Source organism: Brevibacterium sp. 239c (assembly GCF_900169365.1).
GTDB lineage: Bacteria > Actinomycetota > Actinomycetes > Actinomycetales > Brevibacteriaceae > Brevibacterium.
In genome coordinates, this window is sequence record NZ_FXZH01000001.1 from 1 (window position 1) to 57227 (window position 57227).

Genomic DNA, 57227 nt, shown 5'->3' on the forward strand with positions numbered 1-57227 from the left:
GTTTTGCGGTGGTGATAGTGGTGGGGAAACGCCCGGTTAACCGTTCCGATCCCGGTAGCTAAGCCCATTCGCGCTGATGGTACTGCAACTTGGTGGTTGTGGGAGAGTAAGTGACTGCCGCAATATTTTTTAGGGAGGCCATCCTGTCGTTGACAGGGTGGCCTTCCTGCTTTTTGGTGAGGGGTCATTCCGCTTCGGTGGGATGGCCCCTTTCTCGTATTCATGGGTGAGGTCATTCCCGGTTGGGAGTGGCCTCTTCTGCATTCAACGGCGATATGCCGTCCGAGCCTTGGGCTCACCACTTCGTGTTTGAGTGGGAGAGCGTCCTAGGTGGCCTTGATGGTCGGTGGGGCAGTCTCTGCCTTGCGCCACACTGACGGCTGCTGTCTCACACCGTGCTGAGTCCGAGGAAACGACGAACCACCTCGGCACCAACAACCTCCACGGGATCCTGTCCACGTCTGATATCTTCGGCGGGAAGAATCACTTGGTGCTCCATACGAGCCTGTCCGTCCTGCGCGACAATGGTCTTCATTCCATTGGGGGAGTAGCCCAGCTTCTCCGAGACTCTGCGACTGGCAGCATTTCCCTCGAAGAAACCGGAATGAAACTCGCTGGCACCGAAATGGTCGGTAAACGTCGTCACCGCCGTTTGCCGCATCCGAGTCCCATATCCTTTGCCCTGCTCATTCAGAGCCAACCATGAACCCGTTGAGACTGACCTGGTGCGGACGAAATCCTTGGCACTGACTCCCTGCACGCCCACCGCTCGGCCGTCGACCCTGACGGTGAACTCGATGGTCCAGTCATCGACTCGGAAGTTGGCTCGCGTGCTCCATTGATACCGAGCGATGGACTGGGCGATCTCTTCCTGAGTGCCCGAATCCCAATTGACGAGAAACGCCGGCAGATCATCCCTGCGCACTCCGCCGTTCGCGATATCGGCCAATTCTGGATAATCCGATTCGCGTACTGGGGACAACTCCATGTGTCCGCACCGGATATTCAAGCCGAAGGGTGGCCAAATCTCTTCCAAATCCATAAATTGAGTCTAACCGTGGAGAGGACGGCAGCGGGCGAATCGTCAAAATTTGCAGTATACCAAACAGACGGTTTGTTACTGTACTGTCCATTATTCGGTCGTTCCAGCTCATGTTATGCGGGTCACGGTAAGTTGATCCCATGAGCTTACATCCATCACTGCAGCCAATCTTCGACACAGTGCTTCACCGCAATCCCGGAGAGTCGGAGTTTCATCAAGCGGTACAGGAAGTTCTCCATTCCCTGGGCCCTGTCGTTGACAAGCACCCTGAATACCTCGAACTCTCAACTTTCGAGCGCCTCTGCGAACCTGAACGCCAGATCATCTTCCGGGTCCCGTGGATCGATGACCAGGGTGTCGTCCAGATCAACCGAGCATTTCGAGTTCAATTCAACTCTGCTCTCGGCCCCTACAAGGGTGGACTGCGCTTCCACCCCTCAGTGAACTTGGGAATCGTGAAATTTCTCGGCTTCGAGCAGATCTTCAAAAACGCGATCACCGGCCTGCCCATCGGCGGCGGCAAAGGCGGATCCGATTTCGATCCGAAGGGACGCAGCGACCTTGAGATCATGCGTTTCTGCCAGTCGTTCATGACTGAGCTCTCCCGTCACATCGGCGAATACCGAGATGTCCCGGCGGGAGACATCGGTGTCGGCGGCCGCGAGATCGGCTACTTGTTCGGACAGTACAAACGCATGAAGAACGAGTATGAAGCTGGCGTACTCACCGGCAAGGGCCTCTCCTACGGCGGATCAATGGTGCGCACGGAGGCCACCGGTTTCGGTGTCGTGTACTTCCTCAAAGACATGCTCGCTGCAGCAAAGAAGAACATCGACGGACGCACCCTCTCGATCTCCGGATCGGGAAACGTGGCCGTGTTCGCTGCAGAGAAGGCCACTGCCTTCGGAGGAACAGTCATCACGATGTCCGACTCAAGCGGGTTCATCCATGACCCGGATGGGATCGACACCGAAATCGTCAAGCGCATCAAGTTCGAAGAACGCGGTCGCATCTCCGAATACGTCGATGAACGCGGTGGCCGTGCAAAGTATTACGAGGGCGGCAACGTCTGGGACATCGAGGTTGACGTCGCACTTCCCTGCGCAACTCAGAACGAGCTCGATGCCGACTCGGCACGAACCCTCGTTGGCAACGGCGTCATCGCACTTGCTGAGGGAGCAAACATGCCGTGCACCCCGGAAGCAGTGAAGACCTTCTCCGACGCCGGCGTGCTCTTCGCCCCGGGCAAGGCAGCCAACGCCGGAGGTGTCGCCACCAGCGCGCTGGAGATGCAGCAGAACGCCAGCCGCGACACCTGGGACTTCGACTTCACCGAAGCCCGTCTGGCAGAGATCATGGGCGACATCCACGACAGCTGCGCCGTCGCAGCCGCAGAGTTCGGTTCACCAGGCGACTACGTTGCCGGTGCGAACATTGCAGGCTTCATTCGGGTCTCCGAAGCGATGCTCGCACAGGGCGTCATCTGACCTCAGCGACAATGCGCAGGCAGGAGCCGCTGCCTTGAAGGCATACAACGGCCCTCCGACTCTCAGGCAGCTTCACACGAAGCCGTCGAGACGTCGGAGGGCCGTTGTCATTGCCTCGAGACTTCGCTCAGCGAGGCCCCATCGTTCCGTAGGCCTTGCGCCAACGCAGGAGTGGTTTGTCTTTGCTGCTATTCGCGCCGGTCCCCATCGACACCACCTCCCCGACAACGAGGCTGTGCGTCGCCACCTCCAAGACCTCCGTGGTCCGCAGTTCGAACCAGGCGATCGCATCCGTGAGCACCGGCTGTCCTGAATGGGGGGCCGGAAACGTATCGATGCCCTTCAGCGAGCCGTAAAGAGGCTGGCCAGGCGCGCCCAAGCGCTCAGAGATGTCTCGCTGGGAGGAATTGAGCAAGGAGATGGCGTAATGCGCACTCGTCTCCAGAGTCTCCATCATGCGTGACCCGCCATAGATGCTGATGGCCATCGTCGGCGGGTCATAGGACACGTCGAGGAACGAGTCGACGGTGATCGCGTGCAGGGCGTTGCCGCGCTTGGCTGAAACCACAGCCACGGCCGCAGCTATGTCATCGCTGAGTTCGCGATAGCGTTCTGTGAGGGAATCCTCGTGAGTTCTGTCCATGGCACTCATTCTAGGGAACTACAATGGAGCCATGACCTATCCAGCATCAGGTGGTTCAGCAACAATCGAGCGTGAGCAGTCCGAGCAACTTGTTGAACCCGGCGACCACGAACGTTTCAGCCACTACGCACCTAAAGACAAGATCATGGAATCCATGGTCACGGGCACACCGCTCATTGCCCTGTGCGGAAAGGTGTGGGTGCCGACCCGAGACCCCGAACGATTCCCCGTGTGCCCGCGATGCAAAGAGATCTACTCAACAATGTCTGAAGGACCTAAGGAGTAGATGTCCGCGGAACGTCTCCCAGGGACATCCGCCGCCGAACAACTGCCACCGGCCTTTCCTGAGCGTGCTGCTTGGGGAACGGCCGGAAAGTTGCGCGCTTGGCAGGCTGAGGCCCTGGAACAGTATTTTCGGGAACAGCCGAAGGATTTTCTCGCTGTCGCGACACCGGGCGCGGGCAAGACGACATTCGCTCTGCGCGTAGCTGCAGAGCTGTTGGCACAGCGCGTCGTCAACAGAGTCACCGTCGTCGCACCCACCGAACACCTCAAGGTGCAGTGGGCCGATTCCGCCTCACGCGTGGGCATCAAACTCGACCCGCACTTCAAGAATGCTCAAGGCAAACACGCCCCCGGCTATCACGGCGTTGCCATCACCTACGCGCAGGTGGCTGCCAAACCGGTCCTGCACCACAACCGGACCGCAGCCGGGCGCACCCTGGTCATCCTCGATGAGGTTCACCATGGCGGTGACGCACTGTCCTGGGGCGATGCAGTACGGGAGGCCTTCGGCCCCGCTGTCCGCAGACTCTCCCTGACGGGTACTCCTTTCCGGTCTGATACCTCGCCGATCCCATTCGTCACCTATGCCCCGGACGAGAACGGCATCCGCACCTCGGTGGCAGACTATTCCTACGGCTACGGGCGGGCGCTGAGGGACTCCGTCGTCCGTCCTGTCCTGTTCCTCGCCTATGCCGGCGCTATGTCCTGGCGGACCAGAGCCGGTGACGAGATGTCCCACGTCCTCGGCGAAGACACGACGAAGGACATCAACTCCCAGGCGTGGCGGACAGCGCTCGACCCCGGCGGCGACTGGATTCCAGCGGTGCTCAAGGCCGCAGACCGACGTCTGACAGAGGTCAGACGGACCGTGCACGACGCCGGTGGCCTTGTCATCGCCACAGACCAGGACAACGCGCGCGCCTATGCCAAGGTGCTGCGCGAACTCACTGGGGAGGCGCCTACGGTCGTTCTCTCCGACGAAGCTGGAGCCTCGGCGCGGATCGAGCAATTCCAGAACTCCACCGACCGGTGGATGGTCGCGGTTCGCATGGTGTCCGAAGGCGTCGACGTGCCGCGACTGTGCGTCGGGGTCTATGCGACCTCCTCGGCGACTCCACTGTTCTTCGCACAGGCCATCGGACGTTTCGTGCGTGCACGCAAACGCGGTGAGACCGCGTCTGTGTTCCTGCCTTCCGTCCCGATCCTCCTGGCCCTGGCCAATACGATGGAAGTCGAACGCGATCACGCTCTCGACCGACCCAAGAACGAGGACGAGAACGATGTCGTCGTCTTCGACGACCAGGCCATGGAACAGGCGAACCGTGAAGAGGGAGCCTCTGACCAGATGGGCTCCTTCGAAGCACTCGGTGCCGAGGCACTCTTCGACCGGGTGCTCTTCGACGGCGGTGAGTTCGGCACGGGCGGAGCGGTCGGTTCCGAAGATGAACTGGACTTCATCGGTATTCCCGGACTGCTCGAACCAGACCAAGTCCACGAACTGCTGCGAACCCAGCAGGCGCGCCAGGCAAAGCGGAAGACCGCTGCGGCGCCACCGGCACCGGAAACCGAACCCAGCGAGCTCGATCACAGGGCGATGAAGGAAGAGCGCAACCAGCTCCAGAGCCTCGTCGGCGCCTGGTCACGGCGCACCGGCTCACCCCACAAAACCGTTCACGTCGAGCTGCGCAAGGCCTGCGGGGGACCGGCCGTGGCACAGGCGACCCGGGAACAGATCCAAGCCCGGATCGCAAAGCTCCAAGGCTGGTTCATCGGCAAGAAGTGAGCCCCGTCCGCCTGCGCAGAGAGGACTTTTCGACCTCGGTTCAGCCTGGCCGATCTTGGTTCATCCGGCCGGCCTCAACTCGGGTCAGTCCTGATTACTTGGGACAGAACGTCACTTGGCTTAGAACGTCACTTGGGATAGAAGACCGTGGGGATCGCCGGTTCGCCGTCCTGCATGCGCCTGGCTGAACGTGGCAGTTCGGCCAGGGACTCGTCGTGCCGAGCACAGGCCTTCGTGACTCCGTCGGCGCCGATATAGGACTCATCGATCTCACCATCGACCACCAGGTCAACAGTCAGCGACCGGCCATCGCCGAGGTCGTCCGGCAGGGTCGGGATGCCGACGGCCTCCTCGACGGCAATCGCACCATCGATGATTCGCAGAGCGTCCTTGTTCCCTCCGCGTGAGGGTTTGCCGGTGGAGTTCTTTGCCACAGAGGTCCATGCCCCCGATTCGTCGGCCCGAGCCACGAGCTTGTACACGAGTCCCGCGGCCGGCGAACCCGAACCGGTGACCACTCGTGTTCCGACACCGTAGGAATCCACGGGGGAGGCGGCGAGAGCCGCGATCGCATATTCGTCGAGATCACTGGTGACCGTGATGGTCGTATCGTGAGCGCCGAGGCGGTCGAGGCCCGCACGGACTTCGCTGGCCTGTTCGACGAGGTCGCCCGAGTCGATGCGCACGCCACCCAGATTCTTCCCGGCCAGTCGGACGGCCGTGGCCAGCGCCTCCTCGACGTCATAGGTATCCAGGAGCAGAGTCGTGTCGGTGCCCAGGGATTTGAGTTGAGCGGCGAAGGCCTCCTGCTCCGAGTCGTGGAGCAGGGTGAAGGAATGAGCTGAAGTGCCGATCGTGCGCAGTCCGTAGCGGAGGCCGGCGGCGAGATTCGATGTCGACGCGAAACCGCCGATGACGGCCGCGCGGGCAGCGGCGACCGCAGCGTGTTCGTTGGTGCGGCGCCCGCCCATCTCCGCGCAGGGCCGATCGCCGGCAGCCTGAGCCATTCGTGAGGCCGCCGAGGCGACTGCGCAGTCGTAGTTCATCGCTGAGAGGATGAGCGTCTCGAGGATGACTCCTTCAGCGAAGGTGGACTCGATCGTCATCAGCGGGGAGCCGGGGAAGTAGATCTCGCCCTCCGCATACCCGCGGATGCTGCCGGAGAACGAGTAGTCGGCCAGCCAGTCGATGGTTCGCGAATCGACGATCTGCTCACGGCTGAGAAACGAGAGTTCCTCGTCGCCGAAGCGGAAGTCCCGGAGCATCTCGAGGATGCGGCCAGTACCGGCAACGACCCCGTAGCGCCGGCCGGCAGGCAGACTGCGGCCGAAGACTTCAAACAGGCTTCTGCGGTGAGCAGCACCCGATTCCAGCGCTGCCTGGACCATCGTCAATTCGTACTGATCGGTGTAGAAAGCCGTCGAACCGGTCCGTGTGAGATCACTCATAGGCGCGATACTACGTCACGACAGCGTCAGTGTTCTGCCGTAAGGTGGAAACGTGAGCAATCCAACGACTCCAGTTCTGGAGCCGGAGGTCGACATTCGACCGGCGACAGAACAGGCAAAGCCATGGAAGACCGTCGTCTTCAACGACCCCGTCAACCTCATGAGCTACGTCAGCTACGTCTTCCAAGCCTATTTCGGGTATTCGACCGAGAAGGCTGAGTCGCTGATGCTTGAAGTCCATGAGAATGGTCGCAGCGTCGTCGCCACCGGCGGACGTGAAGCCATGGAGAGGGACACTCAAGCCATGCACGAATACGGTTTGTGGGCCGCGTGCCAACCTGAAGCAGGATCCGACTGACATATGGCAGCAATTGACGCACGTGGGGACGATGTCGTCCTCAAACTCGAGGAAAACGAACGATCCCTCATGCTCACCGTCTTCACCGACTTGGCGGCGCTCTTGGCGGAAGACGACAGTGAAGATGGTCGCCCCGATTCGGAGAATTGGGAGGCACGCCTCGGCCTGGTCGATCGCCCGCGCCCTCAAGACCCCGCATTGCTGCGACTCTTCCCGGACGTCGATCCCCTCGATGAAGAACGTTCACAGGAGTTCCGACGCCTCACCGAGTTCGACCTTCAACAGGCGAAGGCACACAACGTGCGCATCGTCCTCAACGGTCTGGCCAAGGGACCTTCGATCGCATTGAACCACGATGAGGTTCTGGCGTGGATGAAGGGACTCAACGATCTGCGCTTGGTCCTTGCCGTTCGCATGGGCATCGACTCAGAGGAAGCCCAAGAGGAGAAATATGCTCACCGGGACGACCTTGACGAGTCCGAAGAGCTCACACTGACCCTGTATGACTTCCTGACCTGGATTCAGGATCGACTCACCACTACCTTGCTCGGCGACCTGCACGCGGACGACGATTCATGAAACTCACCGCCATCGGCACCGCCGGGTCCTTTCCCGGCCCCAACTCGGCCGCCAGCTGCTACCTCATCGAAACCGACGAGGAATCACCGACGCGCATCGTGCTCGACCTCGGCTCCGGGGCACTGGGCCCATTGCAACGTGCAGTCAACACGGATGGGCTGAGCGCGGTCGTGCTCAGCCACCTGCACCCCGATCACTGCATGGACATGACGGGCCTGTACGTCAAGCACTGCTACGACCCGAAGTTCTTCAACGGCAACGTCTCCGACACCGGCTCGATCCGCACCCGGACAAGCGTCCTCGCCCCGGCCGGTGCACAGGAACGGCTGACCCGGGCCTATTACACCGACCCTGGAAAGTCTCCAGTCGCCGCCAGCGGACATGACTCCGACCTCAGTCATGCCTTCGACTTCGCCGACCTCGACCACGGGACCACCCATCAGGTGGGAAGCCTGCAGATCGAAGCCTTCCTCGTCGACCACCCGGTCGAGGCCTATGCGCTGCGGATCACGGACGCAAAGGGCGGCGTGATCACCTACTCCGGTGACAGCGACGAATGCGACAACCTCGTCGAGGCGGCCCGCGGAGCAGACCTGTTCCTCTGCGAGGCCGCCTTCCAGGAAGATCGCGACGTCGCCCGCGGCATCCACCTCACCGGCAAACGGGCTGGACGTGTGGCTCAGGCGGCAGACGTCCAGTCCCTGGTTCTCACCCACATTCCTTCCTGGACGGACTGCTCCATCGTCCGTGGCGAAGCCGCCCGCGAGTTTCGTGGACCGATCGAACTGGCCAAGCCGGGCAACAGCTGGACCGTGTGACGGACCGACCAGAACAGAACAGCACCGACAAACGAAAGAGGCCCACCGTGCGCGCAGACGGACGAAACGCAGACGAACTCCGAGAAGTGACAATCACTCGCAACTGGATCAACACCGCCGAAGGTTCCGCACTGGTGGAATTCGGAAACACCCGCGTACTGGTAGCGGGTTCGTTGACCGCAGGAGTGCCGCGTTGGCTCAAGGGCCAGGGCCGCGGCTGGGTCACCGCAGAATATGCGATGCTGCCCCGCGCCACGGATTCCCGCAACACCCGCGAGTCCGTCAAGGGCAAACTGGGCGGACGCACACATGAGATCTCGCGCCTCATCGGTCGCAGCCTGCGTGCAGTCATCGACCTCGAAAAGCTCGGCGAGAACACCCTTGTGCTCGACTGCGATGTCCTCCAAGCAGACGGCGGCACTCGGACTGCCTCGATCACGGGCGCCTACGTCGCACTGGCCGACGCGATCGACAAAGGTCGTTCGACGGGAATCATCCCTGCCGCGAACAACCCGATCAAAGACTCGATCGCCGCGATCAGCGTCGGCATCATCGACGGCGAACCCGTCCTCGACCTGCCCTACGTCGAAGACTCGCGTGCCGACACCGACATGAACGTCGTCATGACCGGCAGTGGACAGTTCGTCGAGGTTCAGGGAACCGCCGAAGGTGCCCCCTTCGACCGTGCGGAACTGGGACAGCTGCTCGACCTCGCCGCCAAAGGCTGCACCGACCTGACCCGCATCCAGACTGAGGTGCTGGGCAAATGACCACCTTCGTGCTGGCCACCCACAACGAGGGGAAGAGGCGCGAGCTCCTCGCGATCCTCCTCCCCGCGCTGGGGGAGAACACCCACGTTATGACAGCCGCCGAGGCGGGCCTCGGCGATATCCCGGAAACCGGGGTCACGTTCGCAGAGAACGCACTGCTGAAGGCCCGTGCCGCGGCGCAGGCCACCGGTCACACCTCCATTGCCGATGATTCGGGGATCGCAGTCGACGTCCTGGGCGGAGCACCGGGAATTTTCTCCGCGAGGTGGGCAGGAAGGCACGGAGACGATCGGGCCAACCTCGAACTTCTGCTCGCTCAGCTCTCGGACATTTCGAGCGAACATCGCGGGGCGCAGTTCCGTTGCGCTGCCGCAGCGGTGACCCCGGACGGCCGCGAATTCTCGGCTGAAGGAGTCATGCCAGGGCGTCTGGCCACGAGTCCGTCGGGAGAACACGGGTTCGGCTATGACCCGATCTTCATCCCCGACGGCGGTGACATCAGTGCCGCGCGGATGACACCGGAGGAGAAGAACTCCCGGTCACACCGGAGAGTCGCCTTCGACAAGCTCGCCGCAGTCCTCGCCGCACAGGCAGGTCTCTGAAAGCAGCGCCCCGCGCTCCGGACTAGTACTGGAGAGGATCCGGATAGCTTCCGGGTCCACCTCATTCGTTCTTTTCCACGATATGAGTACTGACGCCTCGCCTGGTGAGAACTTCGGCTAAACTGACGAGGCCGGTGCACGCCTGTGCAATGACCGGCCTGAGAAGACGAATGAGCCAGTGTGGGCTCGTGAAAATGGGAGAGCGATGAAGACTCCACGTGTCGGTTCGTGGATGGCAGCCCTGGCTGCCTCGAGCCTGATCCTGTCAGGTTGCTCGGCGGGAGCCTCGGACTCCGGCGAGGAGGCGAAGAAGGACTCGATGACGATCGCGTTCACCGCTGAACCGGTCAACCTCGACTTCACCTCCACCTCGGGTGTGGCCATCCCCGAGGCTCTGATGGAAAACGTCTACGAATCACTCGTCCGCGTCGACGGTGAGGGAGAGATCCAACCGGGACTGGCTCAGGACTGGGACGTGTCGAAAGACCGCAAGACCTACACCTTCCATCTGCAGAAGGGCGTGAAGTTCTCCAACGGTGCAGACCTCACGAGCGAGGACGTGAAGTTCTCCTATGAGCGGGTGCAGGACGAGTGGAAGAACGCCCTGAAGTCCAAGATGGACATCGTCGACTCAATCGAGACCCCTGATGACCTCACCGTGGAGATCGCGCTCAAAAAACCCTCCAACACGTGGCTGTTCAACATGACCAGCCTCGTCGGTGCGGTCTTCGACACCGAAGGCACCGACGACCTGGCCAACGAAGCCATCGGCACAGGGCCCTTCGCGATCGAGAAATTCACCCGCGGACAGTCGATCGACTTCGCAGCCAGGGATGACTACTGGGGCGAGAAACCAGCCGTCAAGAACGTCCAATTCAAATACTTCCAAGATGCGGTATCGGCCTCGAACGCTCTGAAATCCGGAGAGATCGACGTCGTCTCCAACCTCCAGGCTCCCGAACTGGCCGGAGAGTTCCAGGGCAAGGAATACCAGATCATCTCCGGCACCACGAACGGTGAAGTCGTGCTCTCGATGAACAATGCGCAGGGTATCTTCAAAGACAAGAAGGCCCGCGAGGCCGTCATGCATGCCATCGATCGCAAGGCTGTCCTCGACACCGCATGGGCCGGCTATGGAGAGCTCATCGGTTCAATGGTCCCGCCGACAGACCCGTACTACGAGGATCTGACCGGAGTCTGGGACTTCGACCCGCAGAAGGCCAAGGACCTCATCAGGGACGCCGGTATCGAAGGGGAGACGTTCGCCTTCACCGTGCCGAACCTGCCGTATGCGAAGGCGATCTCCGAGATCGTGTCTGCACAGCTGGAAGAGGTCGGACTCAAGGCCGACATCGAGACGCAGGAATTCCCGGCCGTCTGGCTGGACAAGACATTCACCGAGCACAAGTTCGACATGTCAGTGATCAACCATGCCGAACCTCGCGACATCCTCACCGTCTTCTCCAACGACTACTACATCGGCTACGACGATTCGAAGATCAAGAAGATCGCAGAGAAGGCCGACACCGGCACGGAAAAGGAATACGTCTCAGGGATGAAGGAGATCGCGAAGACGATCACCGAGGACGCAGCCTCGGACTTCCTGTTCCTGTTCCCCAACCTGGTCATCGCAAAATCCGACGTCGCTGGAATCCCTGCCAACAGGGTCTCCGACGCATTCCGGATCGCGGATCTGAGCTGGAACTGAAGACCCCTCACCCATGATCACCTATGTGGCCAACCGTGCGATCCAGTTCGTTCTGGCACTGATCGTCGCCTCGGTGGTGGTCTTCGCGCTCATGAGCCTCCTGCCCGGCAACGCCGCACAGGTCGCGCTGGGGACGAACGCCACACCTGAGGCCGTGGCGGCGCTGGAAGCCCAGTACGGACTCGATCAGCCGCCCCTCATCCGATACTTCAATTGGGTCGTGGGCATGCTCACCGGCAACTTCGGAACCTCGTATGTGACTGGGGCCGCGATCACCCCGGTCATCGTCGGCAGCGTGCAGGTCACCGGCATCCTCGTCATTGCCGCGATCATCCTGGCGATCATCATCGCGGTCCCGTTGGGTACCTTCGCTGCACTGGAACAGCGCAACTGGATCGGAGTCACGATCTCTGCCCTGAGCCAGATCGGCATCGCCGTGCCGAACTTCCTCGCCGCCATCATCCTCGTCATCGTCTTCTCCCTGACTCTGGGCTGGTTCCCTTCCCAGGGGTGGATGGCCCCGGTCGAAGGACTGGGCGGGTTCCTCAGCCGACTCGTGCTGCCTGTGGTGTCCCTGGCGCTCGTTCAAGCCGCGATCCTCACCCGATACGTGCGATCGGCGGTCCTCGATGTCATGCGCGAGGACTACATCCGCACCGCCCGGGCCAAGGGGCTGACTCGAACCAAGGCGCTCTTCGTCCATGGTCTGCGCAACGCTGCCATCCCCGTCATCACCGTGGCCGGGGTACAGCTCGCGACGCTCCTCGTCGGTGCCGTCATCATCGAACAGATCTTCGTCATCCCCGGCATCGGGTCCGCACTTGTGCGTGCTGTGGCCAACCGTGATCTCGTCACGGTCCAGGGCGTCGTCATGGTCCTCGTCTTCCTCGTGCTCATCATCAACCTCATCGTCGACGTGCTCGTGCCCGTCGTCGACCCCCGGATCAGGAACGCATCATGAGTGGGAACCCGAGCATCACATCGGCGGGAGGAACCACAACGGATCAGCGCAGACGCACGAAGCTGCGGCTCAATGCCTCGATGGTCATCGGTGCCGTCCTCATCCTCCTCATCGTCGCCCTCGCGCTCGTGTCCTTCGTCTGGACCCCCTACGATCCCAGTGCCGTGGACCCGGTGGCACGGCTGCAGTCCTCGAGCACCGAGCACCTGCTCGGCACCGACAAATTCGGCCGCGACACCCTGACCTGGATCATGTACGGCGCTCGGATCACGCTGATGGTCGGGATCGTGGCCGTGGGCATTGCGGTGCTCATCGGCACTCCCATCGGCATCATCGCCGCAGTCTTCGCCCAGTATCCGTGGGGTGTGTGGCTGAGCGCGGTGATCATGCGCGCCAACGACATCCTGCTCGCGTTCCCCGCACTGCTGCTGGCAATCGTCTTCGCCGCCGTCTTCTCGCCGGGGACCGGGCCGGCCATGGTGGCCGTGGGAATCGCTGCGATCCCCGGGTTCGCCCGCGTCGCCCGCTCGGGCACGATGCAGGTCCTCGGCTCCGAATATGTGCGCGCGGCCAAGGCCTCGAACCGGAGTGCTCCGGCGATCGCCATCGTCCACGTTCTGCCCAACATCGCCAGCATGGTCATCGTGCAGGCCTCCGTGGCTTTCGCGATCTCGGTCCTCGCCGAGGCGGGTCTGTCCTTCTTGGGGCTGGGCACACAGGCGCCGGTGCCCTCCTGGGGTCGGATGCTCCAGGAGTCCCAGCAGTTCCTGTCCACCCAGCCCGAACTGGCACTGTGGCCAGGCCTGTTCATCGCCCTCGCCGTGCTCGGCTTCAACCTCTTCGGCGATGGACTCCGCGACCGATTCGACCCGAAGATGGAGGCCCGCGGCAATGTCTGAGAACCTGCTCGAGGTCCGTGACCTCACCATCACCCCAGCCGGCGCCGAGGCTCCTGTTCTCCACGATGTGTCACTGAGCCTCTCTCCTGGTGAGAGGGTCGGACTGATCGGAGAATCAGGATCAGGGAAGTCCCTGACCGCCCAGGCCGTGATGGGACTGCTGCCCGAAGAGCTGCGATCCGACGGCACCGTGTCCCTGCAGGGCTTTGCCGGAAACATCCTGGAGGCGAAGGAGAAGACCTTGGCCCGGATGCGTTCCGACCTCGCCTCCATGGTGTTCCAGGAGCCGATGAGCGCACTCAACCCGCTGATGCGCATCGGGGACCAGATCGCCGAGGTGCTGCGCATCCATGGCGACGTGGCCCGCCGCGATATTCCTGGTCGAGTTCTCGACCTGCTGACCAGCGTGCACATGCCCGCCCCGGAAAGTGCCCGCTACGCCTATCCGCACCAGATGTCGGGCGGACAGCGACAGCGCGTGATGTTGGCCATCGCCCTGGCGAACTCGCCCCGGCTGCTGATCTGCGACGAGCCTACGACGGCTCTCGACGTCACCGTGCAGAAGCACATGCTCGAACTCATCACCGAACGGGTCTCCGCTGTCCAGGCGGGACTGCTGTTCATCACCCACGACCTGGCCGTCGTCGCCGAGGTGTGTGAGCGTGTCATCGTCATGTACGCCGGACGCATCGTCGAGACCGGCAGCGTCAAGCAGATCTTCACGGATCCTCAGCACGAATACACGCGCGGACTGCTGGCCTCCTCCGACTTAGAGGCCACCGACGCTCACCGAAAGCTCTTCTCACTCAAGACGGCACGCTCATATGCAGGGCCGATCGACGAGGCAGAGCCGGCAGCTGCAACTGGGCCGGTTGTCGCAGATGAGCCGGGCGATGTGCGAGTGCCGACAGATGTGCGAGAACCAGTTCCCACCTCGGCGGGGGAAGCACACGAGGCAGTCCATTCCCCACCGCTCATCGACGTCAGCGGAGTCTCGAAGCACTTCCGCTCCGGCGGATTGCTGCTGCGCAGACGGTCTCCGGTCCGCGCACTCGACGACATCAGCTTCAGCGTCGCGTCTGGGCAGCGCTTGGGAATCGTGGGGGAGTCGGGGTCGGGAAAATCGACCATACTCAACATTCTCTCAGGACTCGACCGACCCACTTCTGGGCATGTGAGGGTCGGCGACATCCGGGTCGAGTCCGCGAGCTCATCGGCACTGCGGACGCTGCGCGAGGATCTGCAGATCGTCTTCCAAGACCCCTTCGCCTCACTTGACCCTCGCATGCGGGTCGAAGATATCGTCTCCGAACCCCTGATCGCACGCGGTATGGCACGGGACGAACGACTGAGCCGGGTGCAAGAGATGCTGCTGGCCGTCGATCTCGACACGAAGGCCATGCGACGCTACCCACACCAATTCTCCGGCGGACAGCGACAGCGGATCTCGATCGCCAGGGCGCTGGTGACCAGGCCCCAGATCCTTGTCGCCGACGAACCCGTCTCCGCCCTCGACGTGTCCGTGCGCGCCCAGGTCCTCAACTTACTCACCGACCTAGTCGATGACTACGCGCTGACCCTGCTCTTCGTCTCCCACGACCTCGGCGTCGTCAAACACCTGTGCTCCGATGTCATCGTCATGAAGGACGGACACATCGTCGAATCCGGGTCGACGGAGGACATCTACGCCCACCCACGTGAGGATTACACCCGGAGCCTCATCGCGGCCACCCCCAGCCTGGCCGGAGCGCTCGCCTCAGCACCCTGAGCCCGACGCTGCGCAATGAACTCAGCAGATGCAACAGAAGAAAGGACGGCAGATGAGCCACACCACGCTTGCCGACCACAGCGCAGAAGCCCTGACCAGCGGCTACGCTTCAGGAGACGTTGACCCACTCGAGGTCTTCACAGCAGTCGTGGAGAGGATGGACGAATGCGAACCCGTCATCAACGCTCTCCACCACCGAGACGATGACCGTTCTCATGCTGCTGCGAACGCCAGCGCTGTTCGCTGGCGAGAAGGCCGAGCACTCGGCCCCCTCGACGGAGTCCCGGTCACGATCAAGGAGAACGTCGCACGCAGGGGAGTTCCGATGCCCAGCGGCCACGCCTGGTCGCAAGTACCGGTGTCGACGCACGACGCTCCGATCACCCAACGCCTCGAGGAGGCCGGAGCGGTCATCGTCGGATCAACGACGATGCCCGACTGGGGCATGCTCTCATCCGGAGTCTCCTCTCTGCACGGCATCACTCGCTCGCCCCTGGATCCGAACCTGACCACCGGCGGATCTAGCGCGGGGGCCGGTGCCGCCGCAGCTGCCGGCTACGGTCCCATCCACATCGGGTCCGATATCGGCGGATCGATCCGCCTGCCCTGTACCTGGATGGGGCTGGCCGGCCTCAAACCCAGCTTCGGCCGGGTCCCGCTCGACGCCCCGTACATGGGCCGATGTGCCGGGCCGCTGGCCAGGACGATGGCCGACGTCAAGGCCGCGATGGACATCATCTCCGCACCCGACGACCGTGACTACTCGAGCCTGCCTCCTTCTGATGGTCAGAGCCCCGAGCGAACCGTGTTCGACCCGAAGGGGCTGAGAGTCGGTCTCCAGCTCGATGCCGGATGCGGAGAATCCGTCAACCCGGAAATCGCTTCGGCCATCGCCGAGGCTGCCGATCGTTTCGCACAAGCCGGCGCGATCGTCGACACCCTCGCCCCGTTCATCGATGATGAGCTGCTGAGAGATATGGACCTGTTCTGGCGTGTGCGCTCGTGGGGCGACCTGCGCGCCCTCCCTGTGGCAGAACAGGCACTTATCCTGCCCTACATCCAGCAATGGGCCCAGGGCGGGGCCGATGTCACTGGGCTCAGGCTGATGGAGTGCTATCACAGCGTGCAGGAGATCCGACGTCGCAGCGTGGCAGCCACAGCAGGCTACGACCTGGTCATCTCGCCCGTCTCACCGGACGCAGCATTCCCAGCCGAACAGCCCATGCCCTACCCGAAGGTCCACGAACCCATGGGGCATATCGGCTTCACCATGCCCTACAACATGTCAGAGCAGCCGGCAGGCACCGTCCTGGCCGGCTACACCAAGGATGGTCGGACCATCGGCACCCAGATCTCGGGACGCCGCTTCGCCGACGAACTCGTGATGGCGGCCGGGTCCTGGTTCGAACAGGCAGCAGGAATTGCCGCACCTGTGCGGGCCACGATGAGCTGAGAACGCCAACGGAAGGAGGGCCTGGGTTCATCACAACCCGGGCCCTCCTTCACTTCGCTTGCGCGCAGAGGTGGGACCACCTCGGCGAGGTCAGCGACGAACGTCGTCGACGGCTGGAATCAGAAGTCGAAGAACTCGACCGAGAGCTTGTCGCCATCGATTTTCACTGTGCCGGAGACGGACAGCGGGTTGCCGTTGGAGAAGTACGACGAACCGGCCTTCTTGCCCTGCACGCTGAAGTCGAACTTGCCCGGCTTCTTGGTGAAGAACGAGCCGGAGTTCGTGTCACCCGATCCGAAGCTCGCATCAACCTGGGGCATGTCCTTCATGTTCCACTTGGCGGTGTTCTTCTTCGCCAGATCGGCCAGCTTCTTATCTGAGCCGCCGACAGGGATCTCAGTGGGATCGAACTTGATGAACTTGCACTTGGGTTTGATGTCCTTGTTGTCGAAGCACTTCTTGAGCTCCTTCTCGACCTGTTTCTGAACTTCCTTCTGGAAGGCGCTCGTCGGTGCAAGATCAAGATTGAGCGTCATCGGAGACACCTCATCATTGTTCGGCTTCTCACCCGGAGCAAAGGCCTGAGGGAAGTTCACCGCTGCGGTGTCCTTGGCCTCTCCGACCCATTTGCTCTTGGGGATCTGGAAGTCATAGTTGCCCGGATACACTGCGAAGGACGTGGTGCCCGGCTCCGCCTTGTAATCCTTGCCGTTGACGCTGAGACCATCGGTGCCCGGAATGTCGAGTGAGATCACGTTGAGCGCAGGGCCCGTCAGGGTCCATTTGTCGAAGAACAGATCCTGCTTGCCGTCCTTCTTCGCCTTCAGCTCGACGTTGTACTTGGTGCCGTCGAGATCGTAGGAGACGACGACTGTGCCCTTCTCGTCTTTGACCTTCGAGGACTCGACCTTCGCATTCTCGACCTTCGTCGAGGACGCATCGGTGAACTCCTTGGACAGGAGGTCCAGGTTCGTTCCTTCCGGACGAGGCGAGGGCGCGATCTTCTCAGCTGCAGCGAAGTCACCCTTGCTCAGCGCGGACACGTAGTCTTCGGCAACCTTGTCGGGTCCGTAGTTGTTCTTGTTGACCGTGTTGACGACGAGGAAACCGACGAGGACGAGAATGATGACGAGAGCCACCGCACCCAGAGCGATGAAGAGCGGCATCCTGCTCTTCTTCTCGGGGCGGGCATCGGCACGGGTCGCGGTCGCTGCAGAACCGGCGAAGCCTGGAGCCGGCGCTGGCTGGGGGATCGCCTGTGACTGGCCCGGGCCTGAGCCAGTCCGATGCCCATCGGATCCCGAGACGGTCTGGTATTGCCCGGGTTGACCAGGCGCTTGCTGACCCGGCTGTCCCTGCTGACCTTGCTGGTAGGGGCCGCCTGGGTAGGGTGCGCCGCCTTGGTACTGACCGCCTTGGTACTGACCCGGCTGCTGCTGGCCGCCATACTGTTGGCCGCCGGTGTAGTTTGGGGCCTGGTTCGAGCTGGCCTGCTGCACCTCGGGGCGCGGCGGTTGGTTCTGCTCAGGTGGGTTCGGCTGGGCCGGCTGATTGCTGTGGCCCTGATCGTTCGCGGTGAACGGAGGGGCCTGATCGTAGCGGTAGGACGGAGCTTGTTCGGATCCGCTGGCTAGTGCCTGCGGGCCTGAGCTGCTTGAGTCCACCGAATCATCAGTAGTGTTGCTCGCCGACGTCTCCGCACCGGGTCCCGTTCTGTTGTTCTCGGGAGGGTTCATGGGAGGTGGCGGGAAATTCGGTTCGTCGTTCCCGTTGCTCATCGTTGGCTGCATCCTTCGTGTCTACAAGCGTGTCCTGGCGCAATTGTACTTCCCACAGAAGAGAATCGCGTGGTCAATACCAGGAAGCGAGCACCGTGTCAGCGAAAATGGGAGAGATGCACACTTCTCCTCACCCCCGAACCCATCGCCATCCAGTCCTGCTGGGCCTGCTGGAGGCACTGCGAATCGACCTCATCGCCGTCCCCGCGGCCTTCGTCATCGCCACTGTCTTCTGGATCATCGGACTCGGCTCGCAGCTGCCGTATTCGATCATCCCCGAGTGGGCATTCGCCATGTGGGGCATCGCGCACGGCCTGAGCGTGTCCACGTTGGGCTTTGACTTCTCGCTGGCACCGAGCCTGATCACACTGGGCCTGTGGTTCTTCTTCGCCGCCGGGGCCAAACGCCTGGTCGCCGGCTTCACAGAAGCAGAGCCAGAGGACAGCGACATCATGGAGCCTTCATGGTGGAAGCAGATGCTCCTCGCCTTGGGGACCTACATCATTGCCTATGCCGTCCCGCTGTTCGCTCTGACCCTTCTTGTGGGGGAGGGAACCCTGACACCAGGGGGCCTCCTCCGGCTGATTCTCATGCTGCTGTCCGCCTCTGCGGCCGGATATATGTGGGTTCGCGGTGTCGACGATATCCCGCGATTGCACAATCTCGACAGCGATGCTTGGGTTGCCGGTGCGCAACTGGTCAAGCGGCTACTCTGGGGTGCGGCATTCCTGTCGGTGCTCGTCATCGCCACCGGCATCGTACTGAGGTGGAACGAATTGGCCCAGTCACTGCAGATCTACAGCTCACCGCTGTCTGCAGGTGTGGGCCTGCTGATCATTCAGATTCTCTTCGCCCCAGGAATCTTCTACGCCTCGCTGTCCTGGATCGCAGGCACTGGAGTGAGCGTGGGCGACGGGGCACTGAGTTCGGTATTCCAGACTGCGGCCGGACCGATTCCGCACGTCCCGGTGCTCCAGCTGCTCGTCGGTGATTATCCGGCGTGGACGAACGCGGCACCGGTGCTGCTCGTTCTGTTGGGAGTCCTCAGCGTCATCCTCGGTCGCGATCATGCCCGTCTGGTGATGATGGGTTCGTGGGCAGGGCTGGTCACTGCGGCGATCAAATGCTTCGTCGTGCTTCAGGTCCTCGCGCTCTTCGCGCGAGGGGCCATGGGCCCGTTGGGTCTGTCTGCGTTCGGGCCCTCGGCGCTGACGTCTGCGCTGGTCATCACTGCATGGCTCACGGTGGGGATGGCTGGAGGCCTGCTCCTGACCAGGCTCTCGGACATGCAGACCGGGTCCGGATCTTCCGGCGATCGGGACGGTTTCGATGAAGACGAGGAACCCTTCGGTCGCATCGCCGATGAACGACACGCCGATTATTGGGACGAGGACTGAGCCGAATCAACGGCCTCTCGGCCGAGGATGTCCTACTTTGTGCCGGGCAGGTCCAGGTCCTGGCCGGTGATCTGCTTGAACCAGTCGCCGAGGCCGGTCTGATATTCCGTCGTGCAGGACAGCTGCGCCTGCTGTGTGATGGCATCGCGCACGCACTCTTCATACTTCGACTGGACGGGCCAGAGGACGACGGACGACATCGTCGAGAAGATGAGGTAGACGGCGAGCAATCCGCCTAGGATCCCAAGCGACATATTGCGCTTCTGCTTCGCCTTGACCACGGCGATGATGTAACGGATCGACCAGACGACGGCGGCAATGGCGAAGGCGATCGCCGCAACCTTGAACGGCAGCGGATACGTGAACGTCAGGACCGAGGCGAGGATCAGCAGGATCAGGACTAGGCCGTGTCGAGCGGGCGCGGCCTGCTTCTCCTCTTCGGGAGTGGGCGCGCTTTTCTCTTCAGTATTGTTTGGTGACGTCACAGCAATAGTTTGTCATAGTCCACTGACAAAAACCTTGGCGGCCACCGGAGTCCGCATTCTGATGCTGTGACCGACAGCCGATGAGTCAAACGTTAGAATGGGACTGTGCGCATCGTTCTTCTGGCATCCGGCTCGGGTACCCTCACACAGGCAGTCATCGACGCCTTCGCCACATCGGGTCGTGGCGTTGAGATAGTCGGAGTCGGTTCCGACTCACAGACGGCGGGTGTTCTCGACCGGGCGAAAGCGCATTCGATCCCCACCTTCGTCGTGGCACCCAAGGACTGCGCGAGCCGTGAGGATTGGAATCTCCGCCTGCGGGATGCTGTGGCAGACCTGTCACCCGACTGGGTGGTCTCGGCCGGTTTCATGCGGATCCTCGGGTCCTCGTTCATCGCGGCCTTTCGCGATCGCATCATCAACACACATCCGGCCCTGCTGCCGGCCTTCCCCGGCGCCCACGGTGTCCGTGATGCCCTCGCCCACGGTGTGCGCATCACTGGCGGCACCATCCACCTCGTTGACTCCGGGGTCGATACGGGTCCGATCATCACCCAGTTCGCTGTTCCCATCAGCGACGAAGACACCGAAGATACGGTGCACGAACGCATCAAGACTCAGGAGCGGTCGGAACTTGTCCGCCTCCTGACCCACCTCGTCCATCATGACCTCGTCATCGATGGACGGCATGTCAGCGGATATGCCACCTCGGCGTCTTCGTCCTGACCTACTCACCAACCGCACGAAACGGCAATCGAGCCTTCAAGGAGGACTTGTGACAGGAACCCGCGCGATCAAGAGAGCGCTCGTCAGCGTCTACGACAAATCGGGATTGGAGGACCTGGCCCGCGGACTGCAAGCCGCCGGAGTGCAGATCGTGTCCACCGGTTCGACAGCAGCGAAGATCGCCGAGGCGGGCGCTGCAGTCACGAAGGTCGAAGACCTGACAGGGTTCCCAGAATGCCTCGAAGGCCGAGTCAAGACCCTGCACCCGCGGGTCCACGCCGGCATCCTCGCCGATTCGCGCAAGCCGGATCATATGAGCCAGCTCGATGAGCTCGAGATCGAACCCTTCGACCTCGTCATCGTCAACCTCTACCCCTTCGCCGAGACGGTGGCCAGCGGCGCCGACTTCGACGACTGCGTAGAGCAGATCGACATCGGTGGCCCCTCCATGGTGCGGGCTGCGGCGAAGAACCACCCGAGCGTGTCCGTCATCACCGATCCCAGCGATTACCCCGCCGTCATCGAAGCGGCACAGGGCCAGGGCTTCGACCTTGACGCCAGGCGCGGGTTCGCCGCTCGAGCATTTGCTCACACCGCGGCATATGACACGGCCGTGGCCTCCTGGTTCGCCGCCGAACTCACTTTCGGTGCAGAAGAAGCGGGAACCGACGAAGCGGCCGCGGCTGCCGGTCAGCCGGCCTTCGCCGGAGTGACGGGGGAGAAGCTGAGGGACCTGCGCTACGGCGAGAACCCCCACCAGGCAGCGGCGGTGTACTCCGACGGAACCCGTGGAATCGCCGGTGCGAAACTCCTCGGCGGCAAGGCGATGTCCTACAACAACTACACGGACACCGATGCTGCCATTCGCGCGGCCTTCGACTTCGACCGTCCGGCTGTGGCAATCATCAAGCACGCCAACCCCTGTGGGATCGCTGTGGCCGATACGGCAGCCGCCGCACACAAGGCAGCCCACGAATGCGACTCTCTGTCCGCCTACGGCGGCGTCATCGCGACCAACCGTGAGGTCGACGCCGAACTGGCCGCTTCGATCAAGCCGATCTTCACTGAGTGCCTGGCCGCCCCCTCATTCTCGCCCGAAGCCCTGGCGCTTTTGTCGGGCAAGAAGAACCTGCGCCTGCTTGAACTCGGCGACGTCGACTTCGCACCCTCGGAGATCAAGCCGATCACCGGCGGGTTCCTCGTCCAAGACCGCGATGCATTCCAGGCCGACGGCGATGCTGCGGAGAACTGGACACTGGCCGCAGGCACTGCCGCGACCGCCGAGGTTCTGGCCGACCTGGAATTCGCCTGGAAGGCCTGCCGTGCAGTGAAGTCCAATGCCATTCTCGTGGCCAAGGACGGTGCGTCCGTGGGCGTGGGGATGGGCCAGGTCAACCGGGTCGATTCCGCGAAGCTGGCCGTTGAACGTGCCGGTGAGGAACGAGCGACCGGGGCCGTGGCCGCCTCGGACGCCTTCTTCCCGTTCGCAGACGGACTGCAGATCCTCATCGATGCCGGCATCAGCGCGGTTGTGCAGCCCGGTGGTTCGATCCGCGATGATGAGGTCGTCGAAGCGGCTGAGAAGGCGGGGATCACCATGTACCTGACCGGGAGCCGCCATTTCTTCCACTGAGAAGGGGAAGGCCCACCCACGCCATGCCAGGCGTGGGCGCGGCCCGATCGCCAAACGCTGGATCTATTGGAAACGGCGCTACGCAAACCCTGTACTCCGCGACTGGGTGCTATTGGCATGCCTGCTGGGAATCCTGATCGCAGCCGCATGCACCATCATCGATTTCCGACTCGGTGCGATCGTTTTGGCTGTCGTGCCGGCCGGGCTGGCGATGATGCGTGCGATGCCGGAGCCGTGGGAAGAGGTCTGGACCAACCGGTCGAAGAGCGTCGACATTGGAACCGGGCTGTTTTTCGCCGTGGTTCTCGTGGCATTGGCGTTCGTAGTTCCGGAGTCACGCTGAACCTGCCGGAAGCCGAACCACAGCCTTTTTGTGCATTTGCTGAGAAGCGGGAAGATTCGGTTACACCCGCGTCCGATAAGTGGCAGGGTGATTGGTGTAAGAAGGTTCGCAAGAACCTTTTCCATTGAAGGGAGACAGTATGGGACTCGACGATCTTACAAACAAAGCCAAGGACGCCATGAACAGCGACAAGGGTGAAGAGTTCAGCGATAAGGGTCTTGATAAGGCTACTGACTTCGCCAATGACAAGACCGGCGGCAAGTTCGACGACCAGATCAACAAGGGTCGCGACGGAGTCGACGGAAAAATTGGCAACGACTGATTTTTGAATCCATCGCCGCGTCCGGCATGGAAAAGCGCCGAGGTGAAATTATTTTCACCTCGGCGCTTCATTTATGTCTCCAGGTCCGTGCCCGGTTGTCAGCCGAGCTTTTCGATGGGGGCGTAGCGCAGCAAGAGTCGTTTCGTGCCCAGGGAGCCGAAGTCGACGACGGCCACTGTCTTATCGCCGACACCTTTGACCTCTGTCACGGTTCCAAGACCGAAGGACTCATGTGAGACCTTCTCGCCCACCGATACGGTGATGACCTCTCGGTTGGGTCGAATCCGATTCGGGAAACCGGCCACAGGCGACGAAGAGTTCGCAGAGCTTGAGCGCGAGCGAGACGAAGAGCCGGATCCGCGTGAGGAACCGAACCCGCCGCCGCGCGAGCCGCTGTAGCCGCCGAGGCTTCCCCCGCCATAGCCGCCGGAAGAGAATCCGCCGCCGCTGGATGAGAAGGTGCCGGTGTTCTCCCATTCGATGAGACTCTCGGGAATTTCAGAGAGGAACCGGCTCGGCGGGTTGTACTGCGGCTGTCCCCACATGCTGCGAGTCTCCGCCCGAGTCACGATCAGGCGCTGTCGAGCCCGGGTCAGACCCACATAGGCCAGACGACGCTCCTCTGAGAGCTCATTGGGATTCTCGAAGGAACGAGCGTGCGGGAAGCCACCGTCTTCGAGGCCGGTGAGGAAGACGACCGGGAACTCCAGGCCCTTCGCCGTGTGCAGGGTCATGAGCGTGACCTGACCGAGTTCGGCATCAGGGATCTGATCCGTGTCCGAGGCCAGCGCCACCTGCTCTAGGAAGGCCTCGATCGAGGAACCGCCCGACGTGGGAGACTCCTCATCTTCAGCCTCAGGAACAGCCTCGACCTCAGGAGCAACCTCAGCCTCAGTCTCCGCCTGCGCTTCAGTCTCCGCCTGTGGTTCCACCTCGGGCTCATCGTCGTCATCGCCGGTGCCGGCCATGGCCTGTGTGGCGACGAAGTCCTCGGCCACGGCCACGAGTTCGGCGAGGTTATCAACACGCGATTCGTCCTGCGGGTCTGTGCTCTTCTGCAACGACTCAAGGTAGCCGCTCTGCTCGAGAATCGCCTCGATGACCCGCGACAGTGGAGCCGCTTCGGCAATGGCTGCCAGATCTCGCATGAGATCGTAGAACTTCGACACGGAGGCCTTTGCCCGGGCGGACAGATGGACTATCTCATCAAGGCGTCCCAGCGCCGTGTAGAAGCTGATGCCCTCACGGTCGGCGAAGTCAGCGACGATGCCCTCGGTGCGATCACCGATGGCTCGCTTGGGAACGTTGAGGATGCGCCGCAGATTCACATCGTCATCCGGATTGGCGACTACACGTAGATATGCGAGAGCGTCCTTGATCTCCTTACGTTCGTAGAACCGTGTGCCGCCGACGACCTTATAGGGAATGCCCGAGCGGACCAGAGCATCCTCAATGGCACGGGACTGAGCATTGGTGCGGTAGAAGACCGCGAAGTCACCATATGTGTACTTCTCATTGTCGATGAGCTCGTCGACACGGTCGACGATGAAGCGAGCTTCGGACTGCTCATTCTCCGCCACCCAGCCGACGATGGATTCGCCCGTGCCCTCTGAGGTCCACAGTTTCTTGTCCTTGCGGTCCTGATTGTTCGAGATCACAGCGTTGGCAGCATCGAGGATGTTCTGCGTGGAGCGATAGTTCTGCTCCAGCAGAATCGTCTCCGCATCGGGGAAGTCCTTCTCGAACTCCACGATATTGCGCACTGTCGCCCCGCGAAAGGCATAGATCGACTGGTCGGCGTCACCGACGACCGTCAGCTCAGCCCCGGTGGCACCACCGGCGCCGTTGCCGGCGAGAGACTTGATGAGCGCATACTGGGCCGGGTTCGTGTCCTGGTACTCGTCGACGAGGATGTGTCGGAACCGTCGGCGATAGAAGTCGGCGACCTCAGGAAAGGCGCCGAAGAGATGAACGGTCTCAGCAATGAGGTCATCGAAGTCGAAAGCATTGGCTAGGCGCAGGCGAGAGGTGTATCGCCTGAACACATCGGCGAGGACCTCATCGGCGGGATTGTTCGGCCGGGGCATGAAGTCATCGGGCGTCTGCAGATCGTTCTTGAGATTGGAGATTCTGTGCAGCATCGACCGAGGCGTGTACTTCTTCGTGTCGATTCCCAGTTCCTTGAGGATCTGAGACACGAGCCGTTGAGCATCCTGGGCATCGTAGATCGTGAAGTTGGTCTTCATGCCCAGCACCTTCGCCTCGCGGCGGAGGATCCGTACACAAGAGGAGTGGAAGGTCGAGACCCACATCGCTCGCGATGCCGGACCGACGATGGAGCGCACGCGCTCAGCCATCTCCTTGGCGGCCTTGTTCGTGAACGTGATCGCCAGGACCTCACCGGGATGGGCCCGACCGGTGGCCAGCGCATAGGCGATGCGCCTGGTCAGGACGGTCGTCTTTCCTGATCCGGCGCCCGCCACGATGAGGAGGGGGGAGCCCGTGTGGGCAACGGCCTCACGCTGTCGTGGGTTGAGTCCGGTGACGAGTTCGGCCGCACGTGAGTCGGCTCCCGGAGTGGCTTCTTCGATGTTTTCAGCTGCAGCAGTCATGTCCGGATCAACGATACCGTCAGCCGCTGACGCAGTGAAAAGTACGGATCAGATGGGCGAAGAAAGTACGGAGCAGGAAGCCGAGGAGAGTGCAGCGGGGCGAGCAGAGAAAAGGCTCCGCCCCGATCGCGAACAGCGGTGCGAACGGGGCGGAGCCGGCTCAACGAAAGTTGAGATTCGAAGATCAGTGGACGAAGACGGCCACCAACACGTTGATGATCGCTCCAGCGAATACGAGGTGCGCCATCGTCGCCGAAGGGTTCTTCACCGCGGTCGCCACGGTTCCATCGGCGCCGCCTCCAGCGGGTGCGACCCCAGCAGTCGAAGATCCGGCAGCGAAGGCCTTCTGCTTCTTGTTGCCGATGAATGCGAAGACGGTGACGAGAATCGCAATCAGGAGTTTGATGCCGATCTTCATGTGGTTGACTTCGCCCGAACCCATCTCAGCGATGGTGAGCAGGAGAAGACCGGTGATCAGCTGAAGATAAGAGCCGTGCAGCATGCCGGGAGCAACTTTGGGAGTGCGAATGAGGGAGAAATACCCACCCACGATGATCGCCATTCCAATGAGGTGCAGAGCAACTAAAATCTCGCGAAGAATTTCCATACGGTTCATCGTAGTGGCATGATGGTGTCTCGTGAGCGCGGGCCCTCAACTGGTGCACGCTGTTCCGCCCTGGTGTAATGGCAGCACGCCGGCCTTTGGAGCCGTGTGGTATAGGTTCGAATCCTATGGGCGGAGCTGGCCCAATCCGACTTGCGAAGGATTCAACAGATGTCGCAGACCAGACCCATCGCCGTCATCGTTCTGGCCGCAGGCCAGGGCACCCGTATGAAGTCAACGCTGCCGAAGGTTCTGCACCCGATCGGCGGACGCTCCCTGCTCCACCACTCCATCGCGGCGGCAGCCGGTGCCACTCCGGAACACCTCGTCGTCGTCGTCAGGCATGAACGCGACCAGCTCATCTCCCATCTCGAGTCCCTGCCGATCAATTCGACGCAGACAGTCCTCATCGCCGATCAGGACGAGGTCCCCGGCACCGGCCGCGCCACCGAGTGCGCGCTGACACAGCTGCCAGATGACCTCGACGGTACAGTGGTCGTGACCTACGGCGATGTGCCCCTTCTCACGACTGACACGATCAACAACCTCGTCGAGGTCCACGAGTCCTCCCACAATGCCGTGACGGTCCTCTCTGCCGAAGTCGACGACCCCAACGGGTACGGACGCATCGTCCGCGACGCCTCCGGAGCCTTGCTGCGCATCGTCGAGCAGAAGGACGCCAGCGATGACCAGCGCAGCATTCGAGAGATCAACTCCGGAATCTACGCCTTCGACGCCTCGGCACTGAAGGCCGGTCTCGCGTCACTGACGACGGACAACGCGCAGGGTGAGAAATACCTCACCGACGTCATCGGATTCTCCCGTGATGCTGGTCAGTCAGTGGCCGCCACCGCCACCCAAGACCTGTGGCAGGTCGAGGGTGCCAACGACCGTGTGCAGCTGGCCAACCTCGGCAAGGAGCTCAACCGCCGCGTCTGCGAAAAGTGGATGCGTGCAGGCGTATCCATCATCGACCCCGACACGACCTGGATCGACATGGATGTATCCGTGGGCGAAGACGTTACGATCCTTCCCGGAGTCCAGCTGCTCGGTGCCACCGATATCGCCACCGGCGCTGTCGTCGGCCCCGACTCAACGCTCAAGGACACCGAGGTGGGTGCAGGGGCACAGGTTGTGCGCACCCATTCGGAACTCGCCGTTGTGGGAGCCGGCGCCAAGGTCGGACCGTTCGCGTACCTGCGACCTGGGACCAACCTCGGCGAGGATGGAAAGATCGGCACCTTCGTGGAGACGAAGAACGCTGACATCGGACGGGGCGCGAAGGTGCCGCACCTGTCCTACGTCGGCGATGCCGAGATCGGTGAGGGATCCAACATCGGAGCCGCATCGGTCTTCGTCAACTACGACGGTGTCAACAAGCACCGCACCGTCGTCGGAAAGCACGCACGCATGGGCTCGGACAACATGTACGTTGCCCCTGTCACGGTAGGCGACGGCGCCTACTCGGGTGCGAGCACAACTGTGCGCAAAGATGTCCCTGCGGGAGCGCTTGCCATAACCGTGGCGCCACAGCGTAACCTGGAGGGTTGGGTCGTCAGCAACCGCCCCGGTACGCCTGCAGCGCAGGCAGCCGAGGCCGCATCTGAAGGGGAACCGGCAAGTGAATGAAATAACGACGGCGAGCGAAAAGAAGCTCGTCCTGGTCAGCGGGCGCGCGAACAATGAGCTCGCTGAACAAGTCGCTGAGAACCTGGGGACGGAACTTCTCCCCACTGACATTTACAACTTTGCCAATGGAGAGATCTACGTCCGGTTCTCCGAATCGGTCCGCGGCTGTGACGTCTTCGTCCTCCAGTCGCACTGTGCACCGATCAACGAATGGCTGATGGAGCAGCTCATCATGGTCGACGCACTCAAACGTGCCTCGGCCAAGCGGATCACGGTCATCGCACCGTTCTTCCCCTACGCGAGGCAGGACAAGAAGCATCGCGGACGTGAGCCCATCTCTGCTCGTCTCGTGGCCGATTTGTACAAGACAGCCGGTGCCGATCGCATCATCACCGTGGACCTGCACACTGCGCAGATCCAGGGGTACTTCGACGGACCGGTCGACCACCTCATCGCGATGCCGATCCTCGCCGGCTACGTCAAGGACAAGTACCCGACCGAGCTGGCGGTGGTCTCACCCGACGCCGGCCGCATCAAGGTCGCCGAGAACTGGTCGAACTCCCTGGGTGGAGTGCCGCTGGCATTCATCCACAAGACTCGCGACATCACACGACCGAATGAGACCAAGGCCAACCGTGTCGTCGGTGAGGTCGAGGGCCGAACCTGTGTCCTCGTCGATGACATGATCGACACGGGCGGGACCATCGTCCAGGCCGCCGACGCCTGCATGGCCGCCGGAGCCACCGGAGTCATCGTCGTCTCGACACACGCAGTGTTCTCCGGACCGGCCGTCGAGCGCCTGTCGAACTCCGTGGCGCAGGAAGTCATCGTGACGAACACGCTCCCGCTGACCGAAGACAAGATGTTCGACAAGCTCACCGTGCTCTCGATCGCTCCGCTGATCGCCCGTGCCGTGCACGAGGTCTTCGAAGACGGATCGGTCACCAGCCTCTTCGAGGTCTGAGCCAGAGCCGCAACGCGTCTCCCGAAGCGAACCCCGAGTCGAGATTCCGGCTCGGGGTTCGCTCTGTCTTATCTGCACCATCACCTGCCGTGGGAACGATCGACGCTCTACACTGGAGACAACCGAGTGGAGGGAACCGTGACGATGTCGTCCCACGATTACAACCGGTACCGGGTGAGCGTCTCCGGCGGCGAGCTGTCCGTCGGCGTCTGGGAACCCGTGGCCTACGGGCCCGGCCGCGTCCCCACGGTGTGCGTCATCCACGGAATCACCTCGAACCATCTGTTCTTCGCCGGGCTGGTCTCCTCACTGCCCGGTGTGCGCATCATCGGCCCCGACCTGCGCGGACGTGCCGACTCTCGTCTGTTGGGGCCGCCGTTCGGCATGAAGGCCCATGCCGAGGACGTCCTCACCGCCATCGAGGCCTTCGCCGAGCCCGGGCCGGTCACACTGGTCGGACATTCTATGGGCGGATTCGTTGCCATGACCCTGGCCGGTATGGGTGCAGGTGCCGATTCCGATGCCGAGGTGGCCGACCGTTTCCACGGACCTGTCCTCATCGACGGAGGACTTCCCCTGCCGGTGCCAGAAGCAGGGGGAGACGTCGACATCGCAGCACCCGATGAGCTCAACGATCAGGATCTTGACACCGACGATCTCATCGCCGCAGTCCTCGGGCCGGCCGCCGAACGGTTGTCGATGTCATTCGCGTCGGTTGAGGAATACCTCGCGTTCTTCGCCGCCCATCCAGCTTTCGTCGATGGTCTCGACAATGTGGCCACGGAGAGCTTCGTCTACGATCTCGCGGCCAAGGACGATCACAGCTTCCAGCCGTCGACGTCCATTGAGGCGATGCAGGCCGACTCGGCGGATATGTACACCGGCGGCGCCTACCGCAACGCACTGGCCCAAATCATGAGCAGTCAGCGGCGTCAGTCCGAGGTGACGTTCCTCTTCGCCGAACGTGACCTCGTTGCCTCCGAGCCGGGTCTCTACCCGCCGGAACTCGTGGCCTCCTACCAGCAGCGCTGGGAAGAGCTGAACGTTGTCGAGGTGCCCGGCACGAACCATTACGACATCCTCCTCACGGAGACCGGCATCGATGCGTGTGCTGAAGCTGTGACCGCCCGACTTGGCGTCACCGACGACAGTGACCTAGAATCATAGGGTTGCCTCGGCGAGGGAAACTCATGTTTCCGTTATCGACGCGGTCCTGACCCACAACACTGACCGGCACCTCGGAGCCGAATTGAGACAGTGACATTGTGGTTGAAGGCTGTTTCGCCGTGGTGCTTGCAAGATAAGTACACCACGAAGGAGAGAAAATGGCTGACTTCAAACTCATCGCCGAACCCCGCAATGAATTCGGCAAGGGCGCTGCCCGCCGCACCCGTCGTGCAGGTCGCATCCCCGCAGTCGTCTACGGACACGGCGGAGACCCTGTGCACATCTCGGTTGACGGCCACGCCACCATGATGGCCCTCAAGCACGCCAACGCGCTGTTCGAGATCGAAAGCACCGACGGTGCCAAGAACGTTCTCGCAATTGCTCGCGACGTGCAGACCGACGCTGTCACCCGTCAGATCGAGCACCTCGACCTCATCATCGTCAAGCGCGGCGAAAAGGTCGAGGTTGACGTTCCTGTTCACATCATCGGAGAATCCGCCCCGGGCACCATGGTGCAGCAGGAAGAGTCGACGATCCTCATCAAGGCAGACGCCACCAAGCTGCCTGAGTACGTCGAGGTCACCATTGAGGGGCGCGCCGCCGGTGAGCACGTTCTGGCCGGACAGGTCGAAATGGCTTCAGGCGTCGAACTCGCTGCTGATCCCGAGCTCCTCGTCGTCAACGTTTCGGAAGAAGCCGAGATGGACACCGAGTCGGAAGCCGACGAGACCGACGAAGAGTCGACCGAAGAGTCGGCCGAAGGTGCAGCAGAGGAGAAGTCCGAGGACGAGTGACCTCGACTTCTTCCGTCTGCGCCCAGCTTCTGGGCACAGCCTGAAAAGTGAATTCGGTGGGTCGTTGACGAAACGGCCCACCGAATTCGTTCTGTGAGCACATGTGCTGTCAGGGTTCCTGACAGATCAGGTGTCCTCGAAGAGCGGTGAAGACGAATGAGCGAAGGACGACGATGACGAATGAAGCATGGCTGGTGTTCGGCTTGGGCAATCCTGGCCCCAAATACGAAACGACAAGACACAACATCGGGCAGATGGTCATCGCCGAACTCGCACACCGCATCGGCGTCAACCTGACCCGAACCAAACTGCGTGCCAACGTCGGCACGTCCAGACTGCCGTCAGGCTCGGTTCCCGGAGTTCCCGGACCACGCGTGGTGCTGGCAACGTCGACGGGCTATATGAACGAATCGGGAGGACCGGTGAGGCAGCTCGCCGATTTCTACTCGATCGACACCGACCGGATCATTGCCGTCCACGACGATGTGGACATCGCCTTCGACACGATCAAGGCGAAGGTCGGCGGGGGAGAGGGCGGACACAATGGCCTGCGGTCGATGACATCGGCGCTGGGGACGAAGAGCTATCCTCGCATCCGGGCCGGTGTCGGACGGCCCATGGGACGCCAGGACACCGCAGACTACGTGCTCAAACCCTTCTCCAAGGACGAACGCGAAACACTTCCGATCTTCATCTCGGATATCGCAGATGCCGTCGAGATGTACATCGTCGAGGGCCTTGAAAAGGTGCAGCTCAAGTACCACTCGAAGTGACAGCGGCGCTCAGTCGGTGTCAATTCCCGTCGCCGGACCGCTTTTCAGAGGTGGAACGTTTCTCAGAGGTGAGATTGTTCTGACTCCTGCGATGGATCATCCAAGCGGCGAAGACGCCGCCGGCGAAGCCGAAGAGATGGCCCTGCCAGGAGATCCCATTGGCCTGGGGCAGCATCCCGAAGACCATCGATGCGCCGAAAGTGACGAAGACGAAGAAGCCGATGGCGAAGTAGACGATTTTGCGAAGCATGTCGTCGGTGAACCATGTGCGCACCGCCAGGTAGCCGAAGAATCCGAACACGATGCCGGAGGCGCCGACGATGTGCTGACCTGTCGGCAGCGTCGTCAACCAGGCACCGAGCCCGGATACCACCGCCGTGATGATGGTGACGAGCCAGAACCGACGTGCCCCCTCAACGGCGATGCACAGGCCGAGAATGAGGAACGGGAACGTGTTGGCCGTCAGATGACCGAACCCCGCATGCAGCAGGGGAGACGTCACCACACCGTAGAGGGACAGCGGATTCCACGACTGCAGACTGAACATGTCGAGGTTGGCGGGAAGTATGGTGTCGACGATCTCAATGACCCACATGATGGCCAGCAGAACAAGGACTGGGACGAAGCGTGAGAGTCGGTGATCGCGGCTGACAGTGGTCTGCAGGTTGGCGACTTTGGGTGGCTTTGCGGGTGGGTGGCCGCCTGACCTGGGTGGATTGGGGACAGATGAATCGTTGCCGAAGATGTACTGGGATTCTTCAGCGGAGAAACGAGGGGACTGGTCGGAACTCATGTCTCAATTGTCGGTGATGAAGCTTGGAGAACGCCGAAGAACCGGGGCTCAGAGACAATCGTGTCCGTTCCGTTAGTCCCGTTACAGTCCTGAGATCTCCGGTGAATCAGTCCACGGTCGTGCTGCCGATCGGTTCCTTCTCCTCGTCCAAGGCTTCGACGACGATCCGGGAACCAGCGGGAGTGATGTCGGCTGCGGTTTCGAAGCCGGTGCGATCGACGACGGCGGTCTCTTCAAGCTGCTCCTCGTCGTCTCCGCTGAGGATGCGCCAGGCTGCAACCTCGCTGGCTCCGTTCCAACTCATGTGCACTCGCGTTATGCCCTCACTAGGTTCGGACTTCGTCGCGGTTGGCGGAGCTGAGGGGGTTGCCTCCCAGTCGAAGCGGTAGGCCCGGTAGTTCGAACCGCCGGTGAATGTCGCGTCGTAGAGAAGCTTGCCGTCGGAGGTGAATTCCGAGAAGTACGGCTCGGAGCCCCAGCCGATGAACACATTGCCGTTGTCGAGTTCCTGCAGATTGCCCTGACTTCCCGAGGAGCGGTCGTCGGGGGCAGGGTACTCGGTGTCGACAGTGACCTTCTTCTTTCCCTCATCGACGTCGAGGCGCAGCCCTCTGGTATCGCCGAGGCGGGGCGCAGCGTGGTTGTCGAAGAGGGTGATCGTGCCGTCTTCGCGGCGGATGGCGTCGTGCTGCCAGGCGAAGGTCGCGCCCTGACCCATCTCGAAATCGCTGGCCGATCCGCCCAGCACCCAATTCAGACCGGTCGTCTTCCGATCGAGTTGATACATCGCATGGGTGTTGCGGGCGGAGACGAGCAGTGCGCCGCCGTCATCGTCCTCTGACACCGAATTCAGATGGATGTAGTCGAAGGGCTCCTCCTCGGTGCCTTCGCCATCCTTGATCTTCGACTGCGTCTGGTCGACGGGAACGTCGTCGAGCGATCGCCATTCGACAACGGGATCACCGGATGCGATGTCGACCTCCTGGACCACTCCTTCCCATACCCAGCCGTCCTTCGGGCCGTCGACGGGGCTGAGATCCGTCTGGGTCTTGATATAGGAGAGGAGGAGCATCGTGCCGTCTTCGGTGATCGTCGTTTCGTGCAGATCGGCGGTCTTGTGCGCTAGGTCCCCGCCCATGCCCACCCGTGCTATCTCGTTGTAGCTGTCGTCGAGCATCACCACTTCGCCGGCTGTTTCTGGAGTCTCGGCCAGCCCTTCCCACCAGGTGAGGACAGGTTCGTCCTGGTACTCTTGAACCCGCAGGTCCCACATCTGGCCCGACCCGTGTCGGATCCAGACCGGTTCTCCGGCCGAGTCGAGGATGAGCCCACCGACCCAGGACTTCTCATCATCGGCGGCCTGTCCCTTGGGCGCGAGGAATGTCTTGAGGTCGTTCTCTTCCTCAGGCGGCTGTGAGCTGACGTCGATGTCGATCTTCGGCGGGTTCAAGTCCGGCCTGGTGCTGAAGTCCCAGCGTTCGGGTTGGGGGACTTCCTCTTCGGTGGTGCATCCTGACAGGAGCAGCGTTGCGGCCGCCACAGATGCAAGAAGCGTGCGGTAGGACATGACCCCATCTTCACACGTTTCCACCCAGGAGTGGACGGAGCGCAGTCGCCGCCGTTTCTCGTGTCCGACCCGTGGCCTAGAATTGCAGGGTGCTCAACGGACTCGATCTCACACGCCAGAACTCCACCATCGCTGACCTCGTCTCAGCGTTCAACGCCCCGGAGACGGCAGGTGGAACGATTGATGCGATCCGGGGTCTGTGGCCATCGATCCTGCGCCGAACTCTGGTGTCGGCCGACAACGATCCCACTACCTCGGCGCCGCAGCTCATCGTCACGGCCACCACGCGTGAGGCCGAGGACCTGGCGCGGGCACTGGCGGACTGGGTGTCCGAGGACTCGATCGCGGTCTTCCCCAGTTGGGAGACCCTCCCGCACGAAAAGCTCTCACCCCGGTCTGACACCGTCGGAGCTCGATTGCAGATTCTGCACCGTCTGGCCCACCCCAGCCCGGACCGACACCTGGCTTTCATCATTGCGCCCGTTCGCGCATTCCTCCAACCCCTGGTCAAAGGTCTCGGCGATATCGAGCCGGTGGAATTGGCCGTCGGCGACGAATACGAGATCGATCAGCTCTCCCAACGCCTGACCGAGCTGGCATACTCACGCGTTGACATGGTCTCCCGCCGAGGTGAGTTCGCGGTTCGCGGCGGCATCGTCGACATCTTTCCGCCGACGGAAGACCATGCCTTGCGCATCGAGTTCTTCGGTGACGAGATCGACGAGATTCGCGAGTTCTCCGTCAGCGACCAGAGGTCCATTCCCGCCGAGGAGGACACCCCACCCCTGAAACTCTCGGCACCGCCGTGCCGTGAACTTCTGCTCACCGACTCCATCCGGGAACGTGCGGCCTCGCTGTCACAGACCCTGCCGGCGGCATCGGACATGCTCGACAAGATCGCCGGTGGCGTCGCCGTCGAAGGCATGGAATCACTCTCAGCCGTGCTGGCCGATGGCATGGAGCCGATCATCGCGCTGCTGCCCGAATCCACGAAGATCGTCATCACCGAACCTGAACGGGTGCAGGCCCGGGCCGCCGACCTCGTCGTCACGACGAACGAATTCCTCGAGGCCGCGTGGTCAGGAGCCGCTGCCGGCGGCGATTCCCCGATCGACCTGTCCGCTGCGACATTCCGGACGATGGAAGAGATGGAAGAAGGCGCTCGCCTCATCGGCCTGGCGTGGTGGGAGCTCGGCGGATTCGCCACCGACGAAGAACTCGCCTCACCCACTCAGAATCTGTTCTCCGTTCCGGCTCGCGCGCCGCGAGGATATGCCGGCGACGTGGAAGCGATCCTCGCTGATGTCAAGGAGCTCATCCACGACCGGTGGCGCATCCTCGTGCTCACCGAAGGGCAGGGGCCGGGCCAGCGCATGGTCGAGGTGTTCTCCGAAGCTGGCGTGCCTGCGACCTTCGTCGATGACCCGACGGACATCGACGAGGCCCTGGTGACAGTCACCACTGCCGCGCCGTTCGGCGGCTTCGTCTTCGACGACCTCAAGCTTGCCGTGCTCACCGAAGCCGATGTGCTCGGTCGCGCCGCCTCCACCTCGACGAGGGACATGCGGCGTCTGCCCACTCGACGCAAACGCAATCAGGTGGACCCACTGAACCTGGCTCCCGGGGACTTCGTCGTCCACGATCAGCACGGTGTCGGCAAGTTCGTTGAAATGACGCAGCGCACGACCGGCAAGGGCGCGAACAAGCACACCCGTGAGTACCTCATCGTCGAATACGCCCCGGCCAAACGCGGGCAGCCCGGTGATCGCTTGTACGTGCCCAGCGATGCTCTGGACCAGGTCAGCCGCTACGTCGGCGGGGAGAGCCCGAACCTGAACAAGATGGGCGGCTCCGACTGGCAGGCCACGAAGACCAAGGCCAGGAAGGCCGTCAAGGAGATCGCCGGCGAACTCGTCCGCCTCTACTCTGCACGACAGGCCACCGTCGGCCACACATATGGGCCGGACACGCCATGGCAGCGTGAACTCGAGGATGCCTTCCACTACGTGGAGACCGCCGATCAGCTCACGACCATCGACGAGGTCAAGGGGGACATGGAGAAAGCGGTCCCAATGGACCGTCTGATCTGCGGCGACGTCGGCTACGGAAAGACCGAGATCGCAGTCCGTGCCGCGTTCAAGGCGATCCAGGACGGCAAGCAGGTCGCCGTGCTCGTGCCCACTACGCTGCTCGTTCAGCAGCACCTCGAAACCTTCGCCGAACGCTATTCGGGCTTCCCCGTCACAGTCGGCGCGCTCTCACGCTTCCAGACGAAGAAGGAGTCGGAGCAGGTTGTCGAGGATCTCGCAGCTGGCAAGCTCGACCTCGTCATCGGCACGCATCGTCTGCTCAGCGGAGAAGTGCGGTTCAAGAGCCTGGGACTGGTCATCATCGACGAGGAGCAGCGCTTCGGCGTCGAGCACAAGGAGACGCTCAAAGCGATGCGCACGAACGTCGACGTGCTCGCGATGTCAGCGACCCCGATCCCGAGGACCCTGGAGATGGCTGTGACCGGCATCCGAGAGATGTCGACCCTGGCCACCCCGCCCGAGGAACGCCACCCGGTGCTGACCTACGTGGGTAAGAAAGAGGACAAGCAGATCAAGGCCGCTATCGGCCGTGAGCTGATGCGCGAAGGCCAGGTCTTCTACATCCACAACCGTGTCAAGGACATCGAAGCCGTGGCCGGCCACATCGCCGAACTCGTCCCCGAAGCTCGGATCGCGATTGCCCACGGAAAGATGAACGAGCAGCGCCTGGAGCAGGTCATCGTCGACTTCTGGGAGAAGAAGTTCGACGTGCTTGTGTGCACGACCATCGTCGAGACCGGCATCGACATCTCCAATGCCAACACGCTCATCATCGATCACGCGGATCGCTTCGGACTCTCCCAGCTGCACCAGCTGCGCGGCCGCGTCGGTCGCGGCAGGGAACGTGCCTACGCCTACTTCCTCTACCCTGCAGACACACAGCTGACCGAGACTGCCCACGACCGGCTGACGACGCTGGCCGCCCACACCGAATTGGGCGCCGGTATGCAGGTGGCGATGAAGGACCTCGAGATCCGTGGCGCCGGCAACCTCCTCGGCGGACAGCAGTCAGGACAGATCGAGGGAGTCGGATTCGACCTTTATGTGCGGCTGGTGGGGGAGGCCGTCGCGAAATTCCGCGGCGAGGACACCGAACCCGAAGCGGACATGCGCATCGAGCTGCCAGTCGATGCACACCTGCCGGCAGAGTACGTCGATCATGAACGACTGCGACTTGAGGCATACCGGAAACTCGCCGCTGCGGCGAACGAGAGCGAGCTGCAGGAAGTCCTCGACGAACTCGTCGACAGGTACGGTCCCTACCCGGAGGCCGTGGGTGTGCTCGCCGATGTCGCCAGACTGCGGATCAGAGCCAAAGCCTCGGGCATCAACGACATCGTCGTCCAAGGCAACTTCGTCCGATTCGGTCCGGTCGAACTCGAAGATTCGCAGGTCGTGCGGCTCAAGCGCCTGTACCCGAAGTCTCTGCTCAAGCCGGCGGTCAGGTCGGTGCTCGTGCCCAAGCCGATGACAGGCAACGGCTTCGATGCGAAGGAGATGACGGATTCCGACATCCTGCGTTGGGCTCACCAATTCCTCGACGCGATCGTCCCAGTCGTCGCCTCCGAGGTCGTCGAGGCTGGAGTCTGAGCTGCGGTGATCGACGCAGAGGCAATCTGTACGTATTCTGATAGTGCACTTTCAACAGCTGTTCCTAGCGTAGAGTGCGAATACGGGTACAGACGTACCGTACGACTTAAGGAGAGCCACTATGGGTTTTGACGATAAGTTCGAGAACAAGACTGAAGAATTCTCCGGCAAAGCCAAGGAGACCGTCGGCGACATGACCGGCGATGACGAGCTCAAAGCAGAGGGTTCTGCAGACCAGCTCAAGGGCAAGACCAAACAGGTCGGCGAGAAGGTCAAGGACCTCGGCAACGACATCAAGGACAAGTTCAGCAAGTAATGCGGAACTCGGCCCCCATCGCGCCCGCGGTGGGGGCCGTTCTTATTGTTCGACACGCTTCGTGCGTCGGACCGTCGGCTTGCGAGTCCGGCTATCGGCTGGAGAGTCGAACCGTCACAGCGAAGCAGGAATCGGAAGGGGCACTGCAGTGGAGCAGGCAGAGTCAGCGGGCGTCATCGGTGCTCGCACCGAGGGAGTAACCGAGGCGATGGCGACGCTGCGGCGCCGGTGCCCGTGGTCGAGCCGTCAGGACCATGGAAGCCTCGAGAAGTATGCGCGGGAAGAGACCGAGGAGCTCATCGAAGCACTCGAGGACTTCCGAGGTGATCGGAATCCGGGCCACCGTGCCGCCGTCGTCGAAGAACTCGGCGACGTCTTCTACCAGGTCCTCTTCCATTCCGCGCTGTTGGACGAGAGCGGTTCCGTTCCCTACGGGCATACTCTGGGGCTGATAGTCGAAGGCTTGGAAGCCAAACTCATCCGACGCCATCCTCTGGCCTTCGGCGAGGACGCCAGCGACGAGCACATGGCCTCCCTCGAAGACGTCGAGGCCGAATACCGCCGGATCAAGACCGAAGAGAAACAGCAGAAAGACACGCAGCAGTGAGCTTGGAACGCATTGATATCGAAGGCACGTTCAACTTCCGTGACATCGGAGGCTCTCCCACCTCGGCGGGGGAGTCGAACGTGGGCACGGGCAAGGTCTACCGCTCCGACGGTCTCGCCCAACTCACCGACAGGTCACGAGCCGACATCCGAGCGCTCGGCGTCAGCACCGTCGTCGATCTGCGTGACGTCGGGGAACGTTCCAAACTTCCCGACGCGCTCGAGGGCATCGACGCGGAGCTCATTGAGCTGCCCATCTTCGACGATCGTTTCTTCCCGGCGAAGCAGCTCAGCCGCGAGGAGATGAAGAAGGCCGCCGAGGAGACCGGAATGGACCTCTCCGATCGTTCGCTGAGCAAGATCTATGACCTCATGATCGGTCACTTCGGAACCCGTCTCGCCTTGGCCGTTGACGTCATTGCACAGCGTTGCGAGGGCGGAGTGGTCTTCCACTGCTCTGCTGGCAAGGACCGGACAGGTGTGGTCGCCGCATTCATCCTCACCCTCCTCGGCGTCGGGCGTCACGAGATCCTCGACGAGTATTCGATCACCTCACAGCACCTGTCAGGAGGATTCCTCGAGAACATCGTCAGGAACTTCGCCGATGCCGGGATCTCCGGGAACCTCGCCGAGACCGCAACTGCGGCACCGCCGGAACTCATGGCGAAGACCCTCGACTCCATCGACGCGAAGTATGGCGAGAATGGTGTCGAAGCATATTTGCTCGACCATGGAATGGACCCGGCAAGTCCGGAGAAACTACGGCGGCAGCTGTTGACGCCTGCCGACGTTGTCGCCCCCTGACAGCGAAGCAACCATCCTGGGCTGAGAATGAGCTCGGTCCTCTGGTGCATTAAGCTGTCCTGCAGGCACATGTTCCCCATGTGAAACCAATTGCGAAGGAGTAATCAGTGGCTGAGATTGTTGCCGCAAACGCCCGTGAAATCCTGGATTCCCGGGGAAATCCCACCGTAGAGGTGGAAGTGCTGCTAGCCGATGAATCCGTCGGCCGTGCCGGGGTCCCCTCCGGCGCCTCCACCGGTGAGTTCGAAGCTGTGGAGCTGCGCGACGGCGACCCGGAACGTTATCTGGGCAAAGGCGTCACCAGTGCTGTTGACGCAGTCGTCGATGAGATCCACGAAGTCATCGTCGGTCTCGAAAGCGATGATCAGCGTCTGGTAGACCAGGCACTGATCGAGCTCGACGGCACCGAGAACAAGTCCCGTCTGGGCGCCAATGCAATGCTGGGCACCTCGTTGGCTGTGGCTCGAGCAGCCGCAGTGTCCGCTGACCTGCCGCTCTACCGCTACCTGGGCGGACCGAACGCCCACGTCATGCCGGTTCCGATGATGAACATCCTCAACGGTGGATCGCACGCCGACTCCAACGTCGACATCCAGGAATTCATGATCGCCCCGATCGGCGCGGCCAGCTTCCACGAGGGCCTGCAGTGGAGCGTCGAGGTCTATCACGCGCTCAAGGGCGTGCTCAAGGAGCGGGGTCTGTCCACCGGGCTCGGCGACGAAGGCGGGTTCGCACCGAACCTTGACTCCAATGCCGCAGCACTCGATCTCATCCTCGAAGCCATCGACCTTGCCGGGCACCGTCCGGGCCGTGACATCGCGGTGGCACTCGATGTGGCCTCGTCTGAGTTCTACTCCGATGGAGCCTACGAGTTCGAAGGTGAGAAGAAGTCGGCACAGGACATGGCCGCATACTACGAGGGTCTGCTCGCCAAGTACCCGCTGGTATCCATCGAAGACCCACTCGATGAGAACGATTGGGAAGGCTGGGCCACCCTGACCGAGTCCATCGGCTCGAAGGTTCAGCTCGTCGGCGATGACCTGTTCGTGACGAACCCCGAGCGTCTCCAGCGCGGCATCGACGACAACACCGCCAATTCTCTGCTGGTCAAGGTCAACCAGATCGGCACGCTGACGGAGACCCTCGACGCAGTGTCGCTGGCACAGACCAACGGCTATACGACGATGATCTCTCACCGTTCGGGTGAAACCGAGGACACGACGATCGCCGACCTGGCAGTGGCCACGAACGCCGGCCAGATCAAGGCCGGTGCTCCGGCACGGTCCGAGCGTGTGGCCAAGTACAACCAGCTGCTGCGCATCGAAGAGCAGCTCGGCGACGCAGCTCGCTACGCCGGCCGGGGAGCCTTCCCCCGCTTCGACGGCTGATTCGCTGCGGAGCTAAGGCGGTACGGCGCTGAGGCGTTAAGGCACCGCGGTGCTGAATAGCTTCGTCCCTGAGGCGGGGGCCGTTTAAGATCCCCCGTCCCCCCGGCCCCCGCCTCGGCGATATTCATCGACAAATTCTCCCGGCGAATGCTCTGACGATGGCGAATACCTCGGCACCCGGCGATCACAAAACCGCCCGCCCCGCACAGAACACCCCCGGGTATTTCCCAACTCCTCAGTGCGCATCGGATGAGCGACTGTTGCCAGAGAATAACCTCAGCGACCGGCCCGATGGAAGCTTTCGAAAAATAGAACACGCCACGACACTCAAATCCTCGAAGTCGGGTTACTGACACGGCAGACTTAGATGTGTTGCGACAGCCTTCCCCCATCCCCGGTCGCAGAGGAAAGAGACATGGTTCCGAGCAAGCCGAGAAACAGCGCCCCCAAATCCGCTCCAGGCAGAGCCGCTCCCCGTCGACGTCCCACGCCGGTCGTTGAGGCTCAGGCCAGCGAGGACACTCGCAAGCGGAAGCTGTCCTGGCAGACAGGCGTCTTCCTTCTCGTCGTCGCCATCGTGCTCGTCACCTTCCTGCCCTCGATCAACTCCGCTCTCAAGCAGGCACAGCAGATTGCGGCACTCAACAGCGAGATCGAATCGACGAAATCCGAAGTCCAGGGGTTGGAAGAGAAGAACGAGAACCTCAAGGACCCTGCGTACATCAAACGCAAGGCGCGCAAGGACCAGTACTACGTGGAAGAGGGCAAGAACGCGGTCATCGTCACCAACCAGGAGGCGATCAAGGGTGACGATTCGGATACGGACCGCCCGCAACGCAAACAAGCCTGGTACCTTGAGTTGCTGGAGTCGATTCAAGAGGTCGGCAATACCGTGGAGAAGGGCTGATGATCACAGAGTGCACCGAGGCGGACTTCGCCATCCTGAAGGACCAGCTCGGGCGGATTCCGCGCGGCGTCGTCGGGATTGCGGCCCGCAGCACGTCGGGAGAGCCTCTGGTCGTTGCCACAGCTCCGAGACTCGAGGACGGCACGCCGTTCCCCACGACCTTCTACCTCACCCACCCGGCCTTCGTCACCGAGTGCTCGCGTCTCGAAGCGTCGGGAATCATGACCGAATGGTCCGCTGAGCTCATCGAAGACGAAGAACTCGCCGCAGCCTACGCCAAGGCCCACGCCGCTTACCTCGCGACGCGATCGGAGATCGGCAAGAGCGCCGGCATCGCCGAGGTGGAGGAGATCAAGGACTACTCCGCCGGCGGCATGCCCACTCGAGTGAAGTGCCTGCACGCTCTGGTCGGACACTCCTTGGCAGCAGGAGCCGGCGTCAACCCGATCGGCGACCGCGCCATCTCCTTCATGACAGACGTCCCCAGCCCTGCGGGCGCAGAAAATGCCTCCGCCGAGGCAAGCGAATAGGAGAGACTCATGCGAGTTGCCGCCTTCGACTGTGGGACCAATTCCCTGCGCCTGCTCATTGCCGAGGTCGACGCACAGGGACGGATGACCGAGCTTCGTCGCGAGACCCGTATCGTGCGCCTCGGCCAAGGTGTGGACGCGACGGGTGAGTTCGCCCCTGAAGCCCTTGAACGTACGTTCGCCGCGGCCCGGGAGTTCGCCGAGGTTGCTGCCGAGTACTCACCTGAGAAGCTGAGATTCGTCGCCACTTCCGCCAGCCGTGACGTGAAGAACCGCGACGAATTCTTCGCAGGCATCTTCGGCATCCTCGGCGTCGTGCCCGACGTCATCACCGGAGACGAAGAGGCTCATCTGTCGTTCCTCGGAGCCACCGTCGGACACGGCGCCGACAGTGGCCCGTTCCTCGTCATGGACCTTGGCGGGGGCTCAACCGAACTGGTCCTCGGAACCGACAGAGTCACCTCGGCGGTCAGCATGGACATCGGGTCCGTGCGCCTGACCGAACGCCACATGTCCGTCGACCTTCCCGACCAGGCCCAGATCCAGGCCGCCATCGACGATATCGATGCCAACCTCGACAAGGCCGCAGAGATCGTCGATATCAGCGCTCCACGGACGATGATCGGAGTCGCGGGCACTGTCACCACACTTACCGCAGGAATTCTCGACCTCGACAGCTACCAGCGCGAGCGCATCCACGGGACCCATCTGCGCGTGGCAGACATCGACGGTGAGGCCCAGAAGCTGCTGAGCATGGAGCGTGAGGCCCGCGCGGCACTGCCATACATGCATCCCGGACGCGTCGACGTCATTGCGGCAGGGGGACTGCTGTTCGCCCGAATTGCGGCCCGCATCGATGCTGCGGTTAAAAGCTCCGGGGCCGAACTCGACATCATGGTCTCGGAGACGGACATCCTCGACGGCACCGCGCTCGACCTCGCGCGCCAGCAGTCGTGAGGTCCGCCACCGCGCGGACATCGACAGCACCCAGGCGTCCACGCGCTGGAAAGCGCACCGCGAAACTCGCCCTCGTCGGCTCCCTCGTGCTGGGTCTGCTCATGGGCACGACGCAGCCGGCCATGGCAGCGCCGGAGGCCGGGCCAGGGCAGTGGTTCATCAAGGACTACGGCATCGACGATCTGTGGAAGAAATCCACGGGCAAAGGCGTGAAGGTCGCCGTAATCGACTCGGGAGTCAACGCCAAGCACGACGACCTCGGTGGCGTGGTGACCAAATCCAAAGACTTCAGCGGGCTCGACAAAGACGGCAGGACGCCGATCGGCGGCAAGACGACGATCCACCACGGCACCGCAGTCGCCGGTGTCATCGCCGGGCAGGGCAAGGGCGCCGGGCCGACAGGAGTCGCCCCCGACGTCGACATCCTTTCTGCCTCGATGTGGTTGGGGCCCGACCGGCCGAAGAAATCAGGCTCCACCCGTGAGCAGGCCGACAAGGCCATCCGATGGGCCGTCGACTCCGGAGCCAAGGTCATCAACATGTCGTTGGGCTGGGACGACCCTGCCTGGCCCTCCAGCTGGGACAAATCCTTCGCCTACGCCTATGAGAAGGACGTCGTCATCGTCGCCTGCGTCGGCAATGCCTCCCAAGGGGCCACACAGGCGTGGTCGCCATCGACGGTGCCCGGAGTCATCGGTGTCGGAGGGCTGGGCAAAAACAACCGTGTTCTGTCCGAATCGACCGCTCCCGGAACGGCCGTGGACCTGATGGGACCGGCGGCAGACATTCCGATCCCGTATTACTCGGGCGGTTATGCAGAGGGGCAGGGCTGTTCCTTCGCCTCACCCATCGTCTCCGGCGTGGCAGCGCTGATCCGGGCCGAAGACCCCGACCTCAGCGCCGACGAAGTCACCGCAAAACTGACCTCGACGGCCAAACCTGTCCCCGGGCACAAGGGACAGAGCAAGAAGGGCAAACCGGATCCGATCGTCGGCTGGGGTCGCCTCGATCCGAAGGCCGCGATGAAATCCGATGTCCCGAAGACGGTGCCCAGCGCGGCTGATGCTCTCGCCGACTGGGTGAAGATGCACAGACGCGGACAATCGGACCCGGCTGAGACTGACAACGCAGCTCCCGCGGAGGACAACAACCCGAAAGCGGTCGCGCCCAAGGACGTTGTCTCATCGCAGTCGACGCCCCAGCTGGGCTTCGCGATTCTGGGCGCTGGGGGCCTCATCGCGATCATCCTCTTCGTGCTCTCGGCAGTGGCTTTCATCCGTCGCAGACGGTGAGGAAACCCGGCGCTGAACCTCTGATCTGGAGCGTCGAGATGCAATTAGTGAAAGTTTTCACAAGGGCCTAAGATGGGGATATGGCACTCATCAGAAACTCAAAATTGCGTCCTCGAATCCTCGTCGTTGGTGGCGGCTACCTTGGTCTCGTTACCGCTCAGAATCTGTTGAAGAACCTCGGTCGTGGCGAAGCCACAGTGACCGTGGTCGATCCCAACCCGTACATGACCTATCTGCCGTTCCTCCCCGAGGTGGCAGCCGGGTCCATCGAACCGCGTCACGCTGTCGTGCCGCTGCGTCGCAACCTCTCCGGTGCTGAAGTCATCACCGCGAAGGTCAGCTCGATCAACCACAGCGACAAGTTCGTCACCGTCGAGCCCGAGAACGACGAAGCGTTCGAGCTCGACTACGACCACATCATCATGGCTGCCGGTTCGGTGGCGCGTGCTCTGCCGATCCCCGGCCTCAAGGAGAACGCCATCGCGCTCAAGCGCATCGAGGAAGCTGTCGCACTGCGCGATCACCTCCTCAGCCGCTTGTCCGATGCCTCGCTGATGGAAGATGACGAGGAACGTCGCAAGGCACTGACCTTCGTCTTCGTCGGCGGCGGATTCGCTGGCATCGAACTCCTCACCGAGCTCGAAGACGTCGTCCGCTCCGCAGTGGCTCAGTACGAGACGCTGACCGAAGCTGATGTCCGCTTCGTCCTCGTCGAAGCACTTGACCGTGTCATGCCTGAGGTCGGCGAAGCTCAGGCTCGGTGGGTCGTCGAGCACATGCGCGAACGCGGCATCGATGTGTACCTCGAGACCTTCCTCCAGGACTGCACTGACAAGCACGTCAAGCTCTCCAGCGGCGAAGAATTCGACGCCGACACCATCGTGTGGTCGGCTGGCGTCAAAGCCAACCCGATCCTCGTCGACTCAGACCTGCCTCTCGATGAGCGCGGCCGTGTGACCGTGCGCGCCGATCTGCGCGTCGAGGGTGACAACGGTGTGGTCGAGGGCGCATGGGCCGCCGGCGACAACGCAGCTGTACCTGATCTCTCCGGTGGCGGCGTGGGTGGCTACTGCGTGCCCAACGCTCAGCACGCCGTGCGCCAGGCGCCAGTGCTGGCTGCCAACGTTCTCGCCGCTCTGCGCGGAGAGACTGAGTTCAAGCAGTACTTCCACAAGACCATCGGCACCGTTGCAGGCCTGGGTCTGTACAAGGGCGTTTCGCAGATGGGCGACTTCGAAGCCCGCGGCGTCCTCGCCTGGCTGATGCACCGTGCCTACCACGGCTACGCGATCCCGACAGTTGACCGCAAGGTCAAGGTCTTCGGCAACTGGATCCTCAACGCCGTCGTCGGCCGCGACACCATGCCATTGGCCGATCTCGATGTTCCTCGCAAGAACTTCGTCGAGGCAGCCAACTCGAAGCCTGCTCCAAAGAAGGAAACCGCAAAGGCCTGATACCTGAGCGCAGGATTCGCGTCCGGCCGTCACCGTGATGTGAACCCTGATGAGGTCTGAAGAACGCTGGGAGTGCAATCGCACTCCCAGCGTTCTTGTCATTCAAGAGGACGAGGGATTCAAAACGCCCGGGGGTCTCAGTTGGCGACGGTGAAGCGAGTGTCGATGTGTTTCGCGTTGATGATCTCATCGACCATGGCCACCGCGAAGTCTTCGGCGGAGATCGAATCACCGGCGGGTGTCTCGAGCTCGGTTGTGTAGGTTCCAGTGCGTTCACCGGGGCCGATCTCCGGGGCCGGGGAGATCAGAGTCCAGGGGGAGTAGCTGCCGGCACGCATCAGTTCGAGTGCTCTCGTGCCGGTCTCTGACTCGGTCTTATATGCTTCGGGAAAGCCTTTGGTGTCTTTGAGCATCGTGCCGCCGACGAAGAGGGATCCGGCGCCGCCGACGACGAAGATGCGCTTGTCTCCACTGGCCTGAGCCAGTGTCTCGAGACCCTTCAGCCACTCTTCGTGGGGTCCGCCGGTGCGGCTGGGGCCGGTCGTCGAGACGATGACGTCGTGATCGGCGACGACCTGGCGGTCGAATTCAACATCTCCCATGTCGCCTTTGAGGCTCGTTGCGGCTCCAGGGACCTCGGCACCGGTGCGGGTGATGGCGGTGATTTCGAGTCCGCGTTCTGCGGCCTCCTTGGTGACCCGGGATCCGATCATTCCGGATGCCCCGAACAGTGCGATCTTCATGGTGTGTCCTTTCGTTGATGCGGATGATGCCACAAAGATACCCTTTTGATATCGAGTACCTCAAAGATACTATTGGAATATGAGTGTGAGCAGTTCCTGGGAAGGCGATGCCTTCGATCCCGAATGTCCGACTCGAGTCGTTCTCGACCGCGTCGGTGACAAATGGACGGTCCTCATCATCGAGATCCTCGATGAAGGCCCGAAGCGCTTCAGCGAAATTCGTGTGGCAATCGGTGGGATCACACCGAAGGTCCTCACTTCGACCCTGCGATCGCTGGTTGCCGATGGGCTCGTGACCAGAGAGGTCTTTGCCGAGGTTCCTCCACGAGTGGAATATGCACTGACCGAACTGGGCCGGTCCCTTCAAGAACCCGTGGCTGCTCTGCGACGGTGGGCTGAACTCAATGTGGCAGCCATCTCGGAGAGCAGGGACCACCATGAGGACGCCACCATGTTGCGGGGCTCCTGAGGCAACTCGGACTTGTTCCGAGCGGTCTTTCGCTCCTCCGGTTCGCCGGTACTATCGAATCACATCTGCTCAACGGTGAGCAGCAGATAGAATCTCACAAAGGAGTGTGCATGCTCAAGGTCAACTGGGTCATCGGGTCTGCTGTGCTCGGGCTCGTCCTGAGTGGATGTGGTCAGGGTGGGACTCCTGCCGACCCCGATGGCGGTGCGGATAGGCCTTCTTATGAAGTGAACGACGGTGCCGATATCGCGGCCTCGCCGACATGGAAGAGCGCTCACGATCAGGGCTCAATCACGATCGGTGTCTTTCATGATCAGCCGGGTATCGGGAACCTCACCGCCGGAGCCGAAACGCCAGAAGGTTTTGACGTCGAGATCGCCACGATCGTGGCCGGTCAGCTCGGGTTCGCTCCCGAGGACATCGAGTGGGTGGAAACCGTGACGTCCAATCGAGACACCTTCCTGCAGCAGGGCAATGTCGATCTCGTTGTGGCCGGCTACACCATCAACGATGAGCGAAAGAAGATCATCGACTTCGCTGGCCCTTATTACACAGCAGGGCAGGACCTCATGGTTCGCTCTGATTCCGACATCGGTGGTCCGGACGACCTTGATGACAAGACTGTATGCGCAACTGTCGGGGGAGTGCCGGGACAGAGGATGGAAAAGGAGCACCCTGAGGCAGAGCTCGTCACCTACGACACCGTCTCAAAATGTGTGACCGACCTGCAGTCAGGCTCCGTGGACGCGGTCACGACTGACGATGCCATCTTGCGCGGCTATGCTGCACAGAGTTCAGACGAGCTCACTGTCGTCGGTCAGCCCTTCTCCGAAGACCACTACGGAATCGGCTTGCCCAAGGGCGACGATGAACTCCGGAACGCCGTCAACGACGCAGTTGAGTCAGCAGTCGAGAACGGGGACTGGACACAGGCGTTCGAGCATACCCTAGGGGATTCGGGCGGCGTGAAGCTGCCGACAGTTGATCGATACTAGTCACACAGGCAGGCGTCAGTCGCTGGTGATCTCCGCGAGCACCTCGGCGAGTTCACGGAGCTCGCCAGCGACGCGGTACATGCGCGGCGAGTCGGAGTACGTCCAGTTGCTCGTGATCATCGATGCGCTGGCTCCGCTGGTGGTGACGGAGTACTCCTCGCGGCTGAGCTGCGCTGTCCGGTCTGTGATCAGCCGTTGGCGCAGCTCGGGGGTCAGCCCCTCCCAGTGGTCGGCTGCCTCGTAGCCGAGCTCATGCCAATCGGCACCCGCCTCGCGGTAGGCGAACGGACGGTTGGACCCAGTAGCCATGGTGTCTTCGGCACGCCGGGTCGCCAGGGTCGCAAAAAGTACGGCAGGCCCCGGTGTGGAGGCGACGTCGGGATCTTCCAGATCGCCGGCGGACAGAGGCGGGCCCTGTGAGGTGAGCAGCACATTCGTCATGTGACTATCTTGCCCGGACGGACTGACGGATGCGAAACTTCATACCTTCATGCTCGAACGACTCCCAGGAAGCGGCACATCCAGCAGACTCAAACTGCAGCGAGGAGCCTGCGGGCACGTTCGAGCAGAAGCGCGGTTGCGTCCGCGTCGAACGAGTCCAAGGACGAGTCGGCGAAGAGATGTTGGCTGCCAGGGTAGACGAAGAGTTCTGCGGACGGCGTGGAGTCGGCTAAGGCTCGGGCAGAGGGCAGATCCTCGTTGAAGAATTCGTCGTCTTCCTTGCCGTGAATCTGCACCGGCACAGTCTCAGGCCATGCCGATCCGAATTCGGCGACCGGCAGGCAGGAATCGATGAGAAGCGCGCCGCGGGCGTCGTCCCGGGTTTGAGCGAGCTGCTGGGCGATCGTGACTCCGAGGGAGAAGCCTGCGAACACCAGACCGGCGCCCGGTTCTGGTGTTTCCGCAAGTCCGCGCTGTCGGACCATATCGAATCCGGTCTCGCGGGCATAAGCGAACCCTTCTTCGATGGAGGCGAACGTGCGGCCCGCGAACATGTCGGGGACATGCACGGTATGCCCCGAGGCCCTCAGGCCCTCTGCGAATGCGGCGACCCCGTCGGTGAGTCCCTGGACGTGGTGGTAGAGCATGATCTCGGCCATAGCGCTGAATCTCCCTTGATTACCTGCGGCGGATGATCCGATTCTACGCAGGAGTGAAGAGAACAGCAGGCAGAAAAAGTCCCCCCAGTGGGACTCGAACCCACACTTGATCGATTTTAAGTCGACTGCCTCTGCCGATTGGGCTATAGGGGGATATTTGGGCTTGCAGCCCATTGTGCAGGCACTGCAAGGGCAGCGCCAGCACTCACTTTATAGCGAAAAGTCGCCCGCCGCGATCCGGGACACGACGGCAGAGCGTCCGCCGCGATCTGAGACGCAAAGACGGATCGTACGTGAGACGACTAGTCTCAAACTTATGACAGAGAACTCGCCCAGCAGACAGGCCTGGGTGATCCTCGTCATCGGAGTGCTCTCGCAGATGGCGGCCACGGTCGCGATCACCGGACCAGCTTTCCTCATTCCGTATATGCACACGGATCTTGGCTACACGCTCACCCAAGCTGGCACTGTGGCCGCAGCTCCGAGCTTCGGCCTCATCCTCACCCTCATCGCCTGGGGCGCCTTCGCCGATAAGTTCGGTGAACGATTGGCCATGACTCTGGGCATCGCCCTGACGGCTTTGGCCTCGGGGCTGGCGGTGGCTGTGGTCGGCTCACCAGTGTGGATGGTCATCATCATCGCGGCCTCCGGTGCCGCCGCCGCGTCCGTGAACTCGGCCAGCGGACGCGTGGTCATGGGCTGGTTTCCCCGGCACCGCCGCGGTCTGGCCATGGGCATTAGGCAGATGTCACAGCCGCTTGGCACAAGTGTCGCGGCACTGAGCGTCCCACCCATCGCGTCATCCGGTGGGTTCACCGGCTACCTGTGGTTTGTCGTCATCGTCACCGGGGTCATGTCCGTGATCTGTCTCGGACTCGTCCGGGACCCTCCCCGCGCCGAGGTGGCACCCACCGTCGTACACACGGCCACCGATGATGCCGGGCCAGGCTCCGCCTCGGCGAGGGGAGAGGTGAAGGCGCCATCTGCGACGAACAACCCCTACCGGATGGATTCGTTCCTGTGGCGCATCCACGCCGTCTCCGCGCTGCTGGTGATCCCACAGTTCGCGTTCTCTACCTACGGTCTCATCTGGCTCATCGCGAATCAGCACATCAGCCCCGGCATCGCCGGCGGCATCGTCGCGGCCTCTCAGATCGTGGGAGCGATCGGGCGCATGATTGTCGGTGGGCTTTCCGATCGCCTCGGGTCCAGGGTCGGGCTGATGCGGATCGTGGCCGTTGCAGCCGTCGTCCTCGTGGCGGCGATTGCGCTCATCTCCATCACTCCGATGCCCGTAGTGGCGGCGGTGGTGTTCATCCTGGCCTCGACCGTATCGGTGGCCGATAACGGGCTGGCCTTCGCCTCGGTCGCCGAGGCAGCTGGTCCCCAATGGTCAGGCAAGGCCATGGGCACGCAGAACACGGGACAGTTCGTCATGTCTGCGATCTTGGGTCCGGGATTCGGGACGCTGATCACAGTGTTCGGATACCCACTGTCATTCGCCTTCGTCGCCGTGGCGCCCCTGCTGAGTCTGGGAATCATTCCGAAACAGGACATCGATCGGATAGCCTGATGTTCATCTCTACTCAGTACTGTGCCTGGGGACTGGTGATGACCACAATATTGAGGCCAGGCCGCTGAAGAAGACGAACGCTGTCGATATGAAGGAGCGCCTGTGAACAATCTGCTCAATGAGAACCTGCGCGAATACATCGACAAGCTTCGGATCGAAGGCTATACGGTCGAGGACTCTCACACCACGGACCCGAACCTCATCGATCCGATGGGGCGCGCGGTTGAAACCTGGCGTGAGGGCTACCCATACCCGGAGCTCATGGACCGGGAAGAATACGAGCTCGAGAAATACCGGCTACAGGTCGAACTGCTGAAATTCCAGTACTGGGGGCAGGACACCGACCGTAAGCACGTCATCGTCTTCGAAGGCCGTGACGCCGCCGGCAAAGGTGGAACGATCAAACGCTTCACCGAGCACCTCAACCCGCGTGCGGCACGCGTCGTGGCCCTGAACAAGCCATCTGACAAGGAAGCGGGCCAGTGGTATTTCCAGCGCTACATCAGCCACCTGCCCACCAGCGGCGAGTTCGTCATGTTCGACCGGTCCTGGTACAACCGAGCCAACGTCGAACGCGTGATGGGCTTCTGCACGGACTGCGAATACGAGACGTTCATGGAGCAGGCCCCGGTATTCGAGAAGATGCTCATCGACTCCGGCATCCACGTCACCAAGTTCTGGTTCTCTGTGACTCAGCGGGAACAGCGCACCCGTTTCGCGATCCGCCAGATCGACCCGGTGCGACAATGGAAGCTCTCTCCCATGGACCTCGAGTCCTTGGGTCGCTGGGACGATTACACTGCAGCGAAGGAAGAGATGTTTCGCCGCACGGATACCGATCATGCTCCCTGGATCACCATCAAGAGCAATGACAAGAAGCGCGCACGCCTCAATGCCATGCGCTACTTCCTCAACCAGTTCGACTACGAGGACAAGGACACCTCGATCGTCTATGAACCGGACCCGATCATCGTCCGTCGCGGACGCGACGCCGTCGACGACTGAAGTAGCTGGACTGAAGCAACCGCGGTGACTGAAGCAACCGCGGTGACTGAAGCAACCGCGGCGGCCGACGCGACCTGCCTTGACTGAAGCGACCTGGCGGCAGGTGCCGGTACTGATGTTGCGAGGAACGAGTCGGAGCGATGAATATACTGCGGCCGGGTGGAAGGGGAAAGACCACCCGGCCGACAACCGTGGAGCGGACAGAGTCCGCAGTACTCATCTGGGCGAGCAGCCCGTTGTGCTGGGCGTAAAGCCCGCTGTGCTCAGGCCTCTCGCCGAGCCTTCTTCACTGCGCGGCGCTTCTTGTGGCCGGCGAAGCTGAGCCAGAAGAGGATGACGGCCAGCAGGACGAAGAGCCCGCCCCCGGCGATTCCTGCGTCGACCCAGAACTGGGGTGGGAACAGTCGGATGAGGGAGTCGTCGCTGTAGAACTCCCAGGTTCCGTTGGAGAAGAAGATCTTGTGGAATTCGCGGAAGAAGGTGTCCCAGCCGAGGAATGCGAGCACTGCCGCGCCGGCCATGCCGATGATGCTGATGATGGCACCCAAGCGCAGTCCGACGTGGATGCCCAGGCCGTGTGTGCGTGACATGTAGAGGCCGAAGAGGATGGCGCCGATGAGGCCGACGAGGGCAATCAGGTACAGCAGGGAGATGAGATCCTTGACGTCGGCCATGTGGTTGAGCTCGTCGGAGATGAAGATGGGTTCGCCGTTGGGCATGATGACGTCGGCGAGATAACGCCGGGAGTCGAGGTTCGCCAGATAGTCGATGACGTAGGTGCCGTAGTGTTCGCGGTCGGCGCTGCCGAAGCCGAACTGGTCGGCCGGGAACCCGGGACGGAAGTACTCGAACTTGAGGAACAGCCCAGAGGCCACGAATCGGACAGCCAAAGCCAGGAGAATGAACGGCGTGGCCAGCGTGATCCAGATGGTCCCGATGACATCGAGGACGCTGCTGCGACGTTCGGGCACCTCAGGGTCGTGGGTGTCTGTGGACGTCGCGGCCTGAGTCACAGCGGCCCAATCGGCTTCGCTCATCACCGCTGTGCGGGAGTTGGCAGGAACCTCACGTGTCCGGGCAGTCTCGGGAGGAGTCGACGAATGAGCGGGCGCAACGCGCACCGGCCCGGTTGAGGGCTTCGGCTCGTCCTTGGCGATCGGTTCCCTGATCGGGTCGAACGCCTCGGTGTCCGTCGAAGGATCGTTCGCGGCCTCCAAGGGAGGCTCCGTCTGCTTTTCGGCAGCACTACTGGATCCTGAACTCATCCGCCTGCTCAGGAGGTCTTCGGTCTCGTTCTTCTCGTCTCCAGCCACATCCCCATTGTCATTGACCCGAGTGGGCAAGCGGGCTCCGACACGCCACAGAACTCCAGATCAGGAAGGAGGCTGGGATCGCCGAGGTGGCTCGCCGTCCCGATTTCAGTTCCCCAGTCCGCCGGAGAGGTCAGCCCAACAGGGCTGCGATGATGACGAGAGTGGGCACCGCCAGCACGGTCGTGATGAAGACCGCATCACGCATGAGTGCCTCGGACTGTCGGTACTGCATGGAGTAGATGTAGACGTTCTGCGCGGTCGGCAGCGCCGAGGTGACGACGATGGCGAACAGGGCGATGCCGGAGTACCCCAGCAGGGGGCCGCCGATGATCCAGGCCAGAGCAGGCTGGATGACCTGTTTGCCGACCGTGATGTACGTCAGCTGTTTCCTGGTTCCCGGAGCCGGCAGGGCCCACCCGTCCTTGAGCGAGATGCCGAAGGCCAGCAGCGCTCCGGGGACTGCGGTGGCGCCGATCATGTCGATGGGCTCGAAGATGAAGCGCGGAAGCTCGAAACCCGTCGCCGAAGCGGCCACACCCGCGGCAGCACCCAGGACAATCGGGTTGCGGAGAATCTGGAGCACACCCGAATACCAGTGCTGATCAAGCTTCTTCTTCCCCGAAGCATCGAGGACGGCCATGCCGATGGGGGCGAGGATGAGCAACTGGAAGAGCAGCACCGGTGCGACATATCCGATGTCGTGGAGCACATAGGCCGCGATCGGGATGCCGAGGTTGCCAATGTTGACGTAGCTGACGGCCCAGGCGGAGAACATTGCCTCGCCGGTGCTGCGTTTACGGATGTAGCGGGTGAGGACGAACAGGAGCGCACCCACAATCACGGCGGATCCGCCTGTGGCCAGGAGCGCCGTGTTGAAGATCAGCCCCAGGTCGGTGTCGGCAACAGTGACGTAGAGCAGGGTGGGAGTACCTGCATAGAAGACGAGTTTCGCGATGACCTGCTGCCCATTGGGCCCGAGGACCTCGGATCGTCCGAGCACGAATCCGACCAGGATGACACCTGCGATGACGGCGAAGCCTTCGAAAACAGCCAGCATGGGCTACCGGTGGTCCTCGCTTTCCGGATCAGTCGGCTTCGGCCGAGGCGCAGGGGGCGTGGTCTGGGCGCACTGCCGTGGCCAGACAGAGTGGGTTGTGTTTGCTCAGTCAGCTTCGACGGAGTCGACAGCCACGTAGGCTGTCGCCGCCGTGACGGCAGCGACGCTGAGGACCGAAGGCCATGCACCGATCTTCTTCGCCAGAGGATGAGAGGCACCGAACCCGCCGAGGTAGCCCAAGGTCAGCGCTGTGCCGATGGGCCAGCCCTGCTTGGTGAACCAGGTCCGAGCGGCATAGGCGCCCGCTGCTGCGAGCACGACACCGCCGAGAGGGCGGATCCCGGTCTCGCGGGCGGTCAGGAATCCGCCGACGAGGCCAACGGCGACAAGTGGGGCGGTCGAAACTTCACGTGCGTCCTTCATGAAGACCAGTTTAGGCAATGCCGGTCGGGAACTGGACGGCGGTCTCACAACGAGGAACCTCAATTGAGGGAGATCTTGATGACCGAGGCGATTCCGAGGGCCGCGATGAGGCAGGCCGAGCTTGTGAGGAAGAGGACCGCCCAGGGAGTAGGGCGACCCCGCTCAGCACGGATGGACACCGAGCCGAGGCGGTAGCGCCTGACCTGCAGAGCGATTGCGGCCATCGCCAATGCGATGCAGATGACGAAGACGATGACAGAGAGACCTTCGAACACATTGATCCACCGGATGAACAGCAGACTGACAACGGTCATCGTGAGGCTGGTGCGCAGCCAGGACTGAGTCGTTCGCTCCGGTTGCAGCCCAGGATCGGGGTGTGGCTGGGGCCGTCTGGGACGCCGCGCGGTCACAGGACTCCGGCGAAGACCAGAACGAGGAGGCCAGCACCCAGCGCGGAGGCCAGACTGACGATAGGAATGATGAGGGGAAGTGGCAGCGAGGTCTTGTGGCGCATGGCCGACTCGATGCGGTGCCATCTGAAGGCGGCACCGGCGGCGAGGATGAACCCGATGACCATCAGCACGATCGACAGGGTCGCACGCAGTCCAGAGGTGAAGATCTCCGAGGTGAAGGCCTCGACCGCGATGCCACCGCCGATGAACGCCAAGGCTGTGCGGATCCAGGACAGGAACGTGCGTTCGTTGGCGAGGGTGAAACGAGGGTCGGGGTCCTCGCCGTCGGGAAACAACCGTCGGGCGATCCTGCTGCGAGAGTCATCGGGGGTCACGTATCGAGGATAACTGGTGTGGTCGAATAGCGCGCCGAGGTTCCGCCGTGCGGCGGAATAGTTCTTCCATCGGGCGGATGGGAGATATTCGTGGTGGATCGCCGCGAAGGACCTACCCTTCTTCCCGAGGGTGCGGCAGACTAAAAGCATGGCCCGCGACGATGCGATGAAGACGATACTCAAGAACCACCTGCAGGCATGCCGCAATGATCTGACGTGGAAGCTCACCGGACTCAGTGAACGCGACCTGCGGCTGCCGCAGACGGCCACGGGGCTCAATCTCGCAGGCATCGTCAAACACATGGCGAATGTGGAGATCGGGTACTTCGGTGACACCTTCGGCAGACCTTGGCCACATCCCGGTGAGGCCATCACCGATGCGCAGTTCGAGGCCGACCCACAAGTCGACTGGTACGCGGCAGAGGGCGAAACTGTGGACTCCATCCTCGACTTCTACCGACGTGTGTGGGACTTCGCCGACGAGACGATCGATACCCACGCGCTCGAGGCGCAGGGCACGGTTCCCCATTGGCAGGCTGAGAAGGCTGCGGTGTCTCTGCAGCAGATCATGGTGCACGTCATTGTCGACCTTGCGAGGCATGTGGGTCAGGCCGACATCGTGCGCGAGAGCATCGATGGGAAGGTCGGACTCACCCCTCGCAGTCCGAACATGCCCGAGGGTCAGGACTGGGAGGCCTACCTTGCCAAGCTGCGGGCGCTGGCCGACAACGACTGAGCAGTGGGTGGCCAATAGCGCCTGAGCACCTGCAGGCACGCGGCAGCCGGACGGGTCCAGACACCGAGGATCTCCGCCTCGGCGGGGCAGACGTTAAGCTGGGAACTGAAATGGCACATGAGAACTCAGCATCGTCGAGCCCGGACACGGGCAACTCGACCCCGCGGACGGATACGCCGTCACCACGCCCGGGCACACAGCCACCGCGTCAGGGCTCAAAGACCTCGCGCAAGGGCTCCCAAGTCCCAGACAAAGACAGTCACACCGTGGGCAAGGACGCACGATCCGCCAAGCGCTCACCTCGGCGGAAGAATGAGCGACGCAAGAACACCGGCGCCTCTCACCGTGAACGTCGGGCTCGGCTGACGGCAGCCCGGCAGTCCCGGTCTGTCGACGTCACCTACCCGGCGAACCTGCCGGTCTCGGCCGCCAAAGACGAGATCGCCACGGCCATCCGAGACAACCAGGTCGTCATCGTCGCCGGCGAGACGGGATCGGGAAAGACCACCCAGCTGCCCAAGATCTGCCTCGAACTGGGGCTGGGAGTCAACGGACTGATCGGGCACACGCAGCCTCGGCGAATCGCTGCCAGGACCGTGGCCGATCGCATCGCCGACGAACTCGGTGAGGATCTCGGCGGGACCATCGGCTACCAGGTGCGATTTACCGCGCAGGTCGCGGATTCGACCCGGGTCAAGGTCATGACCGACGGCATCCTGCTCTCCGAACTGTCCCGGGACAAGCTGCTGCGCGACTACGAAGTCATCATCATCGATGAAGCGCACGAACGCAGCCTCAACATCGACTTCCTCCTCGGCTCACTCAAAGAAGTGATGGGCAGACGGCCCGAGCTCAAGGTCATCATCACCTCGGCGACCATTGACCCGCAGTCCTTCGCCGC

The 57227-nt window shown here is 62.2% G+C and carries 56 protein-coding genes, 2 tRNA genes and 1 rRNA gene (1 of these 59 running past the window's edge); 41 read left to right on the forward strand and 18 right to left on the reverse strand.

Features of this window, described 5'->3' with window-relative positions; translation table 11 throughout:
• Nucleotides 1-4: 4 nt before the first annotated feature.
• A 5S ribosomal RNA gene (gene rrf, locus BSP239C_RS00005) occupies nt 5-123 on the forward strand.
• 265 nt (nt 124-388) lie between these two features.
• On the opposite strand, the gene BSP239C_RS00010 is transcribed toward rrf, so the two are convergent.
• On the reverse strand, nt 389-1042 hold the full coding sequence (locus BSP239C_RS00010) for a GNAT family N-acetyltransferase (protein ID WP_226830709.1): 654 nt from the start codon (nt 1040-1042) through the stop codon (nt 389-391).
• 140 nt (nt 1043-1182) lie between these two features.
• On the opposite strand from BSP239C_RS00010, the gene gdhA reads away from it, so the two are divergent.
• Entirely contained in the window at nt 1183-2529 is a 1347-nt protein-coding gene (gdhA, locus tag BSP239C_RS00015; RefSeq protein WP_101569578.1) for an NADP-specific glutamate dehydrogenase, read from the forward strand.
• 127 nt (nt 2530-2656) lie between these two features.
• Here gdhA and BSP239C_RS00020 read toward each other — a convergent pair whose 3' ends face one another.
• On the reverse strand, nt 2657-3172 hold the full coding sequence (locus BSP239C_RS00020; RefSeq protein ID WP_101569579.1) for a flavin reductase family protein: 516 nt from the start codon (nt 3170-3172) through the stop codon (nt 2657-2659).
• Nucleotides 3173-3203: 31 nt separating this feature from the next.
• On the opposite strand from BSP239C_RS00020, the gene BSP239C_RS00025 reads away from it, so the two are divergent.
• Together BSP239C_RS00025 and BSP239C_RS00030 are read left to right on the forward strand one after the other, a co-directional pair.
• Nucleotides 3204-3458: a DUF3039 domain-containing protein gene (locus BSP239C_RS00025; RefSeq protein WP_096160529.1), complete on the forward strand. Its 255-nt coding sequence runs from the start codon at nt 3204-3206 to the stop codon at nt 3456-3458.
• Nucleotides 3459-5240, forward strand: a complete 1782-nt coding sequence (locus BSP239C_RS00030) for a DEAD/DEAH box helicase (RefSeq protein ID WP_101569580.1) — start codon at nt 3459-3461, stop codon at nt 5238-5240.
• Nucleotides 5241-5368: 128 nt separating this feature from the next.
• On the opposite strand, the gene BSP239C_RS00035 is transcribed toward BSP239C_RS00030, so the two are convergent.
• Nucleotides 5369-6688, reverse strand: coding sequence for a nicotinate phosphoribosyltransferase (locus BSP239C_RS00035; RefSeq protein ID WP_101569581.1), 1320 nt, complete (start codon nt 6686-6688; stop codon nt 5369-5371).
• Nucleotides 6689-6740: 52 nt separating this feature from the next.
• Here BSP239C_RS00035 and clpS point away from each other — a divergent pair, with 52 nt between their 5' ends.
• The 10 genes from clpS (at nt 6741) to BSP239C_RS00085 (ending at nt 16604) form a co-directional block, all read left to right on the forward strand.
• Complete coding sequence (gene clpS / locus BSP239C_RS00040) at nt 6741-7046, forward strand: ATP-dependent Clp protease adapter ClpS (RefSeq protein WP_101569582.1); 306 nt, start codon at nt 6741-6743, stop codon at nt 7044-7046.
• 3 nt (nt 7047-7049) lie between these two features.
• On the forward strand, nt 7050-7625 hold the full coding sequence (locus BSP239C_RS00045; RefSeq protein ID WP_101569583.1) for a DUF2017 family protein: 576 nt from the start codon (nt 7050-7052) through the stop codon (nt 7623-7625).
• The gene (locus tag BSP239C_RS00050; RefSeq protein WP_101569584.1) at nt 7622-8443 is read left to right on the forward strand and encodes an MBL fold metallo-hydrolase; all 822 of its coding nucleotides are present in this window, start codon (nt 7622-7624) and stop codon (nt 8441-8443) included. The genes BSP239C_RS00045 and BSP239C_RS00050 overlap by 4 nt, the downstream gene beginning before the upstream one ends.
• A gap of 47 nt (nt 8444-8490) precedes the next feature.
• Entirely contained in the window at nt 8491-9213 is a 723-nt protein-coding gene (rph, locus tag BSP239C_RS00055; protein WP_145997387.1) for a ribonuclease PH, read from the forward strand.
• Nucleotides 9210-9815: an RdgB/HAM1 family non-canonical purine NTP pyrophosphatase gene (gene rdgB, locus BSP239C_RS00060; RefSeq protein ID WP_101569586.1), complete on the forward strand. Its 606-nt coding sequence runs from the start codon at nt 9210-9212 to the stop codon at nt 9813-9815. The genes rph and rdgB overlap by 4 nt, the downstream gene beginning before the upstream one ends.
• A 205-nt stretch (nt 9816-10020) precedes the next feature.
• On the forward strand, nt 10021-11523 hold the full coding sequence (locus tag BSP239C_RS00065; protein ID WP_101569587.1) for an ABC transporter substrate-binding protein: 1503 nt from the start codon (nt 10021-10023) through the stop codon (nt 11521-11523).
• 13 nt (nt 11524-11536) lie between these two features.
• Nucleotides 11537-12484, forward strand: coding sequence for an ABC transporter permease (locus tag BSP239C_RS00070; RefSeq protein ID WP_101569588.1), 948 nt, complete (start codon nt 11537-11539; stop codon nt 12482-12484).
• Nucleotides 12481-13383: an ABC transporter permease gene (locus tag BSP239C_RS00075; RefSeq protein WP_101569589.1), complete on the forward strand. Its 903-nt coding sequence runs from the start codon at nt 12481-12483 to the stop codon at nt 13381-13383. Before BSP239C_RS00070 ends, BSP239C_RS00075 begins: the two co-directional genes overlap by 4 nt.
• Nucleotides 13376-15151: an ABC transporter ATP-binding protein gene (locus BSP239C_RS00080; RefSeq protein WP_101569590.1), complete on the forward strand. Its 1776-nt coding sequence runs from the start codon at nt 13376-13378 to the stop codon at nt 15149-15151. Before BSP239C_RS00075 ends, BSP239C_RS00080 begins: the two co-directional genes overlap by 8 nt.
• Nucleotides 15152-15203: 52 nt before the next feature.
• A complete protein-coding gene (locus BSP239C_RS00085; protein ID WP_101569884.1) occupies nt 15204-16604 on the forward strand; it encodes an amidase in 1401 nt (466 codons plus the stop codon).
• Nucleotides 16605-16723: 119 nt separating this feature from the next.
• Here BSP239C_RS00085 and BSP239C_RS00090 read toward each other — a convergent pair whose 3' ends face one another.
• On the reverse strand, nt 16724-18382 hold the full coding sequence (locus BSP239C_RS00090; RefSeq protein WP_101569591.1) for a hypothetical protein: 1659 nt from the start codon (nt 18380-18382) through the stop codon (nt 16724-16726).
• A gap of 116 nt (nt 18383-18498) precedes the next feature.
• On the opposite strand from BSP239C_RS00090, the gene BSP239C_RS00095 reads away from it, so the two are divergent.
• Nucleotides 18499-19779 (forward strand): DUF6350 family protein, encoded by a 1281-nt coding sequence (locus BSP239C_RS00095; RefSeq protein ID WP_101569885.1) that lies wholly within the window; start codon nt 18499-18501, stop codon nt 19777-19779.
• Between the two features lie 32 nt (nt 19780-19811).
• Here BSP239C_RS00095 and BSP239C_RS00100 read toward each other — a convergent pair whose 3' ends face one another.
• Entirely contained in the window at nt 19812-20264 is a 453-nt protein-coding gene (locus BSP239C_RS00100) for a hypothetical protein (RefSeq protein WP_101569592.1), read from the reverse strand.
• Between the two features lie 105 nt (nt 20265-20369).
• Between BSP239C_RS00100 and purN the strand changes: the two genes are divergently transcribed.
• The 4 genes from purN (at nt 20370) to BSP239C_RS00120 (ending at nt 23288) form a co-directional block, all read left to right on the forward strand.
• On the forward strand, nt 20370-20990 hold the full coding sequence (gene purN / locus BSP239C_RS00105) for a phosphoribosylglycinamide formyltransferase (protein ID WP_101569593.1): 621 nt from the start codon (nt 20370-20372) through the stop codon (nt 20988-20990).
• A gap of 49 nt (nt 20991-21039) precedes the next feature.
• On the forward strand, nt 21040-22623 hold the full coding sequence (gene purH, locus BSP239C_RS00110) for a bifunctional phosphoribosylaminoimidazolecarboxamide formyltransferase/IMP cyclohydrolase (RefSeq protein WP_101569594.1): 1584 nt from the start codon (nt 21040-21042) through the stop codon (nt 22621-22623).
• Between the two features lie 106 nt (nt 22624-22729).
• The gene (locus BSP239C_RS00115) at nt 22730-22966 is read left to right on the forward strand and encodes a hypothetical protein (RefSeq protein WP_226830707.1); all 237 of its coding nucleotides are present in this window, start codon (nt 22730-22732) and stop codon (nt 22964-22966) included.
• A gap of 139 nt (nt 22967-23105) precedes the next feature.
• On the forward strand, nt 23106-23288 hold the full coding sequence (locus BSP239C_RS00120; protein ID WP_101569596.1) for an antitoxin: 183 nt from the start codon (nt 23106-23108) through the stop codon (nt 23286-23288).
• 98 nt (nt 23289-23386) lie between these two features.
• Here the strand turns inward: BSP239C_RS00120 and BSP239C_RS00125 are convergent, their stop codons facing one another.
• Together BSP239C_RS00125 and BSP239C_RS00130 are read right to left on the reverse strand one after the other, a co-directional pair.
• A complete protein-coding gene (locus BSP239C_RS00125; protein WP_101569597.1) occupies nt 23387-25900 on the reverse strand; it encodes a UvrD-helicase domain-containing protein in 2514 nt (837 codons plus the stop codon).
• Between the two features lie 184 nt (nt 25901-26084).
• Nucleotides 26085-26507, reverse strand: a complete 423-nt coding sequence (locus tag BSP239C_RS00130) for a hypothetical protein (protein WP_101569598.1) — start codon at nt 26505-26507, stop codon at nt 26085-26087.
• A gap of 63 nt (nt 26508-26570) precedes the next feature.
• On the opposite strand from BSP239C_RS00130, the gene BSP239C_RS00135 reads away from it, so the two are divergent.
• From BSP239C_RS00135 to pth, 6 genes are all read left to right on the forward strand, one after another.
• Nucleotides 26571-26642 (forward strand) — tRNA-Gln (locus tag BSP239C_RS00135).
• 33 nt (nt 26643-26675) lie between these two features.
• A complete protein-coding gene (gene glmU / locus BSP239C_RS00140; RefSeq protein ID WP_101569599.1) occupies nt 26676-28133 on the forward strand; it encodes a bifunctional UDP-N-acetylglucosamine diphosphorylase/glucosamine-1-phosphate N-acetyltransferase GlmU in 1458 nt (485 codons plus the stop codon).
• A complete protein-coding gene (locus BSP239C_RS00145) occupies nt 28126-29097 on the forward strand; it encodes a ribose-phosphate diphosphokinase (RefSeq protein WP_101569600.1) in 972 nt (323 codons plus the stop codon). The genes glmU and BSP239C_RS00145 overlap by 8 nt, the downstream gene beginning before the upstream one ends.
• Nucleotides 29098-29241: 144 nt before the next feature.
• Complete coding sequence (locus BSP239C_RS00150; RefSeq protein WP_180958881.1) at nt 29242-30264, forward strand: alpha/beta hydrolase; 1023 nt, start codon at nt 29242-29244, stop codon at nt 30262-30264.
• Nucleotides 30265-30422: 158 nt separating this feature from the next.
• A complete protein-coding gene (locus BSP239C_RS00155) occupies nt 30423-31058 on the forward strand; it encodes a 50S ribosomal protein L25/general stress protein Ctc (protein ID WP_101569602.1) in 636 nt (211 codons plus the stop codon).
• Nucleotides 31059-31231: 173 nt separating this feature from the next.
• The gene (gene pth, locus BSP239C_RS00160) at nt 31232-31831 is read left to right on the forward strand and encodes an aminoacyl-tRNA hydrolase (RefSeq protein WP_101569603.1); all 600 of its coding nucleotides are present in this window, start codon (nt 31232-31234) and stop codon (nt 31829-31831) included.
• 19 nt (nt 31832-31850) lie between these two features.
• Here pth and BSP239C_RS00165 read toward each other — a convergent pair whose 3' ends face one another.
• Together BSP239C_RS00165 and BSP239C_RS00170 are read right to left on the reverse strand one after the other, a co-directional pair.
• Nucleotides 31851-32624 carry a rhomboid family intramembrane serine protease gene (locus tag BSP239C_RS00165; RefSeq protein WP_101569604.1) on the reverse strand — a complete coding sequence of 258 codons (774 nt, stop codon included), beginning with the start codon at nt 32622-32624 and terminating at the stop codon, nt 31851-31853.
• Between the two features lie 106 nt (nt 32625-32730).
• The gene (locus BSP239C_RS00170; protein ID WP_101569605.1) at nt 32731-34191 is read right to left on the reverse strand and encodes an arylsulfotransferase family protein; all 1461 of its coding nucleotides are present in this window, start codon (nt 34189-34191) and stop codon (nt 32731-32733) included.
• An 89-nt stretch (nt 34192-34280) separates the two neighbouring features.
• Here BSP239C_RS00170 and mfd point away from each other — a divergent pair, with 89 nt between their 5' ends.
• The 10 genes from mfd to BSP239C_RS00220 all read left to right on the forward strand — a co-directional run bounded on the left by mfd (nt 34281) and on the right by BSP239C_RS00220 (nt 46125).
• Nucleotides 34281-37871: a transcription-repair coupling factor gene (mfd, locus tag BSP239C_RS00175; RefSeq protein ID WP_101569606.1), complete on the forward strand. Its 3591-nt coding sequence runs from the start codon at nt 34281-34283 to the stop codon at nt 37869-37871.
• Nucleotides 37872-37992: 121 nt separating this feature from the next.
• Nucleotides 37993-38187 (forward strand): CsbD family protein, encoded by a 195-nt coding sequence (locus BSP239C_RS00180; protein ID WP_101569607.1) that lies wholly within the window; start codon nt 37993-37995, stop codon nt 38185-38187.
• Nucleotides 38188-38335: 148 nt separating this feature from the next.
• Complete coding sequence (locus BSP239C_RS00185; protein WP_257929966.1) at nt 38336-38794, forward strand: MazG nucleotide pyrophosphohydrolase domain-containing protein; 459 nt, start codon at nt 38336-38338, stop codon at nt 38792-38794.
• Nucleotides 38791-39597, forward strand: a complete 807-nt coding sequence (locus tag BSP239C_RS00190; protein ID WP_101569608.1) for a tyrosine-protein phosphatase — start codon at nt 38791-38793, stop codon at nt 39595-39597. The genes BSP239C_RS00185 and BSP239C_RS00190 overlap by 4 nt, the downstream gene beginning before the upstream one ends.
• Before the next feature lie 107 nt (nt 39598-39704).
• On the forward strand, nt 39705-40985 hold the full coding sequence (gene eno, locus BSP239C_RS00195) for a phosphopyruvate hydratase (RefSeq protein ID WP_101569609.1): 1281 nt from the start codon (nt 39705-39707) through the stop codon (nt 40983-40985).
• A 415-nt stretch (nt 40986-41400) separates the two neighbouring features.
• Nucleotides 41401-41892 carry a septum formation initiator family protein gene (locus BSP239C_RS00200; RefSeq protein WP_101569610.1) on the forward strand — a complete coding sequence of 164 codons (492 nt, stop codon included), beginning with the start codon at nt 41401-41403 and terminating at the stop codon, nt 41890-41892.
• Nucleotides 41892-42422, forward strand: coding sequence for a DUF501 domain-containing protein (locus tag BSP239C_RS00205; RefSeq protein WP_101569611.1), 531 nt, complete (start codon nt 41892-41894; stop codon nt 42420-42422). The genes BSP239C_RS00200 and BSP239C_RS00205 overlap by 1 nt, the downstream gene beginning before the upstream one ends.
• 9 nt (nt 42423-42431) lie before the next feature.
• Nucleotides 42432-43379, forward strand: coding sequence for a Ppx/GppA phosphatase family protein (locus tag BSP239C_RS00210; RefSeq protein ID WP_101569612.1), 948 nt, complete (start codon nt 42432-42434; stop codon nt 43377-43379).
• Nucleotides 43376-44671, forward strand: a complete 1296-nt coding sequence (locus BSP239C_RS00215) for a S8 family serine peptidase (RefSeq protein ID WP_101569613.1) — start codon at nt 43376-43378, stop codon at nt 44669-44671. The genes BSP239C_RS00210 and BSP239C_RS00215 overlap by 4 nt, the downstream gene beginning before the upstream one ends.
• An 80-nt stretch (nt 44672-44751) precedes the next feature.
• Nucleotides 44752-46125, forward strand: coding sequence for an NAD(P)/FAD-dependent oxidoreductase (locus BSP239C_RS00220; protein WP_101569614.1), 1374 nt, complete (start codon nt 44752-44754; stop codon nt 46123-46125).
• 137 nt (nt 46126-46262) lie between these two features.
• On the opposite strand, the gene BSP239C_RS00225 is transcribed toward BSP239C_RS00220, so the two are convergent.
• Nucleotides 46263-46868 (reverse strand): NAD(P)-dependent oxidoreductase, encoded by a 606-nt coding sequence (locus BSP239C_RS00225; protein WP_101569615.1) that lies wholly within the window; start codon nt 46866-46868, stop codon nt 46263-46265.
• A gap of 79 nt (nt 46869-46947) precedes the next feature.
• Between BSP239C_RS00225 and BSP239C_RS00230 the strand changes: the two genes are divergently transcribed.
• The gene (locus BSP239C_RS00230) at nt 46948-47337 is read left to right on the forward strand and encodes a helix-turn-helix domain-containing protein (protein ID WP_101569616.1); all 390 of its coding nucleotides are present in this window, start codon (nt 46948-46950) and stop codon (nt 47335-47337) included.
• Nucleotides 47338-47447: 110 nt separating this feature from the next.
• On the forward strand, nt 47448-48332 hold the full coding sequence (locus BSP239C_RS00235; protein WP_101569617.1) for a glutamate ABC transporter substrate-binding protein: 885 nt from the start codon (nt 47448-47450) through the stop codon (nt 48330-48332).
• 15 nt (nt 48333-48347) lie between these two features.
• On the opposite strand, the gene BSP239C_RS00240 is transcribed toward BSP239C_RS00235, so the two are convergent.
• The 3 genes from BSP239C_RS00240 to BSP239C_RS00250 all read right to left on the reverse strand — a co-directional run bounded on the left by BSP239C_RS00240 (nt 48348) and on the right by BSP239C_RS00250 (nt 49585).
• Nucleotides 48348-48773, reverse strand: coding sequence for a hypothetical protein (locus tag BSP239C_RS00240; RefSeq protein WP_101569618.1), 426 nt, complete (start codon nt 48771-48773; stop codon nt 48348-48350).
• 89 nt (nt 48774-48862) lie between these two features.
• Nucleotides 48863-49432: a dienelactone hydrolase family protein gene (locus BSP239C_RS00245; RefSeq protein ID WP_101569619.1), complete on the reverse strand. Its 570-nt coding sequence runs from the start codon at nt 49430-49432 to the stop codon at nt 48863-48865.
• 79 nt (nt 49433-49511) lie between these two features.
• Nucleotides 49512-49585: transfer RNA gene (locus tag BSP239C_RS00250), tRNA-Leu, on the reverse strand.
• 22 nt (nt 49586-49607) lie between these two features.
• On the opposite strand from BSP239C_RS00250, the gene BSP239C_RS00255 reads away from it, so the two are divergent.
• Nucleotides 49608-51005, forward strand: coding sequence for an MFS transporter (locus BSP239C_RS00255; protein WP_257930005.1), 1398 nt, complete (start codon nt 49608-49610; stop codon nt 51003-51005).
• A 102-nt stretch (nt 51006-51107) separates the two neighbouring features.
• Nucleotides 51108-52010 (forward strand): polyphosphate kinase 2, encoded by a 903-nt coding sequence (ppk2, locus tag BSP239C_RS00260; RefSeq protein ID WP_101569621.1) that lies wholly within the window; start codon nt 51108-51110, stop codon nt 52008-52010.
• 263 nt (nt 52011-52273) lie between these two features.
• Here the strand turns inward: ppk2 and BSP239C_RS00265 are convergent, their stop codons facing one another.
• The 5 genes from BSP239C_RS00265 to BSP239C_RS00285 form a co-directional block, all read right to left on the reverse strand.
• Nucleotides 52274-53323 (reverse strand): TIGR01906 family membrane protein, encoded by a 1050-nt coding sequence (locus BSP239C_RS00265; RefSeq protein ID WP_101569622.1) that lies wholly within the window; start codon nt 53321-53323, stop codon nt 52274-52276.
• A gap of 130 nt (nt 53324-53453) precedes the next feature.
• Complete coding sequence (locus BSP239C_RS00270; RefSeq protein WP_101569623.1) at nt 53454-54380, reverse strand: AEC family transporter; 927 nt, start codon at nt 54378-54380, stop codon at nt 53454-53456.
• 105 nt (nt 54381-54485) lie between these two features.
• Nucleotides 54486-54803 (reverse strand): hypothetical protein, encoded by a 318-nt coding sequence (locus BSP239C_RS00275; protein WP_219618816.1) that lies wholly within the window; start codon nt 54801-54803, stop codon nt 54486-54488.
• A 59-nt stretch (nt 54804-54862) separates the two neighbouring features.
• On the reverse strand, nt 54863-55213 hold the full coding sequence (locus BSP239C_RS00280; RefSeq protein ID WP_101569625.1) for a DUF202 domain-containing protein: 351 nt from the start codon (nt 55211-55213) through the stop codon (nt 54863-54865).
• Nucleotides 55210-55590: a YidH family protein gene (locus BSP239C_RS00285; RefSeq protein ID WP_101569887.1), complete on the reverse strand. Its 381-nt coding sequence runs from the start codon at nt 55588-55590 to the stop codon at nt 55210-55212. Before BSP239C_RS00285 ends, BSP239C_RS00280 begins: the two co-directional genes overlap by 4 nt.
• Nucleotides 55591-55738: 148 nt before the next feature.
• Here BSP239C_RS00285 and BSP239C_RS00290 point away from each other — a divergent pair, with 148 nt between their 5' ends.
• Nucleotides 55739-56326, forward strand: coding sequence for a DinB family protein (locus BSP239C_RS00290; protein ID WP_101569626.1), 588 nt, complete (start codon nt 55739-55741; stop codon nt 56324-56326).
• Between the two features lie 110 nt (nt 56327-56436).
• Nucleotides 56437-57227, forward strand: partial view of an ATP-dependent RNA helicase HrpA gene (gene hrpA / locus BSP239C_RS00295; protein ID WP_257929969.1) — the start only. 3535 nt of this gene lie beyond the right edge of the window; 791 of the gene's 4326 nt are visible here — the first part of the coding sequence; it begins with the start codon at nt 56437-56439; its stop codon lies off the right edge, out of view.

Bases quoted from the DNA above. Each gene is read 5' to 3' on its own strand.
- BSP239C_RS00010 (WP_226830709.1), bottom strand. From the start codon at position 1,042: ATGGATTTGGAAGAGATTTGGCCACCCTTCGGCTTGAATATCCGGTGC.
- gdhA (WP_101569578.1), top strand. From the start codon at position 1,183: ATGAGCTTACATCCATCACTGCAGCCAATCTTCGACACAGTGCTTCAC.
- BSP239C_RS00020 (WP_101569579.1), bottom strand. From the start codon at position 3,172: ATGGACAGAACTCACGAGGATTCCCTCACAGAACGCTATCGCGAACTC.
- BSP239C_RS00025 (WP_096160529.1), top strand. From the start codon at position 3,204: ATGACCTATCCAGCATCAGGTGGTTCAGCAACAATCGAGCGTGAGCAG.
- BSP239C_RS00030 (WP_101569580.1), top strand. From the start codon at position 3,459: ATGTCCGCGGAACGTCTCCCAGGGACATCCGCCGCCGAACAACTGCCA.
- BSP239C_RS00035 (WP_101569581.1), bottom strand. From the start codon at position 6,688: ATGAGTGATCTCACACGGACCGGTTCGACGGCTTTCTACACCGATCAG.
- BSP239C_RS00045 (WP_101569583.1), top strand. From the start codon at position 7,050: ATGGCAGCAATTGACGCACGTGGGGACGATGTCGTCCTCAAACTCGAG.
- BSP239C_RS00050 (WP_101569584.1), top strand. From the start codon at position 7,622: ATGAAACTCACCGCCATCGGCACCGCCGGGTCCTTTCCCGGCCCCAAC.
- rdgB (WP_101569586.1), top strand. From the start codon at position 9,210: ATGACCACCTTCGTGCTGGCCACCCACAACGAGGGGAAGAGGCGCGAG.
- BSP239C_RS00065 (WP_101569587.1), top strand. From the start codon at position 10,021: ATGAAGACTCCACGTGTCGGTTCGTGGATGGCAGCCCTGGCTGCCTCG.
- BSP239C_RS00070 (WP_101569588.1), top strand. From the start codon at position 11,537: ATGATCACCTATGTGGCCAACCGTGCGATCCAGTTCGTTCTGGCACTG.
- BSP239C_RS00075 (WP_101569589.1), top strand. From the start codon at position 12,481: ATGAGTGGGAACCCGAGCATCACATCGGCGGGAGGAACCACAACGGAT.
- BSP239C_RS00080 (WP_101569590.1), top strand. From the start codon at position 13,376: ATGTCTGAGAACCTGCTCGAGGTCCGTGACCTCACCATCACCCCAGCC.
- BSP239C_RS00085 (WP_101569884.1), top strand. From the start codon at position 15,204: ATGAGCCACACCACGCTTGCCGACCACAGCGCAGAAGCCCTGACCAGC.
- BSP239C_RS00090 (WP_101569591.1), bottom strand. From the start codon at position 18,382: ATGAGCAACGGGAACGACGAACCGAATTTCCCGCCACCTCCCATGAAC.
- BSP239C_RS00095 (WP_101569885.1), top strand. From the start codon at position 18,499: ATGCACACTTCTCCTCACCCCCGAACCCATCGCCATCCAGTCCTGCTG.
- BSP239C_RS00120 (WP_101569596.1), top strand. From the start codon at position 23,106: ATGGGACTCGACGATCTTACAAACAAAGCCAAGGACGCCATGAACAGC.
- BSP239C_RS00125 (WP_101569597.1), bottom strand. From the start codon at position 25,900: ATGACTGCTGCAGCTGAAAACATCGAAGAAGCCACTCCGGGAGCCGAC.
- BSP239C_RS00130 (WP_101569598.1), bottom strand. From the start codon at position 26,507: ATGGAAATTCTTCGCGAGATTTTAGTTGCTCTGCACCTCATTGGAATG.
- glmU (WP_101569599.1), top strand. From the start codon at position 26,676: ATGTCGCAGACCAGACCCATCGCCGTCATCGTTCTGGCCGCAGGCCAG.
- BSP239C_RS00150 (WP_180958881.1), top strand. From the start codon at position 29,242: ATGTCGTCCCACGATTACAACCGGTACCGGGTGAGCGTCTCCGGCGGC.
- BSP239C_RS00155 (WP_101569602.1), top strand. From the start codon at position 30,423: ATGGCTGACTTCAAACTCATCGCCGAACCCCGCAATGAATTCGGCAAG.
- pth (WP_101569603.1), top strand. From the start codon at position 31,232: ATGACGAATGAAGCATGGCTGGTGTTCGGCTTGGGCAATCCTGGCCCC.
- BSP239C_RS00165 (WP_101569604.1), bottom strand. From the start codon at position 32,624: ATGAGTTCCGACCAGTCCCCTCGTTTCTCCGCTGAAGAATCCCAGTAC.
- BSP239C_RS00170 (WP_101569605.1), bottom strand. From the start codon at position 34,191: ATGTCCTACCGCACGCTTCTTGCATCTGTGGCGGCCGCAACGCTGCTC.
- BSP239C_RS00180 (WP_101569607.1), top strand. From the start codon at position 37,993: ATGGGTTTTGACGATAAGTTCGAGAACAAGACTGAAGAATTCTCCGGC.
- BSP239C_RS00200 (WP_101569610.1), top strand. From the start codon at position 41,401: ATGGTTCCGAGCAAGCCGAGAAACAGCGCCCCCAAATCCGCTCCAGGC.
- BSP239C_RS00205 (WP_101569611.1), top strand. From the start codon at position 41,892: ATGATCACAGAGTGCACCGAGGCGGACTTCGCCATCCTGAAGGACCAG.
- BSP239C_RS00210 (WP_101569612.1), top strand. From the start codon at position 42,432: ATGCGAGTTGCCGCCTTCGACTGTGGGACCAATTCCCTGCGCCTGCTC.
- BSP239C_RS00220 (WP_101569614.1), top strand. From the start codon at position 44,752: ATGGCACTCATCAGAAACTCAAAATTGCGTCCTCGAATCCTCGTCGTT.
- BSP239C_RS00225 (WP_101569615.1), bottom strand. From the start codon at position 46,868: ATGAAGATCGCACTGTTCGGGGCATCCGGAATGATCGGATCCCGGGTC.
- BSP239C_RS00230 (WP_101569616.1), top strand. From the start codon at position 46,948: ATGAGTGTGAGCAGTTCCTGGGAAGGCGATGCCTTCGATCCCGAATGT.
- BSP239C_RS00235 (WP_101569617.1), top strand. From the start codon at position 47,448: ATGCTCAAGGTCAACTGGGTCATCGGGTCTGCTGTGCTCGGGCTCGTC.
- BSP239C_RS00240 (WP_101569618.1), bottom strand. From the start codon at position 48,773: ATGACGAATGTGCTGCTCACCTCACAGGGCCCGCCTCTGTCCGCCGGC.
- BSP239C_RS00245 (WP_101569619.1), bottom strand. From the start codon at position 49,432: ATGGCCGAGATCATGCTCTACCACCACGTCCAGGGACTCACCGACGGG.
- BSP239C_RS00270 (WP_101569623.1), bottom strand. From the start codon at position 54,380: ATGCTGGCTGTTTTCGAAGGCTTCGCCGTCATCGCAGGTGTCATCCTG.
- BSP239C_RS00275 (WP_219618816.1), bottom strand. From the start codon at position 54,803: ATGAAGGACGCACGTGAAGTTTCGACCGCCCCACTTGTCGCCGTTGGC.
- BSP239C_RS00290 (WP_101569626.1), top strand. From the start codon at position 55,739: ATGGCCCGCGACGATGCGATGAAGACGATACTCAAGAACCACCTGCAG.